The 53,317-nt window shown below is 33.6% G+C and carries 41 protein-coding genes; 6 read left to right on the plus strand and 35 right to left on the minus strand.

The window, feature by feature from the left end; translation table 11 throughout:
* Positions 1–69: 69 nt before the first annotated feature.
* The 13 genes from N4A40_13915 to N4A40_13975 all read right to left on the minus strand — a co-directional run bounded on the left by N4A40_13915 (position 70) and on the right by N4A40_13975 (position 16,214).
* Positions 70–273 carry a hypothetical protein gene (locus tag N4A40_13915; protein MCT4662948.1) on the minus strand — a complete coding sequence of 68 codons (204 nt, stop codon included), beginning with the start codon at positions 271–273 and terminating at the stop codon, positions 70–72.
* 275 nt (positions 274–548) lie between these two features.
* Complete coding sequence (locus N4A40_13920; GenBank protein MCT4662949.1) at positions 549–2,681, minus strand: SNF2-related protein; 2,133 nt, start codon at positions 2,679–2,681, stop codon at positions 549–551.
* A 132-nt stretch (positions 2,682–2,813) separates the two neighbouring features.
* Complete coding sequence (locus N4A40_13925) at positions 2,814–3,395, minus strand: hypothetical protein (GenBank protein ID MCT4662950.1); 582 nt, start codon at positions 3,393–3,395, stop codon at positions 2,814–2,816.
* 39 nt (positions 3,396–3,434) lie between these two features.
* On the minus strand, positions 3,435–3,986 hold the full coding sequence (locus N4A40_13930; GenBank protein ID MCT4662951.1) for a hypothetical protein: 552 nt from the start codon (positions 3,984–3,986) through the stop codon (positions 3,435–3,437).
* 247 nt (positions 3,987–4,233) lie between these two features.
* Complete coding sequence (locus tag N4A40_13935) at positions 4,234–4,965, minus strand: hypothetical protein (GenBank protein ID MCT4662952.1); 732 nt, start codon at positions 4,963–4,965, stop codon at positions 4,234–4,236.
* Entirely contained in the window at positions 4,955–5,806 is an 852-nt protein-coding gene (locus N4A40_13940) for a hypothetical protein (protein ID MCT4662953.1), read from the minus strand. The genes N4A40_13935 and N4A40_13940 overlap by 11 nt, the downstream gene beginning before the upstream one ends.
* Before the next feature lies 1 nt (position 5,807).
* Complete coding sequence (locus tag N4A40_13945) at positions 5,808–7,706, minus strand: hypothetical protein (GenBank protein MCT4662954.1); 1,899 nt, start codon at positions 7,704–7,706, stop codon at positions 5,808–5,810.
* 262 nt (positions 7,707–7,968) lie between these two features.
* Positions 7,969–11,223 (minus strand): type I restriction endonuclease subunit R, encoded by a 3,255-nt coding sequence (locus tag N4A40_13950; protein MCT4662955.1) that lies wholly within the window; start codon positions 11,221–11,223, stop codon positions 7,969–7,971.
* An 18-nt stretch (positions 11,224–11,241) separates the two neighbouring features.
* Complete coding sequence (locus tag N4A40_13955) at positions 11,242–12,492, minus strand: restriction endonuclease subunit S (GenBank protein MCT4662956.1); 1,251 nt, start codon at positions 12,490–12,492, stop codon at positions 11,242–11,244.
* Positions 12,482–13,999, minus strand: a complete 1,518-nt coding sequence (locus N4A40_13960; protein MCT4662957.1) for a type I restriction-modification system subunit M — start codon at positions 13,997–13,999, stop codon at positions 12,482–12,484. The genes N4A40_13955 and N4A40_13960 overlap by 11 nt, the downstream gene beginning before the upstream one ends.
* A 19-nt stretch (positions 14,000–14,018) precedes the next feature.
* Positions 14,019–14,612: a helix-turn-helix domain-containing protein gene (locus N4A40_13965; GenBank protein MCT4662958.1), complete on the minus strand. Its 594-nt coding sequence runs from the start codon at positions 14,610–14,612 to the stop codon at positions 14,019–14,021.
* A 364-nt stretch (positions 14,613–14,976) separates the two neighbouring features.
* Entirely contained in the window at positions 14,977–15,951 is a 975-nt protein-coding gene (locus N4A40_13970) for a hypothetical protein (protein MCT4662959.1), read from the minus strand.
* Positions 15,939–16,214, minus strand: coding sequence for a hypothetical protein (locus N4A40_13975; protein MCT4662960.1), 276 nt, complete (start codon positions 16,212–16,214; stop codon positions 15,939–15,941). Before N4A40_13975 ends, N4A40_13970 begins: the two co-directional genes overlap by 13 nt.
* A 337-nt stretch (positions 16,215–16,551) precedes the next feature.
* Here N4A40_13975 and N4A40_13980 point away from each other — a divergent pair, with 337 nt between their 5' ends.
* Positions 16,552–16,803, plus strand: coding sequence for a hypothetical protein (locus tag N4A40_13980; protein MCT4662961.1), 252 nt, complete (start codon positions 16,552–16,554; stop codon positions 16,801–16,803).
* Positions 16,804–17,034: 231 nt separating this feature from the next.
* Here the strand turns inward: N4A40_13980 and N4A40_13985 are convergent, their stop codons facing one another.
* Genes N4A40_13985 through N4A40_13995 form a run of 3 tightly spaced genes read right to left on the minus strand, consistent with a single transcriptional unit; the run spans position 17,035 to position 19,124 of the window.
* Complete coding sequence (locus tag N4A40_13985) at positions 17,035–17,958, minus strand: hypothetical protein (GenBank protein ID MCT4662962.1); 924 nt, start codon at positions 17,956–17,958, stop codon at positions 17,035–17,037.
* Positions 17,951–18,751 (minus strand): ImmA/IrrE family metallo-endopeptidase, encoded by an 801-nt coding sequence (locus N4A40_13990; protein MCT4662963.1) that lies wholly within the window; start codon positions 18,749–18,751, stop codon positions 17,951–17,953. Before N4A40_13990 ends, N4A40_13985 begins: the two co-directional genes overlap by 8 nt.
* Complete coding sequence (locus tag N4A40_13995; GenBank protein ID MCT4662964.1) at positions 18,741–19,124, minus strand: hypothetical protein; 384 nt, start codon at positions 19,122–19,124, stop codon at positions 18,741–18,743. Before N4A40_13995 ends, N4A40_13990 begins: the two co-directional genes overlap by 11 nt.
* Positions 19,125–19,844: 720 nt before the next feature.
* Between N4A40_13995 and N4A40_14000 the strand changes: the two genes are divergently transcribed.
* Positions 19,845–20,705 (plus strand): DMT family transporter, encoded by an 861-nt coding sequence (locus N4A40_14000; GenBank protein ID MCT4662965.1) that lies wholly within the window; start codon positions 19,845–19,847, stop codon positions 20,703–20,705.
* A gap of 52 nt (positions 20,706–20,757) precedes the next feature.
* Positions 20,758–21,780, plus strand: a complete 1,023-nt coding sequence (locus N4A40_14005; GenBank protein ID MCT4662966.1) for an NADH:flavin oxidoreductase/NADH oxidase — start codon at positions 20,758–20,760, stop codon at positions 21,778–21,780.
* Between the two features lie 7 nt (positions 21,781–21,787).
* Here the strand turns inward: N4A40_14005 and N4A40_14010 are convergent, their stop codons facing one another.
* Both N4A40_14010 and rlmD read right to left on the minus strand, forming a co-directional pair.
* The gene (locus N4A40_14010) at positions 21,788–22,660 is read right to left on the minus strand and encodes a LysR family transcriptional regulator (GenBank protein ID MCT4662967.1); all 873 of its coding nucleotides are present in this window, start codon (positions 22,658–22,660) and stop codon (positions 21,788–21,790) included.
* A 322-nt stretch (positions 22,661–22,982) separates the two neighbouring features.
* Positions 22,983–24,350 carry a 23S rRNA (uracil(1939)-C(5))-methyltransferase RlmD gene (rlmD, locus tag N4A40_14015; GenBank protein MCT4662968.1) on the minus strand — a complete coding sequence of 456 codons (1,368 nt, stop codon included), beginning with the start codon at positions 24,348–24,350 and terminating at the stop codon, positions 22,983–22,985.
* A 141-nt stretch (positions 24,351–24,491) separates the two neighbouring features.
* Between rlmD and N4A40_14020 the strand changes: the two genes are divergently transcribed.
* On the plus strand, positions 24,492–25,739 hold the full coding sequence (locus N4A40_14020; protein ID MCT4662969.1) for a hypothetical protein: 1,248 nt from the start codon (positions 24,492–24,494) through the stop codon (positions 25,737–25,739).
* Between the two features lie 42 nt (positions 25,740–25,781).
* Here the strand turns inward: N4A40_14020 and N4A40_14025 are convergent, their stop codons facing one another.
* The 15 genes from N4A40_14025 to uvrC form a co-directional block, all read right to left on the minus strand.
* Positions 25,782–26,381: a hypothetical protein gene (locus tag N4A40_14025; protein MCT4662970.1), complete on the minus strand. Its 600-nt coding sequence runs from the start codon at positions 26,379–26,381 to the stop codon at positions 25,782–25,784.
* A 165-nt stretch (positions 26,382–26,546) separates the two neighbouring features.
* Positions 26,547–26,957, minus strand: coding sequence for an acyl-CoA thioesterase (locus N4A40_14030; protein MCT4662971.1), 411 nt, complete (start codon positions 26,955–26,957; stop codon positions 26,547–26,549).
* Positions 26,958–28,067 carry an HD-GYP domain-containing protein gene (locus N4A40_14035; GenBank protein ID MCT4662972.1) on the minus strand — a complete coding sequence of 370 codons (1,110 nt, stop codon included), beginning with the start codon at positions 28,065–28,067 and terminating at the stop codon, positions 26,958–26,960.
* A 131-nt stretch (positions 28,068–28,198) separates the two neighbouring features.
* Positions 28,199–29,953: a pyruvate kinase gene (gene pyk, locus N4A40_14040; GenBank protein MCT4662973.1), complete on the minus strand. Its 1,755-nt coding sequence runs from the start codon at positions 29,951–29,953 to the stop codon at positions 28,199–28,201.
* Positions 29,954–29,966: 13 nt separating this feature from the next.
* On the minus strand, positions 29,967–30,929 hold the full coding sequence (pfkA, locus tag N4A40_14045; protein ID MCT4662974.1) for a 6-phosphofructokinase: 963 nt from the start codon (positions 30,927–30,929) through the stop codon (positions 29,967–29,969).
* A gap of 227 nt (positions 30,930–31,156) precedes the next feature.
* Positions 31,157–34,594: a DNA polymerase III subunit alpha gene (locus N4A40_14050; GenBank protein ID MCT4662975.1), complete on the minus strand. Its 3,438-nt coding sequence runs from the start codon at positions 34,592–34,594 to the stop codon at positions 31,157–31,159.
* 69 nt (positions 34,595–34,663) lie between these two features.
* Entirely contained in the window at positions 34,664–35,722 is a 1,059-nt protein-coding gene (locus tag N4A40_14055; protein ID MCT4662976.1) for an HD-GYP domain-containing protein, read from the minus strand.
* A gap of 209 nt (positions 35,723–35,931) precedes the next feature.
* Positions 35,932–36,882: a DNA-binding protein WhiA gene (whiA, locus tag N4A40_14060; GenBank protein ID MCT4662977.1), complete on the minus strand. Its 951-nt coding sequence runs from the start codon at positions 36,880–36,882 to the stop codon at positions 35,932–35,934.
* Between the two features lie 3 nt (positions 36,883–36,885).
* Complete coding sequence (locus N4A40_14065) at positions 36,886–37,302, minus strand: NUDIX hydrolase (GenBank protein MCT4662978.1); 417 nt, start codon at positions 37,300–37,302, stop codon at positions 36,886–36,888.
* 75 nt (positions 37,303–37,377) lie between these two features.
* Complete coding sequence (locus tag N4A40_14070) at positions 37,378–38,358, minus strand: YvcK family protein (GenBank protein MCT4662979.1); 981 nt, start codon at positions 38,356–38,358, stop codon at positions 37,378–37,380.
* A gap of 8 nt (positions 38,359–38,366) precedes the next feature.
* Positions 38,367–39,224, minus strand: coding sequence for an RNase adapter RapZ (gene rapZ, locus N4A40_14075; protein MCT4662980.1), 858 nt, complete (start codon positions 39,222–39,224; stop codon positions 38,367–38,369).
* Positions 39,225–39,239: 15 nt separating this feature from the next.
* Positions 39,240–40,154, minus strand: coding sequence for a UDP-N-acetylmuramate dehydrogenase (gene murB / locus N4A40_14080; protein ID MCT4662981.1), 915 nt, complete (start codon positions 40,152–40,154; stop codon positions 39,240–39,242).
* 179 nt (positions 40,155–40,333) lie between these two features.
* Complete coding sequence (gene nifJ, locus N4A40_14085) at positions 40,334–43,852, minus strand: pyruvate:ferredoxin (flavodoxin) oxidoreductase (protein MCT4662982.1); 3,519 nt, start codon at positions 43,850–43,852, stop codon at positions 40,334–40,336.
* Positions 43,853–44,070: 218 nt separating this feature from the next.
* Complete coding sequence (gene hprK, locus N4A40_14090) at positions 44,071–45,000, minus strand: HPr(Ser) kinase/phosphatase (protein ID MCT4662983.1); 930 nt, start codon at positions 44,998–45,000, stop codon at positions 44,071–44,073.
* Between the two features lie 7 nt (positions 45,001–45,007).
* Positions 45,008–46,846 (minus strand): excinuclease ABC subunit UvrC, encoded by a 1,839-nt coding sequence (gene uvrC / locus N4A40_14095; protein MCT4662984.1) that lies wholly within the window; start codon positions 46,844–46,846, stop codon positions 45,008–45,010.
* A gap of 170 nt (positions 46,847–47,016) precedes the next feature.
* On the opposite strand from uvrC, the gene N4A40_14100 reads away from it, so the two are divergent.
* A complete protein-coding gene (locus N4A40_14100) occupies positions 47,017–47,691 on the plus strand; it encodes a hypothetical protein (GenBank protein MCT4662985.1) in 675 nt (224 codons plus the stop codon).
* 26 nt (positions 47,692–47,717) lie between these two features.
* On the plus strand, positions 47,718–48,458 hold the full coding sequence (locus N4A40_14105; GenBank protein ID MCT4662986.1) for a glycerophosphodiester phosphodiesterase: 741 nt from the start codon (positions 47,718–47,720) through the stop codon (positions 48,456–48,458).
* A gap of 103 nt (positions 48,459–48,561) precedes the next feature.
* Here the strand turns inward: N4A40_14105 and uvrA are convergent, their stop codons facing one another.
* Together uvrA and uvrB are read right to left on the minus strand one after the other, a co-directional pair.
* A complete protein-coding gene (uvrA, locus tag N4A40_14110; protein ID MCT4662987.1) occupies positions 48,562–51,384 on the minus strand; it encodes an excinuclease ABC subunit UvrA in 2,823 nt (940 codons plus the stop codon).
* Position 51,385: 1 nt separating this feature from the next.
* On the minus strand, positions 51,386–53,317 hold a 1,932-nt coding region (gene uvrB, locus N4A40_14115), incomplete at its 5' end, for an excinuclease ABC subunit UvrB (GenBank protein ID MCT4662988.1).

A 53,317-nucleotide genomic window follows, 5' to 3' on the forward strand; every position in this document is an offset into this window, starting at 1 on the left:
CATAGATTCTTACCTTCTCTCACATAATATATTCGATTACATTCTATCACCATCAATATTTGCAGTCAATTATTTACTATTCCCTTGATTCCTAAATGCTATATTCCCCTCAAGGTTTGCAAGTAATAGCTTTCTTGCTACCCTATATTCATCGCCTATCATTCCAAGCCTTAGAAGCCAAGTCCTAAAAGTATATCTAAAATTGTCACTGATGGTTATTTTTCTACTTGCTCTTTTAACTTCTTCCACCTTTTCATTTACTATACCGATCAATTAATTGACCGATAATGACTTCTTATAGTTTTCATTCATATAAAATCGATTTATGTTGATAATAACTTTTATGATATATGGTCTGTATGTATAATCAGAAGTTAAAGAATAAAAAATAATATTGGATTTTAGTATTACATCACATGCACTTATAATAAAACTTTGAATGTACAATATACTATTTGATTCATATTACTTTGAGACAAACTAATAATCCATTGATGATTATTTTAATATGGAAGTACACCAATTTCAAAAATAACCATATTTTTAATCTAAAGACCTAATCTCAATCTTTCTTCTCTAATTAAATTTTGCTCAATATCTTTTGACAAACTTGCTTTCCCTGAATAAGATTTATCCGCAAAACTATCAAATATTTTTTGCTTCCCTTTCAATAAATGCATGATTCTCTCATCAACACTATTTTCCATAAGCAATCTATGAACTGTCACATTTCTAGTTTGCCCCATTCGGTAAACACGCGAAATTGCTTGATTTTCAATGGATGGCTTTATTTGTGGTTCACAAAATACAACAACATTTGCACTTTGGATATTTAAACCGATTCCCCCCGCTGTTACTTGACTTACTAAAACCGTTCCCGAAGGTGCATGAGTAAATTCATCAATTATTTCTTGCCTTCTTTGTGAGGAAACACTACCTGTGATTGGCTCAAGTGTCCTTTCATTTAGTAAATTATTAACCTTTTGAATTACATCTCTAAAATATGAAAATACAATAATCTTCTGATTGCTAATCTTTGCCTCTTCACAAATTTCTATTAATCGTTTTGCTTTGCTTGAATTGCTTATACTACTTGTATTCCATGATACTTGGCGCATAGACATAAAATTTCCCGACATCACGGAGTTTCGATAAGCTTCGATTTCATGTGGTGTAAACACACTCCACTCCTCTTTTTCTTGTAAATCAGGGAGTTCTGTAAGCACATCTTCACGAACTCTTCTTAGATAAACTGGAGCGACTTTTTGTCTAAATTGTGGTGCATTTGAAATATGCCTCATAGACTGAATTTTTTTTGCTACATTAGGTTGTAAACATTTTACTAGATTGCACATTTCATCAATATTATTCTCAATTGGCGTACCTGTCATAAATAATTTCATACTTGATATCTGAGATAACTTCATTACAGCTTTTGAACGGATTGCATTAGGATTTTTTACATAATGTGCTTCATCAACTACTAGCATGTCTATTTTATGGCTAGATGGTATATTAATACGGCTTATAGTTTCATAAGTACTGACTGCTACACCGCCATGTTTTAACCATTCTCTTAACGAATTATCTCTATCTTTCCCATATATACTAATAGCTTTTAATTCGCTATGATTTTCAACTTCACGACTCCAATTGATTAGTACACTTGCAGGGCAAACAACAAAAAAATACTTTTTCCCTTTAAGCTTTAATTCACCCATTGCAGCAATAGATTGAATCGTCTTACCAAGACCCATTTCATCCCCTAAAAGCGAATTTCTCTGATGTAGAATATATTTCGTACCAAACATTTGATAACTTCTCAGCGTAGACTTCATCAAACTTAAGTTTAGTGGGTATCGTTCAATGGAACTTATAAAATCATTGGACAAGCCACCTGTTGTCTTTTCTTTATCTAACTTTGTCCCTACAACTGATTCTAATAAGGCATAATAACGTGGTGCATTTGATTGAAAATCGTTCCAACAATAACGTCCTTTTTCAGAATTGATTTTTTTCATTTCTGCTGAAACTTGTTCAAAATCATCCTTATAGCCTGAATCTAAAATTGATTCAAGTTTTCTTAAACTTTGAAGCGCATTCTCTTTCTTTTGCCTTGATGAGAAAAACCATTTAAACTTGCTAATAGCTCTCTGACTTTCTTTAGCATTTCTAAAAATAGCCTCATGCTCTCGCTGGTAAATCTGCTTGCATAACTCTATTATTTCCTTGCTATTTTCAACCAAATACAGTTCTTCCAATAATTTATTAGTACAATACGATTTATTCTCTGGATCAATCTTTACTTTCACACTTTTCACAATACTATTATAAATTCTACCCACTGCAACATTTATCTTATAAGCTGATTGCTCCCCAATGTTCCTAATATTTATAAGTCGATCCCACGACATAGCATGTAATTGCTCAATATTATAGATCCCTGCATTTTTAAGAGCTGAAACTCTAATACCTAATTTATCCTTATTGATTTGCTCAACGTCAATGCCTCTAAGAATTGAATTAATCATTTCTTTTTTCAAGTTCTCATATGCTTTTCTTATATTGCTACTGAAGTTTTTTTCCACTTCTAAAATGTTTTTTAATCGTTTATCAATAGATTCTATTTCATTTACTATTTTCTTAGCGTGTTCAAAATCATGTTTTTTAGATTTAAACATATGTCCCCCTATCCGCCTTTGTAAAAGATAAATCTTGTATAGTACTTCTTAGAAAAATAGCCGAAGTCGATTGCTCGATGCTTCGGCTTTGGTTTTACAACTTAATTACAGTATATTTCTAGAAAGTTTTCATCATAAACAATTTAATTCATACCCCTTGTTTTCCATATAATGTCCTTTAATAATTGCGACCTTCAAAAGTTCTTCACAAAATTGTTTCGCAGTTGTATCAATAAATTGATTCTTATTTGTATCATATTTTCCAAAATATACTTTATTATTCTCCGAAAATCTAATTCCTTCCCTACTAATATCCATAGCCATCATATCTCGTTTAGATTTTCGTTCTTCCTTATCCATGTGCCTAGATGACAATTTAAGTGAAATTTCAAAATTTATCATACCACTTGAATACCCTTTACTCAAATTAACAGACGTCAACATTCCCTTGTTATTATAAACAAAAATTCTATAATAATTTGAAATATTTTCATAAAGTTGAATGCAAATCGGAATTTTTAAATCATCTCCAATTATTTGCAATTCTAGATCCTTGCCCAAAAAATTTTTTTCAGCTAAATCTCCATTTTGATTATTAATTGTATTCTCTATACCTTTTTTAACCACAAACTCACAGTTATTAACTGTAACCTCTCTCAATTTAGTTTTACGTAAACAATTCGAAAGATTTTCTATAGTTGAAATATTAAACATAATATTATCCTCCTGCAGCTAAGCTATTAACTGTACCCATTAATTTTTAGTTTCTATTTTTTCGTTCTGCTCTATTCCAAAAATCTCATCAATATTTTTAATACGTACTTGAAATGTATTGTCTTTGCCACCTAGCTTATCTGCCCTTGCTGTACCATAAACATCAAAACTCCAATGACCTTTAACTAATCTAATTTTAGCACTTTGGTTCTTATATTTATCTAACCTATTTAAATCAATACATTGGAATATTTTCTCCTTAGGAACAACCGCAACCTTGCTTTTATTTAAAGATAATTTTCCGCATACAAATACGAAGTAAAATTGCTTATCTTCTGAATCTATAGTTTTAATTTCATCAATTTGGCTTTCTGTAAATGGAAAATTCCATATACTACTGCTTTTCGCTTTATTTTCACTTGAAGGTTTTTCAGAATATTTAACATATACTCTAAAGTCACCTTTATTGGTCGTAAAATCATATATTTTTCTATTAACTTCAACTCGTTCTTCAAAAAGAGCAGGAACAATTCCATTATTCAATAAAAATGATAGAAAAGCACCACAATAAAAATCTTCTTTCTTTATCATCACTATCATCCCTTACTTAATCATTATTAAGGCTTGAGTAATCAGCTCTATAATGTATCTAAAATTCACTTATTTTAAAATCATAATTATTCAATAATTTAATAATCAAATTACAAATAGCATTACCACTCCTAAGCAAAATTCGATAACTATTAAAATTTTACTGCCATATATCGTTTTTGTGGTCTTTTTAATATGAAATCAGATTAATACTATAGAGTTCAATTGGAATGCGGCACGAGCTTTTTTAATCCCAATAATAATCTAAGTACTTAAAAAACAATTCCTCCAATTCCATCTTTTCTAGCATAGGAGACATTTCTATCGGATAGTTTTTATTAAACTCAAGGAGTATTCGTCTTCCAACCCTCTCATCTTTTCCTAAATCGTCTCTGCCTTTTACTTTTGACTTCAATATCTTTGTAAGATTAAACTCATCTATTATATCTAGAACATTAATTAAAAATTTATCATTTCTAAAAATTTCATACTTTATAATATAATTATATAAATCAAGATTATCAACAATAAGATCATAATATTTTTCTTTTTCATTTTCTATATTATCATATACATATTGAGCACCTAAAATACATTTATATATATAATTTTCCCAATCAAATTTCTTTGTCACTATATTTTTAAAATATTTTATCCCATCTACTAATTGAGGATACTCTTTAAGCAAATAATCCCTCTTATAAATACAGAGCAATGAGTGCCAAAACAATTCATTAAAGTGAATATCTCTATCTGTATTCAAATAATACTTATCAATTACATTAAAAGCTTGTCGAAAAAGTATTTTCTTTTCACTCGCATCTCCTTTTGCAATGTATACCGGAAAATCTGGTGCTTCATCAATATTTACTACTTCTCCCGAAAAATACTCATCATTATTTTTAATCCTATCATTTAAAAAATCTTCATAAAATTTCTCATTATCCTTATAACCAGCCTTCAATAACTTAATTTCCATTTGTATTCAATCTCCTTACTGCCGCCGTATATTTTTCTAATATTCTATCTGAAATTGAATAAATAACCTCGTCTATATTATCTACATTTAATTTATCAATCATTTTCATCTTCATAAGATTGTATAGCTTGGAATCAATTCCTTCTAACTGATCTCCTACTTCATCAAGAAACACAATTTCGTCTTCCCCCCCATGAAGCACTATAAATCTGTACAGTGCTTTTTGAAGACCCATGTATATATACGGACTATTTAAAATTGAACTCGATGCAAAGTCATTAAATTGTAAATTCTCTTTTTTATAATTAATAATAATTGTTTCATTTCCAAGCTCAATTTTTACATCAGATTTAAGATTCGGATCAATTTTTTTCTCAAACAAATCCAAAGGCTTCTCATTACTTCCATCAAATACTACATTATTTGAGAACCCTAAAATTGAATTTTTAGGTACTATTATATCCCCTTTAAACTCTTCATAAAAAGAACTTAAATCACAATTATTCTCAAATGTTATTTCTCCTTTAGATTGTATCAATAATTGGATTAATGTCTTTTTACTTAAAGACATTCTGCTTTTAGAAATTTTTATACTATTTTTATTTTTTTCTACTTCAAAAAACTTATTATCTTTTGACTGAATTACTAAAATCAATTTAGCTCTTTTTTCTTGTAACAAATTACGGATAAATTCCGACTCAATATCATAGCTTAAATCAAAAATATAATCATTTGTGTTTTCACTTAAATTTATATCTAGTATGAATCCGCAATTCATATAGCTACTCGACGTATTAGTTAACAATGGATATGGAAAATTTGCTTCCTTTTTATAAATCATTTTACACCTCTATGCCGTACACAAATTTTAGAGCCTTATTGAAACTTTTATTCAACTTAAGCTCAATTTGTGCAGTTCCATCTTTTATTTTTACATCTTTTATTAAATTTTTTTGTGTTTCGCAATGTCTTCCAGTTGACTTATCTAGAACCTCTTTATAATTATCATCTATATTAAATTGGTTAGTATACTCCATACCCATACCATCAACAAAAGATAATGAAATATCACATATTTTCAAATTTTTAACTTCTTTACTCTCTGAAAAATTGAACCTTAAAATTTCTTTTTCACCTAAAACTATTCTTTCTACGATATCCGGATGTATATTATACATTATTTTATCTTTTTCGCCCACTTCGCCATTTTGATCTTTTACTTTTTTTACAATTTTTTTCACATTACGCTTTGTTCCTGGTTTATCTTTGGTTGAAATATCAGATCTGGTTTTAGTCAAAATTTTCTTTTTTTTGCCTTTATTTATTTTGACTGTACTAATAGCCTTTGAAAGATCTTTTTTAAATCGGTGTTCCACAGTATATAATAAATCCTTTGTATTTATAAATCCTTCTGTAGGATTCCTTTTCTTTATCTCTTCATCAATAATCTTTGCTATTTCTCTTGAAATATTATTAATAAACCGCTTTGCATTTTTTTGCAACTTCTGATTTTTTATATGCTCATATGAAATTTCCGTATGAGACTCATTTTCGAGCGACTTCAAAAATGCATCTTCCAAACTTGATTGTGGTATCAAAATAGCACTAAATGGTTTAGTTGCATAATTCTGAACTTTTCTATCTTCTATTTTCATACCGATAGTTCGTATAATAGCAACTCGCCCTTTAGAAATTTCCTCATCATATTTAAAATATAGTTGAAACTTATACTCTTCATTAATATCTTTTATACTTATTTCAATGGGCTCTATACTTAAATACGTGTTGAAATATAATGGCGTAAATTCCTGTTTCATTTCCATAATTTTTTGAACATAATATTTTTCATTCAATATATATTCTTTAATCGTATTACTAGTAATAGCATTATTGTTAACAATTACTTCTAATTTTTTTTCAATTATTGCAATAAAAAAGTTATCACAAACACTTTTTATTATTTTGTCTTCACTATTAAACTGTTCCCTCAAAAAAGGAATTATAATTTTCAATCCTCTAGTGTCTTTTGAAAACACTTCATCAAAATTATTTTCAAATGGAAGGAACTTTGTCTCACCTACACCTATGTTTTCTAAATCTGCAAAATACCCAGTCGATCTATAACATTTTTCCTTGTATCTATGTTCTATAAGCTGTACTGTTCCACCAAGATGTTTATTTCCTAGTTCATCACAATTTGCGAAATACATAATATTTAATTCTGATGCTGCATTTGATGCTATTTTTCCTATACCATGTGAACCCCCTCGAATACTCTCTAAATCAACATCCTTATCTTCTGAATGCACTCCCTTATTATATGCATACATCCCCCATGTATCTTCTTTCGAATTACTTTGTCCATTCCTAGCTCCAGCCAACCCTTTTGTATTAGAATCCTCAAAAGAAATATAATTCACTTCGTTTTCTTCCATTTTATCCTTCATATGCTCTATAGTTTCTTTAGTATAAGTAGTTTTACCTTCAAGGCACAAAATTCTTTCTTTTATTTCATCAAATCCTGGTATCCGTTCTTTGCTTATTCGTCCAGTTTCTATTCTAACTACAACTGGCTTATTTTTATCCGCTAGTCTAGCATCTAACGAGTTCTGAATATTTTCTTTAACAAGTCCTAGTATTCCTAGATTATAAAACTGTTCTAGCATTTTATTAAACATTGATTCTTCTATTCCTGGAATACATGAAAATTTCCATAAACTTTTACAGTCTTCGCTATTCATAAATATCCCCTTTCTATTTTAATAATTTAACTCTCCTTTTTAATTATCAAAGCTTTATACATCTCTCTTTTGAAATTTAGTCATTATATTCTTTAGCTACTTTGTATTAAATTAAACACTCTTAATAATTGTACCCTCTCTATTTTCATATGTCAAATTATGTATTCACTATACATGTTAATTATTTTCCCTAATTATTCTATTTATATAAAAAAACCTTGCAAGTATTTTTATCATTCTTGCAAGGTGCTTCTATTAATTATTACTTAGTAACAGAGTATTCCTCTAATTTCTCTGCAACTTTATCAAATTTATTCCTATCTTCATCTACAACATTCCCACACATCTTTTCAGCTTGTCTCATAACCACTTTCAAAGCATCTTTCACTTGATCTGGTGGATAGTCATATTTTTTTAAAAGTCTCTTAACGATTTTTCTCATACCCGCTTGAGCACTTTTTCTTATACTCCAATCAATGGTTATATTATTTCTAATCGATAATGTAAGTTCTTGGGCAATTTTTTTAAGAACTTCATCTTCCATGAATTCTTTAACAGCATCATCAGCAGTCAAAGCGTCATAAAATGCAACTTCATCTTCCGTTAAACCAAGATCAGCTTCTTCTGCTTTAGCTTGTTTCATTTCATTCGCCATTTTAATAAGTTCTTCAATAACCTCAGCGTTTGTAATAGCCTGATTTCTATATTTGTTTAATGCTTTCTTTAATTTTTCAGAGAACCTTTCTGACTTAACAAGATTTCTCTTTTCCATCGACTTAATATTGCCTTCTAGAAGTTTTCTAAGCATTTCAACAGCTAAATTCTTATGCTTCATTTCTCTAACTTCTTCTAAAAATTCCTCAGATAATATAGATACCTCTGGTCGTTTAATACCCATTGCATCAAATACATCGATGACCTCTTCAGAAATAATCGAACGCTCTAACATCTGGTTGACCCTAGCCTCAATTTCTTGCTTGGATTTACTTGATCCACTCCTTGCTTTTAGCTTTGACAAACTTGCTTTCACAGCCTTGAAGTAACTTACTTCTAATGCTTTCGATTTACCTTCAGCTGTCGCTGCACATAAAGAATGAGCTTTGGCTAGTTCAATAGCTATCTGTTTAAACTCTTTTTGCTCTTTTTCTTCCTTGCCAAGAATGAAGTCCATACCACCTGTAATAGCCCTGATACGTTCTACTTGCGAGCTACCCATATATTTTGAATAATCGTAGCCATACATCATGTCTTGAAGTATCTCTAGTTTTTCATACATAATAGCAATAGCAACAGATGTATCAATACCTGTATTCTTTCTATCACCATCAGTATATTGTTTCAAGGCACGTTTTAAGCTCTCTAAAATACCGATGTAATCTACAACAACGCCACCTGCTTTTTCTTTAAAAACTCGATTTACTCTGGCAATGGCTTGCATTAAATTGTGACCCTTCATCGGCTTATCAATATACATCGTGTGCATTGATGGCACATCAAATCCTGTTAACCACATGTCACGTACTAATACGATTTTGAGTTCGTCATCGTTATCTTTCATTCTCTTTGACAGGGTATCTCTTCGCTGTTTACCACCGATATGTTTTTGAAGCTTCTCTTTATCGCCTGCGCTTCCAGTCATTACAACCTTTATTTTACCCTTATTCACATCATCGTCATGCCAATCAGGTCTAAGCTTCACAATCTCATCATAAAGGTCAACGCAAATACGTCTACTCATACATACAATCATGGCTTTACCGTCAACTGTTTTGGACTTTTCTTCATAGTGATTCACAATATCTTCTGCAAGTTTTTTGACTCTATTAGGTGATCCTACGATAGCCTCAATACGTGACCATTTCGCTTTATTCTTCTCTCGCTCATTGTCTTCTTGGGCTTCTGTAAGATCTTCAAATTCATCATCAACTTTGTTAAGTTCCTCTTCATCTGTTTCCAGTTTAATGATTCTGTTCTCATAGTAAATCTTTACCGTTGCTTTATCTTCAACCGCCCTTGTCATATCGTATGTATCAATGCAATGACCAAATACAGATGTTGTTGAACGGTCTTCTAAATCAATAGGTGTTCCTGTAAAACCAATGAACGAAGCATTTGGTAAGGCATCACGCAAATACTTGGCATAACCGTATTTTACTGCACCTGTTTTTGAATCCGCTTTCGCTTCCAATCCATATTGTGATCTATGAGCTTCATCGGCAATGATTATGACATTCTTACGATCTGTTAGTACAGGCATTTCACCTTCTTCAGGCTTAAACTTCTGAATCGTTGTAAAAATAATACCGCCTGATTCTCTATCGTTTAAAAGGTCGTATAGCCCATTGATTTCAACAGAATTGTCTTTCACTTTAACTGTGCTATTTGGTTTCAGTTTTCTAACGTGAGCTTGTTTTGGTGTCTGTCTCAAAATATCTTTTGACTTAGCAAATGTAGTGAACAACTGATCATCCAAATCATTTCTATCAGTAATCACAACAATCGTTGGATTATTAAGTTCTCTTACTAAGCCAGCAGTATAGAATACCATTGAAAAACTTTTTCCTGACCCTTGAGTATGCCAAATAACACCTACTTTGCGATCACCATTTTCATCAGTCGCTTCTTGGGTTTTAACAATGGCTTTTTTTACTGCAAAATACTGATGGTAAGCAGACAGTATTTTAATAATAGATTTTTTGTCACCTAGCTTTTCACCATTTTCATCTTTATCCTCTTCGCTCGATTCTTGAAAAAGAATAAAATTACGGATGATATCAAGTAGCCTTGATTTTTCTAACATACCATTTAATAAAACTTCATACTGAGGTACTGATAAAGGCTCAATGTTTTCACCATCAACAGTACGCCAGTTCATAAAACGTTCTTCATTTGAAGTGATTGTACCTGCTTTGGCATTAATGCCATCTGATAGTATGCAAAAGACATTGTAGTTGAACAATGAAGATATATCTTGCTTATATGTTTGAATTTGATTATAAGCTTGTTCAATACCTACATTCTCATCACTTGCTGATTTAAGCTCAATGACCACAAGTGGCAAGCCATTAATAAAGATAATAAGATCTGGTCTTCTTTCTTCATTCTCGATAATAGTAAATTGATTGACTACTAAGAACTCATTATTCTCTGGATTTTCAAAATCTACAATAAAAGCTCTCTTTGTTCTAATATTGCCATTTTCTTTAAAGGAAACTTCTATACCTTCAGTCAACAACTTATGAAAACTGCGGTTGTTCTCTTCCATCATTGGACTGTTAAAAGTAATCAATTGTCTATACGCTTCATCTATGGCTTCACTTGGTAAATCTCTGTTGGTTTTAAACAATCCATCCTTAATCCGTTGCTCTAAAATTACTTCTTTATAATCTTTTCTCTCAGGGTACTGTCCATCAAATGAGATATCAGGTGCAAAGACATATTCATACCCTAAACCTTTTAATATCTCAATGGCAGCTTCTTCTAATAAATCTTCTGTAAAATTCTCTAATAAGCTCAATATCACTTCCCCCTCTCTTTAATTATCCTCTAGTGGTACTCTTATTTCACCTGACATTAGTTTTGGTAATAAAGTGTCACGCATATTTATTAAACTTATATTCATCTTCATATTTAGAAGAATCGACTCAAACATCTCATTTACTGCATAATAGAATTTATTTACTAATGCCTTTTCAGGTACAATGATTTTTATTTTACTGAACTCGCCTTTGTTCAGATTTAATGTTGCACTTCCAGTTGACCCTAAAGTTCTTATATAATCAGCTAAATCATTTAACTTAAAGTATGTGTAATAAAGCATATATTCATCTTCAAGTATCATCGAATTGATTTGTTGGTTTGTTTGGCAATTTTCTGAAGCAATAGATACCAACCCTGGGGTTGCTATACAACTTATCATAAGACCATTTTTCGGTATAACCTTCTTATTATTAGCTCCTGATTCACTTAAATACTCTGATGTTTCAACTATAAATGGATTCCCATGCATATCTGGAATTTTCACGAAAGGTACTTCTTCTCCAAAATTATCAGGATTTTTCTTGCTAGGTGTTTTACCTGTAATGATTTCCTTTGATATATCATTTAATGTTTTTATCTCCCAGCCTACAGGAATCATCCCAAGTTCATTTTCAACCATTTGACCACCACTTGATTTATATGTCACTCCATCTTCATTTGGAAATTCAAAATCTACAAACCATTGTTTGAATATTGCTTGTGCCATGTTTTCAAGAGTTTTGTTGATTTGATTGTTAGTTTCAATTTTCTTGTCTAACGTCAAAAGTATATGAGCTATAGCTTTCTGCTCTTCAATAGGTGGGATGAGCATTTTTATTTTCTCTAAAACGTCCTTTTGGGCCCTTTGTCTTCCAGAAGTCCCTGTCATAGACTTAATTGCAATGTTTCTAAACTCATCCGATATTGATAAATAATAAATATAATCATTTAAAGTTTCACCCATTTTTTCGCGCATCACTATAAACTCTGTAGATCCAAAAGCAACTTCATCATCATTTAGAATTGAAACCTGAGCAGTCTTTCCATTTTCCAGACAAGGCGTAATTCTAGCCAAAAGAGTATCACCATTTCTAAACTTTGTTCCACTCTTAAACTCAACAATCTCATATCCACTTATTTTCCGTCTAAATGGAGTAAGCTTATCCATACCTATTTTTTTGGCAACTGTCCCTTTTTTTATTGATTCTCTTGGATTAAATTGAATCACATCCTCGAGAACCATTTCATTCCAATCACTAAAACTCATATCCTATCCCCCCAAGATTCTTCCTAATCTCATCTTCAAGGTGTCGTGACTTCGCAAATAACTCCGCTAACTCTGCTGTCATAGTATCCATTTTTTCTTCAAAAGGAATACCATCATCTTCAACATCTTCTATACCTACATATCTACCTGGGGTAAGTACGTATTCATGTTCTATGATTTCTTCTATTTTTGCTGATTTACAGAAACCTTTTATATCTTCATATTGTCCATCTAAATTTCTCCAATTATGATATGTTTCTGCAATCTTCGATACATCATCATTTCCTAGTTCTCTATGACGACGATCCACCATTTCACCTAAATTTCTTGCATCAATAAATAATACTTCATGTTTTCTATTTCTATATTTAGAATTGTTTTCTTTATTTCTATTTAGAATCCAAAGCGACACTGGAATTCCTGTTGAATAAAATAGTTTATCTGGCATTGCAACAATGGAATCTACTAAATCTGCCTCAAGTAAATTCTTTCTTATTTCACCTTCGTTCGATGTATTCGAACTCAAAGAACCATTGGCAAGTACAATACCCGCACATCCATTTTGATTTAGATGATATACCATATGTTGTAACCATGCATAGTTGGCATTACCTGCTGGCGGAGTACCATATTTCCATCTCACATCGTCTGTTAATTGGTTGCCACCCCAATCACTAATATTGAAAGGTGGATTAGCTAGTATATAATCCGCTTTTAAAGTCTTATGCAAATCATTATGGAAAGTATCATCATGATGTGATCCTAAGTTTGAATCAAGTCCTCTTATGGCAAGGTTCATTTTACAAAGTTTCCAAGTTGTTGAATTCATTTCTTGACCATATATTGAAAGGTTCTCTACTTTTCCTTGATGGTCTTCAACGAATTTTTCACTTTGAACAAACATACCTCCTGAACCACAACAAGGATCATATACTCTACCCGAATACGGCTCAATCATTTCAACTAATGTTTTTACAACGCTTGTAGGCGTATAGAACTCTCCACCACCTTTGCCTTCTGCACTAGCAAACTGACCTAAAAAATACTCATATACTCTACCCAATAAGTCTTTTTCATCATTGTTATGAAGTTTAATAGTTGAAATTAAATCAATTAATTCCCCTAATCTTCTCTTATCAATTTCTGGTCTTGCATATCTCTTATCTAATACGCCTTTTAGTGTTGGGTTCTCTTTTTCAATTAATATCATCGCATCATCAATATATTGACCTATTTTTGTATCTTTCGCATTATTTCTGATAAAGCTCCAGCGTGAATTTTTAGGAACCCAAAAGATATTCTCTGATTCATACTCATCAATGTCTTCTTCAAAACCTTCACCCTCTTCAATCAGTTCATTGTACTTTGTTTCAAATTTATCAGAAATGTACTTTAAGAAAATTAAACCTAGTACAACATGTTTATATTCTCCTGAATCCATACTTCCTCTAAGTTTATCTGCCGCTTTCCAAAGCGTTTCTTCAAATCCAATATTCGCTGTTGCCATTTTACTTCCTCCCTATTATTTAAAAATTGTTATCATCAAAAACTTCAAATATTTCACCTTCAAATTCTTCCTGCTCATTATCACTAACTACATGAGCAGGCAGTACTTCATAATAGTGTGCTAATGCTTCTATGGTTTTATGAAGTACTGATTCGTGTTGAACCTTCTCCATCAATTCAACTATTAATTTGTATGTATCCATATATGGATTATTGTCTACAACGTCTATAGCCTCTTTGAAACGAGACACAAGTTTTGCCTTTTCAATATCACGCTCTATAGTATTGATTTCTTCCTTATCATATACTGGCACATCAACAATAGCATTGATATCTCCTATATTGAATTGTTGCTCATACTCTTTTATTACTGGTTTTAAATCTAGTTTTAATTTTTCTTTCTGAACTTGAAGTTTATCAATGTCAGATAATTTTTTTGAAAAATACTCTTGATCAATACCAAATAATCCTTCAAGTACAGGGAGATATTTTTTAGGAATGTTTTGTTTTTGCTTTATCCACATATTGATATTTTGTTTTTTTATTCCTAGTTTCTCTGCTAATTCAACATGCTGAATATTATAGATTCCTAAAATGTATTCTAAACCAATCAATACTCTCCCTCCCAAGCTTTCATCTTTATCATTTAATACTATTACAGTTTACTCCTTTTTATTGTCTTGGTCAATAATTAAATTGAATTAATTGGTAATTAATTCTACGTAATAAAAAAGCAACCAACGCTTCCAGTCAGATGCCTTTTATCATACCTAAATATCCTCTTATATTTCAGCCTTCATTTCAGCTTTAATATTCTTCTTTCCAATCTTATAATCTTCTAAAAAAACATACAGATAAACACTCCAAATTTAGTGAACTTCTTTCTAACATCCTTGCCTTGATTTTACTATTCGAAACTCAATATATCAATTTGAATTTTCAAGGTTCATATAGCTTATTTTAGGTAGAATGTTTGTACTATTTATCTCTAACTTTCATTATATTATTTTCATCCACAAATCCATCAAAGCTAATCGGCAATAACAAGTTATTATAATCAGTTATACCTTCTTTCAAATATATGTCCGTACATAAATATGCTACCGACGAGTTCAAAGTATAATTGTAAATTATTAATCCTTCAGTGTGCTTAAATGGTTTTACTTCATAATTTTCACCATTAGTATATTGTGTTATTGTAATCGGTGTGTCTTGTCCATTTGACGGAACTTGACCATGTACTTCATAAATTTTATCATAGTAGTATTCAAATTGTTTCCTTTGCGTATTGTAGTACACTCCGATTACTGGAGAGTCAACATCATTATAGAAACCACTATCAACAATACTTTTAAGCTCTTGCATTTTTGATTTTAATAAATCAGTATCTTGTTCTATATCACCTACTGGTGTAAATTTTATATTTGTGATAACCTCTACAATCATTGCATCATTTCCAATATAGACAGGCTTTGAAATGTTTCTATCAACATCTAAATCATGGAATCCTTTATAAACATCACAATTTCCTATATAACATTTGTTAACCCTACTTCCAATGGCAACATCTTTAAAAACATTTAAAACTACCTTATCATTAATTAAAAATGCCAAAATATAATCACAGATGTGTTCTCCTTCATCATTAATGTTTTCACTGCTGTTATAAAAGTTTAAAACTTCATCATAAATATCTTCATATGTGTTTCCACTTACGTAATAAAGTTCTCTAATCCTTTCAGCCACTTTGTCTGCATTATTTATATTGTTACCTGCAAAACAAAAAACAATTTTCCCTCCTATAATAATAGATTTTACCATTCCATATGTTTCAATATTTTTCTTCAATTCTATTGGGACTTGACTTGGAAACCTATTTCCACCAAGTATAATTCTTGTATCTGAAATAATATAGAAACCATCTTCATCATTATTTGCTATCACGATAGACATACTTTTTTCTCCTCCAATATTACTTTATAGAAAATATATTCGTTGTATATTAAAATTTCATAATAATTTCGCCATCCCTCCCCAATAATCCTAATAGCTTCCTCAATATAGGGCTTTGCAGTATGAATGTCATCAATACTCCTAATACGAATCTCTAAATCGCCAGTTCCAAAATGCCCTATATTTTTAACATTTCTGAAATTCTTTGGCATATTACTGATTTGTTCTGGATTGTATTTAAGAAACAAATGGCATTTATTCATCCTCCAACTTCTTATTTTTCAGTACTCCTTCAGTGAAATATCGTATACTTCACGGAATATTCTAGCATTTTTTAATAAAAAATATTTCTTCCATTCCACCATTAAGTTACCATACCTTCACATTATACCATATTTTCCAGTTCCAATAACCGCGTTTTTAATTTTTTCAGTAGTTATTGGCATGGCGTTTCCCAATAAATTGATTTTTCCCAGATTATAGTGTATCATCTTTTTGTACAGTCAATAAAATATATTGTTATTTTTAAATTGAGTCGCAGATTCAGAATTTCAAATCAAACTATTAATTTAATCAGATATAATTTCGAGGAGGATTATTATGGAAAGAATAAGTAAGTATCATGATCTTTATGTTTTTCTAGAATCAATGTCAAACGAAAAGGTAACGCTGACTTTTAGCAAAATAGAATCTTTAATTTCAAAAACTCTTCCAAAATCAGCTTATCAGTATCCAGCATGGTGGGCTAATGGAGAGAAAAGTCACTCACATGCAAATGCATGGCAAGATGCGGGCTATAAAGTAGATGAAATCAAATTTGGAGAATATGTCGTTTTTAAACGAATCAAATAAATATTTCTATTTTCTAATATCCTGTAAGAAATTTCTCACAGGATATTAGAAGTGTATTTTTTAACAAAATCAATAAGCTAACAATTTTAGCAAATACAAAAAATGACAAACCATTGACAAAATAGTTTGTCATTTTTGATTTCCTCCTTGAATTTTTTGTATTAAAAAAAAGCCTTCTCAAAATAAAAACTTACTTTGAGAAAGCTCAATAATTACTAAATTTTTTTATAATTAATGTGCAACACTGAAATTAGATTCTGTAATAATTCTATTCAATAATTCTTCTTTTGTATATAATTTCCTAACAAGCTGAATATCCTCTTCACCCATACAATATACCTTTATATTGCCATGAGATGATGCATCTAAAATTTCCATCATCTCATTTGTACTTGTTAAAATTTGTTTTCTATGCATCTCATAAACTAATCTTGATGTAGTAAGTTGCATCGGTGCTCTTACACTATGCTGCTTTTCAATATATTGCCTAATTGAGATTACATGGTTCCTTATTTTCAAGTCATCACTTAAAATAATGTATTTTCCAATTGGTATTTTTGTTAATATCACAATTAATATGAGTATTAATTCTTCAGCTAAGCTATCACCTTCACATTTTTGTTCCCTCGAAAACTTAAAGAATCTCTCATAATTATCCTCACTTCCAGGTGAAGAACTCAATATCTTCGATTTCAAAATTTCAGGCAATTCTTTTATCACATTATTTATAGCAGTTTTAGATTTACTAACTTCCTTAATAGCATATCCTAATAACTTGTTTGCATCCTCTGAATTAATATTCAGTGCCTCTTTTATTATTCCAAGAGAATTTTCCTCGTCTAACAACAGTATTGAAATACCATTCTCGTTGATTTTTCTAAAGTAATCCACTTGAACCTGATCAATGTCACCATTATTTGAAGACAGTTCCATCAAAACAGTTCTCGTAATAATTATATTCGCCCCATGAAGTTTAATAAACTCAATTATTGAGGAATTTGATTTAGCATTAGAATGATGTATGAATGAACACGTATCATAAAAGTAGTGTTTTTCTGATGTATAAAATTGATCTCTAATCTGACTTGCCTCGATGATTAAGAATTGTTCTATCTCACTAAAGTTATTGGGAACTTTCTTATATACTTTACTCATCTTTAGATACCCTTATAGATGCGTATAATGTTTCTATACTTTGTAAAATATTGTTCAAATTTACTTCAGACAATAAATCTTCATTAACTAGTCTTTGACCTTCTTTTTTTAATACTTCTACAAGATATCCCATTTCATCTTTAAGCGAAGGTTCTAATATTTCTTTATCCAACCAAAGTTCATCAAATAAAGCTTCAACTTTTTCTAAATCATAATCTAACAATTCCTTGACTATACTAGAATCTTTTAAAATTTGAAGTTCAAATAACCTAATCAAAACAGCCATAAAGGGTGAATTAAAATAGTTCATTAATTTTACAATAACATATTCAATTTTTTCAAAATCTTCAATAAACAAATTAAACATTTTTTCAAATTCTACTTCAGGCATTAATAAATTAGCTGCAAATAGATTGGCTTTACTTTCATTTTCATTAGCGAAATATTCTTGATTAAAGTGAACCTCACGCTTCTCATTAATATAGTCTGGCGTTCCATTCAGTATATGATATACATCATGACAGAATGAAAAGTACATTTTGCTTCTTGGTTGATTTGAATTCAGAAGCAAATATTTACTATAGCTAGTAGCTAGATAACAAGCCCCAAAATCGCTGTCTTTCATCGGAATTTCTACAATAAGAGTATCTAACCTTTTACCAATTTCTCTCATAACCTTTGGAATATCTCCATCTAGAAAAACTTTGGTATTAAAGTTTTGAATTGTTTTTTTAACACCTAATTCATATTCTCGGTTTTTTATTATTATTTCCTTAAATCTACTAAAATTCATAATCAAAAACCTCTAATGAATCTCGATCAATTTTCTTTTGAATGCCTAAGATTGCATCAATATGCTCTAAAAAATCAAATATTTGATTAGCTAATTCTTGTTTTGATTCATCAACTGCTCCCATATAAAACGCTATTGAAGTAGATTCTTTATACTGAGATTGTGTCAACTCAAGATTGTCTTTCATAAAAAAACTCGCTTCTTTTCCTAAGCATTTTGAAATTTTTTCCATATCTTCATACTGAATATCCTGTTTTCCATTAAGAAGTCGTGAAAATTTATTCTTTTCAATTCCTGTAAGTTTCACAATGAAACTATTCTTAATACCATAATGCTCAATATACTTAATAAGGTTATGAATAAACTTTGACATAACATCGCCTCCTCTTACTATTATTGTATCATATTTTGATCTTTTTATCTATCTTTCTTATTTGAATTTTATTTTCCAAGAATTAAATCATTTTATTGTTAAAAAGTGTATCATTCATTGATACTCAAACCAACGCACCCTTGTCCTGTCCAAGTGTTCATTATATATTGCTATAAATAGCTCAATCTTTGTACCAAAAATAACCACTTGAAAAGCCCTTGAATTCAAAAATGAATTTCAAGGGCTTTTGCTATCTATTATATTCAATTTTCACTAAAACTATAGAAATCGCAAAAGTGATTGAACCCAAGTAATATCAACGGTTGTTGCGGTTCAGCCTCACCACACTCTCCACATGTGTGGGTTCTATCATAGGAATACACAAAATCGCCACTTTTATGTATTCCCAAGGACTTTTTTGCTGTGCAATCTTCCTCAACTTTCAAACCTGTCTTGAAAACAAAAGTTAATGAATAAGGATTCTTTATACCAGATTCATCAACCTTGCCTTCCGAAGACTGCGGTTTGATTTGGGGTATTTGAAATTAATTGTTTTTTCTTTCAATCAATGAAAAATCAAATATCAATTGATAATCTCTTAGGACTAAGTATCAAGATATTCGATTGGTACAAACAGGATCTTCCGTTTGTATCCAACTAGTAGCACCTGTTATATTTTAATTAGGCAATACCAAAATAAAAAAAATACGGAGGTTAACAATGAAATCATTTATCAATATAGTGATTGCGATGACATTATGGGGAAGTTTAGGTATTTTTATTAAAAATATAAATCTTCCATCAATAGAAATTGCATTCTTTAGAGCATTTATAGCAGTAATATTACTATTGCTTTCTCGTCCTATATACAAATCAAATGCTCAAACAGTTTCTACAAAATCAAGATGGTTATTAGTCTTGTCAGGTATAGCACTTGGACTAAACTGGGTTTTCCTTTTCAACGCTTATAAATACACAACAATTACAAATGCAACTATAAGTTATTATTCTGCCCCGATATTGGTTATAGTATTTTCAGTAATTTTAGGAAAAGAAACAATGACGATTCAAAAGATATTCTCACTTGTTATGGCATCAATTGGACTAGTTGTAATTGTTAGTCAAACATCATCAACTCAATTAGGTATTTATAATCATGCACAAGGCATATTATCCGCATTAGCCGCTGCAATTCTCTATGCAAGTGTTATCTTAATTAATAATGACATAAAGTCTATTCCTGGATTTGAACGGACGTTGATTCAACTGATGGTGTCTACTATTACCTTACTTCCATTTGTAATATATAGGAGTAACATAATGTCAATTTCTTTAAAAAGTATTTCTTTATTAGTTGTAGTGGCTTTTTTTCACACCTACATTCCCTATTTACTCTATTTTTCAAATATAAAGAAAGTAAAATTACATCAGGCTGCGCTTTTAAGTTACATTGATCCAGTATCTGCAATTATTTTCGGTTTGCTTATATTCTCAGAACCACTTACTTTAGGACACGCTATTGGTGGATTATTTATACTCGGCCCAGTTTTCATTAATTCTAGAGCAATAGAAGTTAACTAGAAATTTCGCTATTGCTCAGAACTTATTAAATATATAATATTAGGAGGTTAAAATGAAGTTATTAGAAAGTTTTAAAATTGGAAATGTTGTCATGAGAAATAGGTTGGTTATGCCACCTATGTGTATGTTTTGTGCGACTGATGGTTTTCCAGATGAGTTACATTTATCTCACTACACAACTAGAGCACTAGGTGGTGTAGGTATGATTATTGTTGAAGCAACTGGTATTGAACCTAATGGTAGAATAACAGAACAAGATCTTGGTATTTGGGATGCTGAACATATGGAAGCATTTAAGCCCATCACAAAAAATATAAAAAAGTATGGCGCAGTTCCAGCGATTCAACTATTCCATACTGGTAGAAAATGTGAAATTGAAGGCGCAACACCAATTGCACCAAGTGTAATTGAAGATTCAACTTTTGCTAAACCAATTGAAATGGATATTGATCAAATAAAAAAAGCACAGAGTATGTTCATAGATGCATCATTAAGGGCTGTCGAGGCAGGATTTGAAGCTATTGAAATTCATGGTGCACATGGATATCTAATCCATCAATTTTTATCCCCTTATACAAATCGTCGCACAGATTCTTATGGTGGTTCTATAGAAAATCGCACTCGATTCTTGAGTGAATTGCTTATGTCACTTAAAGATAAATTGCCAGAAGACTACCCTATTTTACTGCGTCTTTCTGCAATTGATTACGTTGAAGATGGTCTAAAAATTGAAGATACAATAAAAATTATAAAACTGATAGAAAATTATATAGATGCTATCCACGTTACAACAGGTGGTATATCTCCTAGTTCAGGTCCTACTAAAACATATCCTGGCTATCAATTATCTTATGCTAATGAGATTAAGAAACACTCTACTTTACCTGTTATAGCAGTCGGCTTGATAAGAAATGAAGATTTTGCTGAATCAATTGTAAATCTTAACCAGGCTGATTTAGTTGCAATAGGAAGAGAAATAGTAAAAAATCCATTTTTACCATATCAGATTGCTTCTAAACACGGCATTGAATATCCTCTTCCAAAAGGATATGAATATGTTTATCATAGAAAGTAATCTAAATTTAAAACAATGATGTAAGAATCATATCAATGAATCTATTTATTGCACTTGGCATCTCTTTTACTTTTTTATATCCAATCATATATTCAATATCATATTTTGAAGAATTTAGGCTAATTGCATTAATCTGACCCAGTTTTATATCATTTTCAATACACATCTTAGGCAATATTGAATAGCCTATACCACTTGATATGAGTTTCTTTATTACTTCAATTGACCACGTTTCCATAGAAGATTCTATGGAAACGTGGTTATCATTATGAAATTCTCTCATAACAGTTTGATAAATACATCCGTTTTCAGTTATGCAAGCTGTTAAGTCATTAGATAGCTTCTCTAGTGATACAAACTCATAATTAGGTGGATATATTAAATACATTGGGCTACACCCTAATGATTGGCATTCTATATTAGGATTTGATTCGATTTTTTTTGTAAAAACTGCTAAATCTATTTCATTCTCTATCAGTAATTTTTCATATTCTGATTCAGATTTATTGGATATTTGAAGACTAATGTTAGGGTGTATCGCTCCATATTTCTTTATAACATCACTTAATTTATACAATAAAAATGATTCCGATGTTCCAATTTTTATAGGTCCAGTGTAGCATTTTTCTTTACCTGCTATATCAAGTAATTCATAGTAATAATCCTTTATACCAGAAAAAGTACTGATCATGCTCATTCCTTTATCTGTAAGAGTCAGACCAGATGGCTTTCTATGAAAAAGTTTGACGCCTAATTCATCCTCTAAACTTTTTATATGAAAAGAAATCGTTGATTGAGCATAGTTTAACTTCTCAGCAGCTTTAGTAAAATTACAATATTCTGCTACTGTTATAAATGTGAGAACATGTTTTATATTCATTTTAATCACCACCTATATTCTCATTATAACATAACCCATCTCAAAACTTTATGCTGCTTACATAGATGATTGCGAACTGTTCATTATTCCCTTAAAAAATTGCCCTTCTCGTTCTTCTAACGAAATAACTAATTCTGCATAATGATGGATTCTTTCTAGCATATTTGCTCTTGTTCAATATTTCATAACTGTGTTTATCCATCATCTTAATCGCTCCTCGATTTGATGTTTTTTTGCAAAAACAAAAGAGATATGCATCTGATTTTATTATCAAATCCTATCTCTTTCACTCTCTCATAAAGTTCTCTGAAATATAGCTATTCTAGTGATTTTTTCTTTGCAACTTTACCACCGTCTCGACATGAAGCGAATGCGGAAACATATCCACCGGCTGAATCTCCTCAGCCACATAACCCTTCTCCATCAAATACGCTATATCTCTAGCGAGTGAAGCTGGGTTACAAGAGACGTAAACCACTTTTTCTGGGTTCATTTCTACTATGGTGTCTAGTACTGCTTCGTCACAGCCTTTTCTAGGTGGGTCTACTACTACTACGTCTGCTTTTTTGCCTTCTTTGTAGAGTTTAGGGAATACCTCTTCCGCTGTCCCTAGATAGAATTCTGCGTTTTCTATGCCGTTTCGTCTAGCGTTTTCTCTAGCGTTTTCTATGGCTTGTTTTACTACTTCTATGCCGTATACTTTTTTGGCTTTTTGTGCGAGAAATAGTGATATACTTCCTATACCGCAGTAGAGGTCGTATACTGTTTCTTCTCCAGTTAGCCCTGCTTTTTCTAGTGCTTTTTGGTATAGCACTTCTGTCTGTAGTGGGTTTACTTGGAAGAATGATTCTGGCGATATGACAAATGATAGATCTCCGATGTAGTCTATTAGTTGGTCTTCGCCGTATATCTTGACTGTTTTGTTTCCCAATATGACGTTGGTGTTTTTCTCGTTTATATTTATCTGTATGCTTTTTATCTGCTCTACTCTCTGAGTTAGTAGATCTATCAGTTCTTCGCTATGTGGTAGTTCACTACCATTTATTACTAGTATCAGCATCACATCTCTTGTTTTAAAAGATGTCTTGGTGATTATATGTCTCACTAGACCTCTTTGATGTACTTCGTCGTATGCTGGTATTTGATACATTTCCATGAAGAATCTGATGATATCTATTATCTTGTCGTTTATTTCATGCTGTATATAGCAGTGTTTTGTATCTACTATGTCATGGCTCTGTGGTTTGTAGAATCCTATCTCTAGTTTTCCTTTTCTCTCTCCGACTGGGAACTGTGCTTTGTTTCTATAGTAGTATGGTTCTGCCATTCCTAGAGTGTCTAATACTTCGATATGCTCTAGGTTGTTTCTTCTGAGCTCTTGTTTTACTCTCTCTTTTTTGAGTCTTAGCTGCTCTGCATAGTCTATGTTCATTATCTGACATCCACCGCATATGTTTGCTATAGGACAGATAGGCTCTCTTCTATGCTTAGATGGCTCTACGATTTTCATGCATCTAGCCACAGCATAGTTTTTCTTTGCCTTTATGATTTTGGCCTCTACTCTATCTCCAGGTATAGCTCCTTCTACGAATATGGTATAATTATCCTTTTTTGCTACCCCTGTAGCTTGGTGACTTAAATCAACTATGTCCAATGTATATATTTCTTGTTTATTTACCGGTCGTTTCATATAATTCTCCTCTCATTACCTCATCTTATTATACACATTTATTGCGCTCTTGAAAACTCCTGTATTTTCGCACTAAAATTGTTTAAATCTTCTCAATTTTGGGTTACAATAATAATAGGAATAATTTAAGGAGGCTACTCTATGCGTACACTTACAAATTTATTACTTATTTTCGTATTATGCTTTGCTGCATTTGGAATCAATGTTACATATGCACCACTAGCTCTGACATCAGAAAATTTCGAGACAACGGATGATATCAGTGCTGTTAGGATTTCTACTGATTCAGACACTGAGAATTTTTCAGGTAGTTTGTCAGTGTTCTTTGAAAATCCACCATCTATTACTTATTTCGTATCTAGCGTCGACAATTTGTTTACACTAGAGTTATTAGATGGAGAGACTTCTATATTTACAGAAGAAGTTGTCCCAGTAGAAGATGAATCTCGTCCTTATGAATATACTTTCGACAAGGAAAAGCGCTATGAGATTCCAGTCAATTATGATTTTTCTAGTTCTACTGTTTCTAATTACAAGTTAAGACTTTCTAGCAATTTTGATGAAAGTATACAGCCACTAAAGTTTGAGTTTTCTCATGATTCTCCGTATACGTATATACCATCTAAGACTGCTGAGTCTATAGAGAAGTACATGACTGTATATGTACCAGATGCTTCATATAGCTATAGCGTTCCTATTTCTCTTCAATCTACTGAACTTTTAGATAGCTTGACTGATAGGATGAAGTTCCTTCAAAAGCCTATAAATGGTTTCAAAGGTCTTGCTCCTATTCAAGTATTAGGTGAGTTCAATTATGGAGTAGTAAAAAAGGATACTTTATATCTAGATTTGAAGAGTAGCGATCCATTGTATAATGCATCTTCTGCACCATCTATGATGAGATCTATACTAAATACTTTTGCTCTTTATTACGATGAACCTATACAGTTCTTGGTTGATTTCAACAAGAAGGGTACTTTCTTCTCTGGTCAATCTATAAGAGAACCTTTTGTTAGACAAAAGCGAAATGTGTCATATCATTTGTTGAAGGGCTCTGGCAGAGATTATCTAGTAGATGTACCTGTTTCTATAGCTCCTAATGCTATTTTAGAAGAGAAGGTAAAGGCTCTTGTCGATAATCTAAAGCAACCTATTGACAATAGGCTCATGAATGTATTGGAAACTGATTTCACTTACAATGGTGTCGTGTTGTTAGATGGTACGCTATCATTTAATATTAGCGAACAGTCTAGTTTGTCTCCTTGGCAAGTGGATGCTATAGGTTTTACCCTACTAAGTATGCCAGAGGTCAATACAGTTGATCTTCGAAAGGGTTCTCAAACTATAAAGATATTCAATAGAAATGAAATGATAAATACAGCCGAATAGACGTTTTAAAGCCACTGCCTAAAAGCAGTGGCTTTTTTTATTCTAAAGTATCAGTACTCTTTGAATAGCTCTAAGTATTATTTTAGCTGTTTCGTATTCGAGTATTACAGGACTTTTTTCATATTCACCTTTTGATTCGTTCAGTTCGTATAGCTTCACTCTCCATATGTCGTCTTGTTCGTCACTATCTATGCTAGCCCATGATATAGAGATTGTTTTCTCATCATTTAGATTGTAAATAGCCCATATATTTGATATATGATTTGATTCTATATCTCGTATGACCATGTAGCTATCTTGACAATCGACTCTTTTTTCTTGTTTTTCCAAGCCGTATTTTTGGGCTATATCAGCAAGTTTTTCATCCTGCTTAGAATCATTTTTGCTAGAATTGCTTGTGTTAGAATTAAATTTTAGATATTCTGATTTAGCTTTTGATTTCATGTCATCGATTTTATCTATTCCACCACATTTTTCTATGTACTTCGAAATGTCTTCACCTTCTAAAAGCTGTTCATATCCCATCTGCTGGGTGATGTTATTGTTGATGCTATGACCAATATCACCATTAGCTAGAGCACCTCTTCCAGCAATAATCGCTACTCCAGCTGCACAGACCATAGCCAAAGCCTTAAATTTCATGCAAATCACCACTCTCTCCAATATTAAAAAATTCACTGTCATTATACCATCAACAAAACTTAACAACAATACGAATTCCACAAACAGCATGAATATTGGAATAAAAAGCATTATTGGACACAAAAAAATCAGATTTTGGATTTCTAAGTACATCAATTCATAATTTTAATTTTCGCTTGCCGCTCTAAGTTTTTCATCCCACTCTCTATGTGTCCTTCTAAGCTTCACTGGTTTCATGTCTCTGTCTACAAATCCATGCACGGTGTATCCTTTTGCTATGCATTCATCGTCTCTGAGTATCTCATAATCTAGTATGAGTTTTACTCCTTTGAAGCTGCGCACGCTCGTTCTTATTGTCAATTCATCGTTGTAATACGCGCTTTTGATGTATTTGCAGTTTACTTCTGCTACTGGGAGGTATATACCGTCTTTTTCAAGTGATCTATAGTCTACTTCTATGTGGTCAAATATCGCATCTCTACCTAGTGTGAACCAGTTGAAGTAGTTTGCATGATATATGACTCCCATCTGATCTGTCTCGTTGTATCTTGTTTTTATTTTTATGTCTACTGTCATTTAATTTACCTCGTATAGTATTTTTTCTATGGTCAAATCGTGTACTTTCAATAAATCTATTTCTCTCTCTGTCTGACCTTCTATGTTGAGTGTTTTCACTATTGGTCTGAGAGGATAGTTTAGGTGAGAAGCTCTTACAACTGCACTCGCTCCATTCGAAAGTTTGACTAGTGTGCCCTCAGGATATGGGTTTATGTTTCTCACAAAATAGTTTGCATACTCAAAATCAAATAGCTGTCCGCCACATGCCATGATGTATTCTATGGCTTCATTTGGAGGAACTAAATCTTCCTGATATGGGTTTGATGTCAGTCTATCGTATGTGTTCGTTATGGCTACTATCCTTGCAAATTTGTGTATATTTTCTTCTTTTGTGTGTCTAGGATAACCAAGTCCATCCCATCTTTCATGGTGCTGAAGTGCTATGATTCTAGCTCTACCGCTTAAGTTATAGTATTCTTTTAGGTAGTTATATCCAACCTCTGCATGAGTCTCATACAGTTTTTCTTCTTCTTCTGAAAGGTTCATTTTTGTAAATACTTCTGGATCTATTATTACTTTTCCAATGTCGTGAAGTATAGCTCCTACACATAGGTCTTCTAGGTCTTTTTTGTTTAATTTTAGCTGAACCCCTAGTACTAGAGACAATACTGCTACATTTAGGCTGTGCTCGTAGGTATAGCTATCCATAGTTTTTATGTCTACTAGGTTTATGAGTGTCGATGTCTTAGATAGTATCTCTTCTACTAATTGCGAAGCTAGTTTGTTCATATCCTGTATATAGTTTTCATTTCTTTTAGCTACGTTTTTTTGTTTTATGCCTTTTGCACTTTGCAGTTCTGATTGTATGGCTACTATGGATTTTTCGTATGTCTCTCTGATAGCGCTTATGGCTTTTTGTCTGAGTTCTGGTTTTATGATGTCTTCTATTTCTCCTTGGCTGTACTCATCATTTATATAAATCATATGTATGCCGTTTTCATATATTTTCTTTAGTATACTCTCTGTCAATTTGACACCTTTTTTCAAAAGTACACTTCCTCGGGCATTGTATATGGTTTTGGCTAATTCACTCTCTGGCTTGATACTATTTATCGGTACTAATCTCATAATCTCTCTCCCTTGCCCTGCTTTAAGTCTTTATTTTATTATATTATATCAAAAAAACGAATTTTTTATAGTGTTAATACAAAAAGAAGGTAGAACCATTCAGTATGATTCTACCCTCTTTTGTATATATTCTATAAAATATTTGCTTTTCCTTTGAATATGAGACCTCTTTCAGTATCTACTGTTATGATATCTCCATCAGATAGTTCTTTGGTCACGTCTTTGACTCCAACTATAACTGGTATACCTATCGTGATACCGACTACTGCTGCATGTGATGTAAGTCCACCACGTTCTGTAAGTATAGCAGCTGCTTTTTGCATATATGGTACTAGTTCTTTGTCTGTATCTCTAGCTACTAGTATGTCTCCATCTTCAAACTTAGCTTTTGCTTCTTCTGCTGTAGTCGCTATACATACTTTTCCAACGGCTGGCTTTCGTCCAAGTCCAGTACCTTTTAGTATGATATCTCCAACTACGTGTACTTTTATCATGTTTGTTCCACCAACTACCCCTACTGGAATACCAGCTGTGATTACTATTATCTCACCTTGGTGGATATATCCCGCTCTAACTGCACTTTGCACTGAACCTTCTATGGCATCATCTGTAGATGTCATTTTTTCAGTCTCTACACTGTATACTCCCCATACAAGCGCTAATTTTCTCATTACTTCTTTAGATGGTGTTGCTGCTATGATCCAAGCATCTGGTCTATACTTTGATACCGATCTCGCTGTATAACCCGATGATGTTGCTGTAAGAATAGCATTTACGCCCAAATCTTTTGCTATAGTTCCTGTTGCATGACTTATAGCATTTGTTATCGCTACATTGCTAGATCGAACGTTTCTCAGCATGTTTTTATATGACTCAGAACCTTCAATTTTCAGTGCTATTCTTGCCATAGTTTCAACTGCGCCTTTTGGATATTTACCAATTGCAGTTTCTCCTGATAGCATGATAGCATCTGTTCCATCTAGTATGGCATTGGCTACGTCTGTAACTTCCGCTCTAGTTGGTCTTGGATTCTTTATCATAGAATCTAGCATTTGAGTAGCTGTTATAACAGGTTTTCCTGCTTTGTTACATTTTTGGATAATCATTTTCTGTACCAATGGTACATCTTCTGCTGGAATCTCAACTCCTAAATCTCCACGAGCTACCATGATTCCATCAGATAATTCTATGATATCGTCTATGTTTTCCACGCCTTCGTGGTTTTCTATTTTCGATATGATGTGAATGTCGCTTGCATCGTTTTCTTCTAATACTCGACGAATTTCAATCACATCTGTTGGTTTTCTGATAAATGATGCCGCTATGAAATCTATGCCGTTTTCTATACCAAATTTGATATCCCCTATATCTTTTGATGTAAGTGCTGGCAAGTTAATCTGTACGCTAGGTACGTTAACTCCTTTTTTGTCTTTTACTACACCTGGATTTTCTACTATACATAGTATATCCGTTTCATTGAGTATTTCTTCAACCTTTAAACCTATTAGCCCGTCGTCTATTAATATTCTATCCCCGATTTGAACATCTTGTGGCAAGTTTTTGTATGTTATACCGCAGATTTCTTTGTTTCCAAGTATATCTCTAGTAGTGATAGTATACTTCTGCCCTGCTTCAAGTGTTACTTGACCTTCTTCAAAGTTTAACGTTCGAATTTCCGGTCCCTTTGTATCTAACATGATTGCTACCGGTTCGTTCAAATCGTCACGTACTGCTTTTATCAAATCAATTTTCTGCTTATGCTCTTCATGTGTTCCATGCGAAAAGTTGATTCTCGCTACATTCATCCCCTCTTGAATTAACGATTTAAGAATATCTTCTTGTTCCGTTGCCGGTCCAATCGTACAAACTATTTTGGTTTTTTTCATGAATTATTCACTCCTATATAGACAATATTTTAGCAAGCTCATAAATATCTGCTCTAGGTCTTCTCTCTACTGCTAATGCTTCGTGGATTTCCATATCTGTGATTTCAATCCCTTGAACGCCGATAGCACGTGCTGACTCGCCTTCTAATAGGAGTTTTACTGCTTTTTCTCCCATTCTACTAGCCAAAATTCTATCGTAAGCTGTAGGTGCTCCACCTCTTTGGACGTGGCCTAAAACTGTTACTCTAGTCTCTAATCCTGTCTTTTCTTCTAGTTCTTTTCCTAAGTCTAAGGCATTTTGACTAACGCCTTCAGCTAGCATAATGATATTATGCAATTTCCCACTATTTCTACCTTTTATCAAGCCCTGACATAGTGTATCTACATCAAAACCATGTTCTGGAATAAGTACGCTCTCTGCTCCACCTGCCAAGCCCGAAAATAAAGCAAGGTCTCCACAGTGACGTCCCATAACCTCTATGATATTTGTACGTCCATGTGAACTAGACGTATCTCTAAGTTTTGTTATCAAATCCAATACAGTGTTAAGCGCTGTATCAAATCCTATAGTTTTTTCAGTGTATGCAAGGTCGTTGTCTATAGTTCCTGGTATACCAACTGTTTTGATTCCAAGATCACTTAATACTCTAGCTCCATTGAATGATCCATCTCCACCGATGACAACCAATCCTTCTATCCCAAATATATTGAGCATGTTTACAGCTTTTTTCTGACCATCTTCAGTCTTCATCTCTAAACATCTCGCTGTTTTAAGTACTGTACCACCTTTTTGAATTATATCTGATACAGATCTTGAATCCATTTCTCTTATATTTCCATTAATCAGGCCGTTGTAACCATTTTCGATTCCCATTACGCGAACTCCGTTGTATAGGGCCGTTCTTACTACGGCTCTTATGGCTGCATTCATGCCTGGAGCATCTCCTCCACTCGTTAATACTCCTATTGTTTTCATTTGTACTTCCTCCTTTTAACTCGAGATTGTTAATTTTTAGCCAAGCGCATAACACTTTTCCACTATGGATGTACACATGATTTTTCCCTTATCATTGAACAATCAAGTCTAATTATATCAAAAGAAAGGCTCTTAATAAAGCAGTATTTATCAATTAATTTGTATACATAAAGCTCTATTTTATAAGGAAACCGATACCTTCCTCTTGTTTTGACAGATTACTCCAATTAGCTAAATTTTACATTTTCTGTTCCCAATAAATTTTTTAGTTCTATAATCAAGTTTTCGTCTTCTAAATCAACAAAAAACTCGCTATCAGTTTTCACCACACGCTTTAGTTTTTCGAAATAAATGTATACAGGTGAATTTCCTCTATGCCTTTTAAGAGTCTCTTTTAGTAGCATGACTCTCTTGTCTTGTTCTATAGGTGATATTTTTACATAGAGTTTTTGCTCTGTATCGTTAACTGATTCAAGTGGCGCTATCTTGTCACAAATGAGTTTTGCCTCATCTTCTTCGTGTATATTTAGCCTACCTGATACTATCACCAATTGATCCTCTTCTGTGTATTGTTGGTATTTGCTGTATATTTTAGGAAATACAATGCACTCTATATATCCGGTCAAATCTTCGAGGCTTACAAATGCCATCATGTTGTTGTTTTTGGTGATTTTTTGTTTTTTAGAAGTCACTATACCTGCTAATACTACTTTTCTACCATCCCATGCGCTAGACTGTTCTTCTTCTAATGCTTCTGCTATCTCTGCTATCTGTATGCTCGCTACTTTTTCCATAGTAGCTTCGTATCTGCTAAGCGGATGACCACTTATAAATATACCGAGAACCTCCTTTTCCATATTTAATAAGCTTTGTTCGTCGAATTCTACCAAGCGAGGAATCTGGAATGTATCTACTTCTGTGGTTTCAAACATAGAAAATTGCCCTGCCACATTTCGCTTTTTAGTATTCGATAGACTATTCATAATTTTTTCATAGGCAGACATCATCTGAGCTCTGTTGTACTTAAGTCCATCTAAAGCTCCACATCTTATAAGACTCTCTACAGCTCTTTTGTTGACTGCTGTAGTATCTACCTTTTCTATGAAATCCACTATGTCTACGAATTGTCCTTTTGTTTCTCTAGCTTTCACTATATCGGCTATAGCATTCTTGCCAACATTTTTGATTGCAGAGAGCCCAAATCTTATCCTGCCTTCATCTACAGTAAATCCGTCAAAACTCGTATTTACATTTGGAGGTAATACCTCTATGTCCATTTTCTTACACTCTTGAATGTAGAGTGAAACGGAGCTAGTATTGCCCATAACAGAACTTAGAAGTGATGCCATGAATTCCACTGGATAATAGCATTTAAGCCACGCTGTCTGATATGCTACCATAGCATATGCCGCCGAGTGTGATTTGTTAAATGCGTATTTGGCAAAGTCTATCATCTGATCGTAAATTTTGTTTGCAGCATTTTCGGGTATGCCATTTTCTATAGCTCCTCTGATAGGTGGCGTTTCATCTGGCTTTCCGTGTATGAAGTACTTTCGCTCTTCTTCCATGACCTTCATTTTTTTCTTTCCCATAGCTCTTCGAACTAAGTCTGATCGGGCCATTGAAAACCCGCCAATATCTCGAACTACTTGCATAACCTGCTCTTGATATATCATACATCCATATGTTACTCCTAGTATAGGTTTGAGCTTGGGATGTAGATATTCTATCTGCTCTGGGTCCATTTTGTTTTGGATGAAATTTGGTATTTGATTCATAGGTCCTGGTCTATAAAGTGCATTAGCGGCTATGATATCTTCAAAACCTTTAGGCTCTAACTCCTTTATAAATACCCTCATGCCCGCGCTTTCAAACTGGAAAACTCCTAGTGTTTTTCCCTGCGCAAATAGCTTGTATACTTCTGGGTCATCGTATTTACAGTCATCAAAACTTACTTTCTTATTCTGCTGTTTTTCAACCATTTTCGCTGCATTTTGTATGACAGTTAGATTTCGAAGTCCCAAAAAGTCCATTTTCAAAAGACCGAGTTCTTCTATCTCTGTCATATTGTATTGAGTGGTTATTACGTCTCCATTTCTAGATAATGGTACGTATTTGTCTATTGCTTCTTGAGATATAACTACACCAGCAGCATGTGTTGATGTATGACGTGGAAGGCCTTCCACAGCTTTAGCTAAATCTATGAGTTCTCTTATTCTCTCGTCGTTTTCATAAGAAGCTGCTAGTTCTTTGCTCACATCTAGTGCTTTTGATATGGTCATTCCGAGCTCCATAGGTATCTGCTTTGCAACGAAGTCTACTTCTCCATATGACAAGTCAAGAACTCGCCCAACGTCTCTTATCGCTCCTCTTGCGGCCATCGTTCCAAATGTTACTATCTGTACTACCTTATCTGTTCCGTATTTTTCTGTTACATAGTCTATTACATTTTGTCTACCACTATCTTGTATGTCTATATCGATATCTGGCATTGACACTCTCTCTGGATTTAGAAATCTTTCAAACAGAAGGTTGTATTCGAGTGGGTCTATTTCTGTTATGTCTAGTGCATATGATACTATGCTTCCCGCAGCACTTCCCCTACCAGGACCTACTATTATGTCTCTGTCTTTTGCGTATTTTATGAAATCCCACACTATGAGAAAATAATCTACATAGCCCATTTTTTCTATGGTAGTCAATTCAAATTCTAGTCGTTCTTTTATTTCGTCTGTTATATTCTCATATCGCTCTTCTAAACCTCTTCTACAAAGTTCTCTTAGGTATTCCTGGTTTGTATATCCTTCTGGTACTTCGAAGTGAGGTAAGTGAAGAGTATCAAAGTCTAGCTCTACTTCACATCTATCAGCTATATCTACTGTGTTTTGCAGTGCTTTTAGCTGATGTGGAAATAGAGATTTCATTTCATTTGGTGATTTGAGGTAGAATTCATCACTTGGAAATTTCATTCTCTCTTCGTCTTTTATTATTTTTCCAGTTTGAATGCAAAGTAGTGCATCGTGAACTTTTGCATCTGTCTTTTCTATGTAATGCACATCGTTAGTAGCTACAAGTTCTATATCTACTTCTTCACTTAGTTCAATGAGTTTGTTGTTTACTTCTTTTTGCTCTAGCATTCCGTGGTCTTGAAGTTCTAGATAAAAATTGTCTTGTCCAAATATTTCCTTGTATCTAAGCGCTGATTTTTTTGCTTTTTCGTATTGTCCTTGATTAAGGTATGTCTGTACTTCTCCACCGAGACATGCGCTAAGTGCTATTATTCCTTCACTGTACTTTGCTATATATTCATGATTGACTCTAGGTTTGTAATAAAATCCATTTACATGACTCTCAGATACTATTTTCATTAGGTTTTGATAGCCAATTTCATTTTCTGCAAGTAGTACTAGATGGTATAGTGGTTTTCTAACTTTTGATGTGTTATCACCATCTACTACGTATATTTCACAACCTAGTATTGGTTTTATACCTTGTTTCTTTGCTTCTTTATAGAAATTAACTATTCCATACATTACTCCGTGGTCTGTTATAGCTAGTGCTTTCATTCCCAGTTCTTTTGTTTTTTCTATGATTTTAGAAACTTTAGCTGAGCCGTCTAGCAAACTATATTCCGTATGTACATGCAAGTGTACAAAATCACTCATTGTTTTTCCTCCATTTCAATTTGAAACAATTCTATTAATTCTAAAAAAAGATGCTCAAACAGGCATCTTTTAGTATACATCTTCAATATAAAGATCTTCATAATCTATTAGTCTTAGTAAATATGGGCTGACTTCTCTTCGTAAGCTTTTGCCATGTGTTACTAAAACCATAGGTTTTGCCAGATCTCTTCTATCACTTATGATTACATATCCTCTTCTCCCATCGGTTAATTTGATGCGTTTACCAGATGGATAGAGTGCTAAATTCGAACAAAATGCATTTACTATGCGCTCTTCGAATTGTATGCCCTTCATTGAGTGTAAATAGTCTGCAACCATATATGTTTCCATTTTTTTTCGGTATACTCGATCAGATGTAAGTGCGTCAAATACATCTGCAACCGAAACTATTTTCGCGAGCTCCGGGATAGCATCTCCCCTTGTTTCGTAAGGATAGCCAGTTCCATCTACTCTTTCATGGTGAAAAAGCGCTATATTTGCTATCTCAGGTTCTAAACCAGGTATTCTCTTGAGTACTTCGTAACCTTTTATAGTGTGATTTTTCATTGCTTCAAATTCTTCTTTTGTGAGCTTAGTAGGTTTGTTTAGTATGTTTTCATCTACTCTAGCTTTTCCTACATCGTGCAAAAGCGCACCCATTCCTAGTATTTTGAGTTGTTCTGCTCCATACCCGAGACTCATACCTATCACTATAGACCAGATAGAAACATTTATGCAATGCGCTGTTGTGTAGTCATCGGCAGCTTTCACATCTATAAATCGCTCTAATAGTTTATCTTGATCTACTAGGTCTTCTATTATATCATCCATCAATGCTCTCAGCAAAACTAAGTCCATTTCGTCAGATAACGCTAAATTGGACATGGCATCGTGCATTGCCTTATTCACTTGATTTCTGGTTTCTTCCAAAATCATTTCTTTAGGTTCTATAGATTCCGTTAATTGTGATTCTATATATATTTCATCAATACCTAATTTTTCGAGTTTATGAATAAATGTCTTTTTAAGCTCTGTTCCCTTGCCCAAGACAACTGATCCATCTACTCTAAATATGGTTTTGGAAACAACCATCCCCTCTTTTAGGCTTGCTACCTTGATCAGTTCCATACGATTCCACCTTTTTTAAATATCCCCAATTTCAGTATAATACATATTTGACAAAATTTTAAGACATATTTTACATACCGAAACCATTAGCTGGCATTTCATTTGATTATCCAAACATTATATCGTATGTTCAATCATTTTTTTTCTACATCTCGTTGTTTGACTTATGTTCACTTTACTTAGTTTCCTCTATAATCTCTAATTTTTAATCACGATTTACCTCTCAGTTCATCAGCAATTTTGTCAATTTTTCTAAGTCTGTGATTTACGCCAGATTTACCAAGTGGTATAGTCAGCATTTCTCCAAGTTCTTTGAGCGATGCTTCTTGGTTTTCTATTCTAAGCCTCGCCACTTCTCTAAGGTTTGGCGGTAATTTCTCTATACCTATCATGCTCTCTATTATTTGTATATTTTCACATTGTCTGATAGCTGCATCTATCGTTTTGGATAGATTTGCTGTCTCACAATTTACTATTCTATTTATGTTGTTTCTCATGCCTTTCATAACTCTTATGTTTTCTACTTCTAATAGTGCGTTGTGTGCACCCATTATATTCAATAGATCAACAATTTGCTCTGACTCTTTGAGATATACGATATAGTTTTCCTTTCGCTTTACTATCTTAGAGTTTAGATCAAATGAGTTTATGATTTCAGATAAATCTCTAGCGTGAATGTGGTTGTGAGATACGAATTCTAAGTGGTAGTTTTTTTCTGGATCATTTATAGATCCTCCACCCAAAAATGAACCTCGAATATAGGCACGCATAAGTTCTGTATTATCTATAAGTTCTTCTGGAACTACATAGTCCATGTTAAATACATCCGCTAATTCAAATATCATACCCGAGTCTTTCAATATCTGAATCGCAACGTCAGAATCCTCTACTCTAACTACGTATAAATTCTTTTTCTTCAGTTGCCTATTTTTGCGCACAACAACCTCGGTATGTATTCTGTATAGATTTTTCAATATTGAAAATATTCTTCTAGCTATAGCTGCATTTTCTGTAGCAAATTTTAGTTTTAGTTTATTTAATCCAACAAGTTTTACTGTAGCGTTCATTCTAACAAATGCTGCTAATTCAGTTCTTCTAGTTATTTCGTCTTCGAATTCTAATCTCGCCAAACTATTTTTTGTTTTAAATGAAAATGACATAGTCTACTCCTCTTTTATCTTTTTCAATGCTCGTTTTATAATTTTTCTTTCATCCGTATATTTCATTTTTCTGAGAACTTTGTCCATATGAATGAATTTTGCCTCTACGAATCCCTCTTTGTTCAAAGGTGCACATTGCATGTTTTTAGCATGCATCAAATACCAATGCACCGTTTTATATATTATCTCACTATCTATATCTCGTCCATTTTTGAATTGATAGTGAACTTTACCTAGGTATTCAACTAGTTCTGCTTTCACTTTGGTTTCTTCGTAAACCTCTCTGAGTGCAGTCTCAAAAAGTTCTTCACCAATCTCTACTCTGCCTTTAGGGAGAACCCAATCTCCATTGTATTTTTTCAAAAGTAATATTGTATTTCCAAAAACTACAACGCCTCCCGCGCTCACTTCTGTCTTCATATAATCACTCCAAGAAACCTTTTTAATCCCTATTTAATATTATAATCTAATAGGGGCTTATTGGCTATTGCCAATTTATATTCTTTTCTTTATAATCTCGCTAAGTTTAAGTGCATCGTGTCGAATGTATCCTTTGTTTACTTCTATGAATTCCGCTTCGATTATCTCTATATTGCATTGCTTCAATGATTGTTTTTGTTTTTCATCTAGTAATACCTGATTTGCTCCTTCTAATATATATTGTTCCAATACATCGTCTGGTATCAATTCACTATTTACTATGATTTCATCAATTAATTCTAATCCAGTATGTCTCTCTATAGCCTTGATATGGTCTACTACATCATAACCCGTAGTTTCTCCAGGCTGAGTCATGACATTTGGAAGATATATACATTTCGCTTTAGAATCTATTATGGCTTCTTTTATGCCTTCTACCAGTAAATTAGGTATCACACTCGTGTACAAACTACCTGGACCTAATATTACTATGTCTGCATTTTTTATAGCATCTAATGATTCGCTTAATGGTTTTACCTGTGTGGGTTGCAAAAATATTTCTTCTATCTCGCTATCAAAAACCATAGCTCCATGTGGTATCTTAGATTCTCCATTGACTATCATACCATTTTTCAGCTTTGCGCTCAAATCGACAGTTTCAATGGTCATAGGCAATACTTGTCCTGTGACTGCTAGTACATTGGCCATTTCTTTTACTGCATTTTCGAAGTTGCCACATATTCCATTCATTGCTGCTAAAAATAAGTTTCCAAAACTCTGCCCCTTAAGTTCTCCTTCTCCAAATCTATACTGTAATAGTTTTTCCATAATCGGTTCGGTGTTAGCAAGTGATAGTATACAGCTTCTAATATCCCCTGGTGGTAGCATGCCAAGGTCTTCTCTTAATTTGCCTGACCCACCGCCATCATCAGCCATAGTCACTATAGCTGTTATATTCGGTGTAATGTTCTTTAGTCCTCTAAGAACTACTGAAAGTCCTGTTCCACCACCGATTATGACTATATTCTGCTCTACATCTACGGTCTTTTTAGCCATATCTTCTCCTATTTTCTATAACAATCTCTATGGTTTATAACTACTCTGTATTGTTCTGATTTTAGTGTATCGTACAATTCATTTGCAATTGTAACTGATCTATGTCTTCCGCCAGTACATCCTATAGCTACTATAAGTTGTACCTTTCCCTCTTTTTCGTATTGAGGTATCAAGAAGCTTATCATTTCTGATAACATTTTTTTTAATACTTTTGCTTCTTCCCACTGCATGACATAGTCTCTTATTTCTTGATCGTTTCCACTAAGTGGCTTGAGTTCTTCTATATAGTATGGATTTGGTAAAAATCTGACATCAAAAACCAAGTCAGCATCTAATGGTATCCCGTGCTTGAATCCAAATGAAAGCACTGATATGTTTATTCTCTGCTTTTCACCTTCTCCTGTAACTATATCCCTTATAGTTTCTTTTAGCATGCTTAGTGTATAATTGCTCGTATCTATTATATGATCAGCTCTGGTTTTGATATAGCTTAGTTTTACTCTCTCCATCTCTATACCGTTTATAACTCTACCGCCTTCACATAGAGGATGAGGACGTCTCTGCTCTTTGTATCTTTTGACTATGACTTGATCCGATGCGTCTAGAAATAGTATTTTGTAACTATGTCCTTTTCTCTTTATCTCGTCTAAGTTGTCAAATAAGTCATCAAAGAATTCTCCACCTCTTATGTCTATCGCAAAAGCAACTTTATCAATATCTCCTTTTGACTGTATTATTAAATCAGCAAATTGAGGCAATAATGACGGTGGTAAATTGTCTATACTATAATATCCACTATCTTCTAATACCTTTACAGTTTGACTTCTTCCTGCTCCTGATAGTCCTGTTACTATGACAAATTCCATTTTGCTCCACCTTTCTTATTTTTCTCCTATGACTTTAACTTCTGGTTCTAAGTCATATCCTGTCTGGTCTTTGACTACTTTTTGAATAAATTCTATAAGTTGTACTACTTCTGAACAAGTAGCGTTGTTTTTATTCACTACAAATCCACTGTGTTTAGCTGATACCTGTGCTCCTCTAAAACTAACACCTTTCAGTCCGCTTACTTCTATAAGTCTAGATGCATAATCTCCATCTGGTCTTTTGAATGTACTTCCAGCACTAGGCATGTCTAGTGGTTGTTTTTGTCTCCTCTTTTCATTCAATTCTTGCATTCTAGATGCTATGATGTCTCTATCGCCTTTTTCAAGTTTAAATATAGCTCCTAGCGCTATGAGGTGCTGTTTTTGTATCCGACTATTTCTATAAGCAAATAGCATTTCTTCATTATCATATACCCTAATTTCACCTTCTGAATTAATGCATCTAACGCTCTTAACTATGTCTTTCATTTCCCCGCCATAAGCTCCCGCGTTCATTGTAAGTGCTCCACCGACTGCACCTGGTATCCCACTTGCAAATTCAAATCCTGTAAGTTCATTTGCAAGTGCACTTTGAGCTACTTCGCTTAGTGAGCATCCTGCACCAGCTATTATATTTTCTCCGTCAATATCTATGTGTTCAAATGCATCTCCAATTTTTATGACTACGTCTCTTATACCCTTGTCTGATACTAAAAGGTTTGTCCCATTTCCGAGTACAAAGTAATCTTTATTAAATTCATTTAGTAATTTTATGAGTTTACTGAGTTCTTCTTCTGTTCTAGGTTCTATCATAAAATCAGCTGCTCCACCTATTTTAAAATATGTGTGTTTTGACATTTTTTCATTTATATAAATATAATTTCCATCTATTATATCGTATAGTCTATCTTCAAAACATTCATGTGACATATACCTCACTCCTAGCTATTTTATCTCTATATTAAATTATAACACAACGAAGGAATGCTATAAATATCTTTTACACTATACGCTACTAAGGTTATTGACTTTAGCCGTCAGAATGGCATTAATTTAATACAATAAAAAAAGACCACTCACTAGGTGAGTGGTCTTGAGATTTCAGTATATTAGTACTGCATCTCTGCCATACGCTTGTAAGACTCATAACGATCTTTAGCGTCTTCTTCTGCTTTTTCAAACAATTGCTCTGCAATCTCTGGGAATGTCTTAGCAAGTGAAGTGTAACGAACTTCTCCTTGTAAGAATTCTTGGAAGCTTGCGCTTGGCTCTTTAGAATCCATAACAAATGGGTTCTTGCCTTCTGCTTTAAGCAATGGATTGTATCTGTATAAATGCCAGTATCCAGCATCTACAGCTTGTTTTTCTCTATGTTGAGTTTTACCCATACCATCTTTAAGTCCGTGGTTGATACATGGAGCGTAAGCGATGATTAGTGATGGTCCTTGGTAGCTTTCTGCTTCAATCAATGCTTTCATGAATTGATTTTTGTTAGCTCCCATAGCAACCTGTGCTACATATACGTATCCGTAGTTTGTAGCCATTAAGCCAAGATCTTTCTTCTTAACTTTCTTACCTGATGCAGCAAATTTAGCTACAGCAGCTGTTGGAGTAGCTTTAGAAGATTGTCCACCAGTATTTGAGTAAACTTCTGTATCAAATACCATTACGTTAACGTCTTCATTTGAAGCCAATACGTGATCCAATCCACCGTAACCGATGTCATATGACCAACCGTCTCCACCGAAGATCCAAACTGATTTCTTAACTAAGAATTGCTCTTTTTCTTTAAGTTCAGCTAAGATTTCTTTTGCTTTGCCATCAACAGCAGTTGCTAATAAGCCTCTTACTGTCTCTGCAACAACTTTATTTTTCGCACCATTGTCTTTAGTGTCTAACCACTCTTGAGCAGCTGCTTTAAGCTCTGCTGGTACGTCTAATCCTACTAATTCTGTTAATAGATCTGCGATTCTAGCTCTCATTTGTTTGATAGCTAAGAACATTCCGTAACCATACTCTGCGTTATCTTCGAACAATGAGTTAGCCCAAGCTGGACCTCTACCATCTTTGTTCTTGCAGTATGGTGTTGCAGGAGCTGATCCACCCCAGATTGAAGAACAACCTGTAGCATTAGCGATCATCATTCTGTCACCATATAATTGAGTGATAACTTTAGCGTATGGAGTCTCTCCACAACCAGCACAAGCTCCAGAGAACTCGAATAATGGTTGAGCAAATTGAGATCCTTTAACGTTTTCTAATGTCATCTTGTCGTCTTTTACACTTACTTCTTCAGTCATGTAAGTCCAACGATCGATTTCTTCTGTTTGTGTTTCAAGAGGCTTCATTTCTAAAGCTTTTACTGGACAGATGTCAGCACAGTTACCACAACCAGTACAGTCAAGTGTAGAAACTTGGATTTTGTATTTCAATCCTTCTAAGCCTTTGCCTTTAGCGTCCAATAATGGAGCGTCGCCAGCTTTAGCTGCTTCTTCGTCATCTAATAAGAATGGTCTGATAGCAGCGTGTGGACAAACGAATGAACATTGGTTACATTGGATACATTTGTCTGTTTGCCACTCTGGTACATTAACAGCGATACCACGTTTTTCGTAAGCAGCTGTTCCTTGTGGGAATGTACCATCTTCGATACCTTTGAATGTAGATACTGGTAATTTGTCTCCAGCTTGTCCATTCATTGGCATTACAACGTTTTTGATGAAGTCAGGAGCATCAACAGAAGCTACTGCTTCGTCAGTAAGGTTAGCCCACTCAGCAGGGATGTCAATCTTAACCAAAGCGTCGATTCCTTTATCAACTGCTTCGTTGTTCATGTTAACGATCTTGTCACCTTTTTTACCGTAAGCTTTTTTGATTGAATCTTTTAAGTAGCCTACAGCTTCTTCCATAGGAATAACTTCAGCTAATTTAAAGAATGCTGATTGCATGATCATGTTAGTTCTATGACCTAAACCAATTTCTGCAGCAATCTTTGTAGCGTTGATTGTGTAGAATTGGATGTCGTTTTCAGCCATGTAACGCTTCATGCTAGCTGGTAACTTCTCTGCAACTTCTTCTGGAGTCCAGATAGTGTTTAACAAGAATGCTCCACCTTTTTTCAAGCCTTCTAGTAAATTGTATTGATTTACGTAAGCTTGCTTAGAACATGAAATGAAGTCTGCATTAGAAATCAAGTATGTTGAAGTAATTCTGTTTTTACCAAATCTTAAGTGAGAGATAGTTACTCCACCAGATTTTTTACTATCATATGAGAAATATCCTTGAGCATACATATCTGTATGGTCACCGATGATTTTGATAGCTTGTTTGTTAGCTCCAACTGTACCGTCTGATCCAAGACCCCAGAATTTACATCTGATTGTTCCTTCAGGAGCAGTAACGATTTCTTCTTTAACTTCTAGTGAAGTATTTGTTACATCATCATTGATACCTACTGTGAAACGATCTTTTGGCTCTGCAGCGTTTAAGTTGTCGTATACAGCTTTGATTTGTGATGGTGTAGTGTCTTTTGAACCAAGACCATAACGTCCGCCTACGATAAGAGGTCTAACGTCTTCGTTGTAGTACATAGTTTTGATGTCTTGGAATAATGGTTCACCGATTGAACCTGGTTCTTTTGTTCTATCTAAAACAGCGATTCTTTTCACTGTGCTTGGTAATACATCAAAGTAGAATTTAGGCTCGAATGGTCTGTATAAGTGAACTTTAACTAAACCAACTTTTTCACCTTTTTTCATCAAGTAATCAACAGTTTCTTCAATAGCTTCTGTAACAGAACCCATAGCGATGATTACATTTTCTGCATCTTCTGCACCATAGTAGTTAAATGGCTTGTATTCTCTACCACATACTTTAGAGATTTTCTCTAAGTAGTCAGCAACGATATCGCCTAATCCATCATAGAATGGGTTAGAAGCTTCTTTTGCTTGGAAGAAAATATCTGGGTTTTGTGCTGTACCTCTAGTTACAGGTGATTCTGGGTTTAATGCATTCTTTCTGAAAGCAGTAACCGCTTCGAAGTCTGTTAATTTTGCATACTCTTCGTAATCGATTAATTCGATTTTTTGGATTTCGTGTGATGTTCTAAATCCATCAAAGAAGTGTACAAATGGTACTCTAGATTTAATTGATGCCAAGTGAGCAACTGCTCCGATATCCGCTACTTCCTGAACTGAACCAGAAGCTAATAATGCGAAACCAGTTTGTCTAGTTGCCATAACATCTGAATGATCTCCAAATATTGATAATGCATGACCAGCAATAGCACGTGCACTTACGTGGAATACTCCTGGTAACAATTCACCTGCAATTTTATACATGTTTGGAACCATTAATAAAAGTCCCTGTGAAGCTGTAAAAGTTGTTGTTAACGCCCCTGCTGCTAATGATCCGTGAACGGCACCTGCTGCTCCCGCCTCAGATTGCATTTCAGTTACTTGAACAGTTTGTCCAAAAACATTTTTTTGTCCATTTGCAGCCCATACATCTACATATTCAGCCATTGGTGATGATGGTGTGATAGGGAATATTGCTGCTACATCAGTAAACGCATATGCTACGTAAGCCGCTGCAGTATTACCATCCATCGTCTTCATAATCTTAGCCATATGTATTACCTCCATTTCATATATTTAATTTTACCCAATTAGCACTCCTTAGAGTGTAACCTACAGTATCAAGTATATTCAACTTTGTATACAAAGTCAACTCTTTGCTACTTTTTTAGATGACTTAAAATTTTAGTTGAAATTGTCAATAATTCTACAATCAAATTTAGAAACAAAACACGAACATTTACGAGTTTTATTCCCCTTTTTAGTATTTGTTAATCGTCACTTTTTTGCATGGTTTTCATCATCAATTTTTCGTTTAAAACCTTAGCTGCATTGTATCCCATTCTCTTCTGTCTGTAGTTTTTAGCTGCAACTTCAATGATCATAGCTAAATCTCTACCCGGTCTAACAGGAATAGTGAGCCTAGTTACTTTTACTCCCAGCACTTCCATATATTCCTCATCTAATCCCAATCGATCATACGCCTTTCTAGAATCCCACTCTTCGAGTTCTACTATGAGTTCTATTTCTTTTGTATTGCTTATAGCACCCATACCATATAATCTTTTGATATCTATTATTCCAATTCCTCTAAGTTCCATATAGTGCCTGATAATTTCTGGAGCAGTTCCGCGGAGCACATTGTTGTCAACTCTTCTAATTTCTACTGCATCATCAGCAACTAATCTATGCCCCCTTTCTATCAAATCTAATGCAGTCTCACTTTTTCCCACACCACTTTTACCCATTATTAGAGTTCCTATACCAAAAATATCTACAAGTACACCATGTAATGTAGTACTTGGCGCTAGGCATTCATTTAGATAATCCGATAATTTACTCAAAAACTTCGTAGTTGCCCTACTAGTTCTAAGTATTGTTCTTCCATTTTCTCTCGCATGTTTTATAGCTATATCCGAGACTTCCAAATCTCTAGTTACTATCAAAACAGGAATAGGGTATTTAAAAAACTTTGCAAGTCTTCGTTCTTTTTCTTCATTTGGTAGAGTTCTCAAATAGTGCCACTCCGCGTTTCCTATAATCTGTATTCTAGCTGGCACGAAAAAATCGTAATATCCTCCTAGTTGTAACCCTGGTCTATTTATGTCTGTCAATGTTATCTTTGATGTCTGATTCTCTGGTTGGTATACTACCTCTAATTTAAGATCTTTTACCAATTGCTTAATCGTCAATGATTTCATAATGCACCTACTTTCTAAAATATCTATAAACAGCTTCTGCTGATTTTTTGTTCATTCCATCCACTTCACTAAGTGATTCTATTGATTGTTTTTTCATGTTGCTAAGTGTCTTAAACTCTTTAAATAGAGCTTTCTTTCTCTTTGGTCCTATTCCTTCTATATTATCAAGCTCAGATTTGACCATATTTTTATCTCTCAAACTCCTGTGGTAGCTTATTGCAAATCTATGCACTTCATCTTGTATTCTAGTTATGAGTTTGAATGCCTCACTGTGCTTATCTATCGTTATTTCTTCATTTTTGTAGATGATTCCTCTAGTTCTATGTTTATTATCCTTTACAAGCCCACAGATTTTTATATCGAGACCAAGCTGTGATATGATTCCTTCTGCAATATTAATCTGCCCTTTACCACCATCCATCATTATCAAATCTGGTAGTGCTGAGAATTTATCGTTTTTTTCTATATAGTTTCTAAATCTTCTGTACAATACCTCTTGCATACTCCCATAATCATCAGAGCCTTCTACTGTTCGAATCTTAAATCTTCTATAATCACTTTGCTTTTTCGTGCCATTTTCAAATACCACTAGCGCTCCTACTGAATTTGTGCCTTGTGTATTTGATATATCATAGGCTTCTATCCTTTTTAGATCTACTTCATCAATTTTTAAAATATCAGCTAAGGATTTTATTCCATTTTTAGCTAATGCAGCTTGTTTTTTATGTCTATCTAAATGTTTATTTAGAGTTTCAAGTGCATTTAAGTGCACTAGTTTTATCAGATTATTTTTTATACCCTTTTGAGGCACTTTCAATTTTACTTTTCTTTCTTTTTTCGTTCTAAGCCACTCTTCTATTGTGTCTTGATCGTCCATAGGCTCTTCTGAATAAATCTCCAATGGAATGTAAGCTTCTCCTGCATAAAATTGTTTTATAAATGCAGACATTATAGAACTTCTATCCTCACTTTCTACCTCAGTGAACATAAAGTGTTCTCTCCCTACTATCTTTCCTTGTCTCACAAAAAATATCTGAACACATGCATCAGTTTGACCCTTTGCTAGACCTATGACATCTTGGTCTTTCCCTGCAAGCTGAGTTGCTTTCTGTTCTTCTTTTAGTGTTTCTATCGCCTTTATCTGATCTCTATATTCGGCAGCTTTTTCAAAATCTAATTTCATTGATGCTTCTTTCATGGACTGCATAAGCTTTTTGATGATTCCATCTTCTTTCCCTTCCAAGAACATTCTGATATCGTCAACTATTTTTCTGTAATCTTCGACATCTATATTCCCCTGACAAGGGCCTAGGCATCTTCCGATATGGTAGTTTAGACACGGTCTCTCCAAAACTTTTTCTCCATTTAATCTAAGTTTACAAGTTCTTAGAGGATATGTCTTTCTAATCATTTCCAAAATATCGTTTACTGCCTTACCACTAGGATATGGTCCATAGTACTTTGCACCATCTTTTTTTATCTCTCGAGTTTTAAACACCCTCGGATATTTTTCTTTTACAGATATCTTTATATAGGGGTATTGCTTATCGTCTTTTAGCAATATATTATAAGTCGGTTGATGCTTTTTTATTAGATTTGCTTCTAATATCAAGGCTTCTACTTCATTGTCTGTTATAATATATTCGAATTCATCTATTCGTTCAGCCAGTGCTTTTACTTTTGAATTGCTTTTTTGATTAGATGCTTGAAAATATTGCCTAACTCTATTTTTTAATGAAATGGCTTTCCCAACATAAATAACCTGCCCATGATTATCTTTCATGATATACACGCCAGGTTTTTGAGGAAGTTTCTTCAATTCTTCACTTATATCAAATTGTCCCATCTAACTCACTCCAATTTCAAAGATTTCCGTCCTGATAAACTGGATAATCTACTAAATTTCGACTATAATTAATAAAGGAGTGCTCAATATGGCTAAAACTCCAACACTTTTTATTATATATTACTCATAGTACTATGTCGAATAGTATGTATTAATTTCAGGAGGTTTTTATGAAAAGTTCTAAAAAAATTATTTTATTTTCATCTGCTTTTTTTATAAGTTTAACGTTTTTGATGCTTATATCAAATATTTTTAGGTTTATAAATCCAGTACTAAATCCAATAACTGTTTGGGCTATATATAGTTTTACTTTCTTTTTCTTTATATGGTGCTACTCATTTTTGAGACACAACACTTTAAAAAGGTCATTAGCTGGTAAAACGGTCTACGCAACTGCTAATCTAAGTACTTTTACATTTCGAGAAAAATCTTGGCTATATTTATTTCCGATTTTGATATATTTTTTGCCATCAATGATGAACCGCTCTATCAAATACATTAGTCTTTCTATGATTGTTATGTTTGTTTTCACTATGGTGATTTTAGAGCTTTTTATTCGTCTTTCTCAAAATTCAATGAAAATTTATTTCACAAACGAGGGTATATTGATAAATGGCATAGATTTGAGATTGCCAGTCCCTAGAATATACGGCTCTGTTTTTCACAATGATTCAGGATTCCATGAGTATAGTGAATTTAAGGAATATTTTCCGCTTCCAAACCAAGTGGATATATACAGACCTTATGATTTAGGTGCTATCCATGTGTTAACTAGTGGTGACAGCGCAAAACAAATACAAGGTATTTTGTCAAAAAATAAATTAAAGATAAAAAAATTTAAGTAAATTTATATTTTAAGGAGATGTTTAGCATGTGTCCAACAAAGATAATGGCTCATAGAGGAGCTTCAGGCTATGCACCTGAAAATACATTAGAGGCTTTCAAACTAGCATATGAGCAGCAAGCTGACTGTATCGAATTAGATGTTCATGTTTGTAAATCAGGAGAATTAGTAGTCTGCCACGATGATACTGTAGATAGAACTACTGATGGTTCTGGTTTCATAAAAGATCTTACTCTAGACGAATTAAAGTCTCTAGACGCTAGTGCTAAATTTAATTCTGGATACAAAAATTGTAAAATTCCGACATTAGAAGAAGTGTTTGAGTGGATATCTCCTCTCAATCTCGAATTAAATATTGAACTTAAAAATGCTCCCATATTGTATGAAAATCTAGAGGAAAAATTAGTATCTATGATTCATAATTACAATTTGGAACAAAGGGTCATTCTTTCTTCATTCAATCACTATGGTTTAGCTAAGTGTAAATCATTAGATCCAAATATAAAAACTGGGCTTTTGTACATGGCTGGTCTATACGAGCCTTGGAACTATTGTACAGCTGCACATGCAAATGCAATTCACCCTATGTTTTTAGGAGTATTGCCTGAAATGATTACTGAATGCAAATCAAAAGGCATAGCAATAAATGCGTGGACTGTAAACGACGAACCTTCAATGCAAAAATTGATTTCACTAAATGTAGATGGTTTGATAACAAATTACCCTGACAAAGCTCGTAAGATACTCACGGAAATATCAGGCAATTAAAGTTTATTCTGTTTTTCTAGGTTGTTAATCTAAAAGCAATGCCTTAGTCCAATACTTCATTGTGAATGAAATGTTGAACTAAGGCATATTTTTATATTTAAATCTATACTCCCATTTTTTTCAGGTACTGCCCTGTATATGATTTTTTGTTCTTTGCTATCTCTTCTGGAGTTCCCTCGGCGATTATCATTCCGCCGCCACTTCCGCCTTCTGGTCCTAAATCTATTATGTGATCAGCTCTTTTTATTACATCTAAGTTGTGTTCTATAACTATTACTGTGTTTCCACCTTCAACCAATCGCTCTAATATTTTTATGAGTTTTGACACATCTTCCATATGAAGACCTGTAGTTGGTTCATCTAGTATATATACAGTCTTTCCTGTACTTCTCTTGCTAAGTTCCGTAGCGAGTTTTATTCTCTGAGCTTCTCCACCAGATAATTGAGTAGATGGCTGTCCTAATTTGATATATCCAAGTCCTACATCAAACAATGTCTGTAGTTTTCTTTTGATTTTCGGTATCTTATCAAAAAATTCTAATGCTTCTTCTACATTCATCTCCAATACATCCGCTATGCTCTTACCTTTGTATTTTACTTGAAGCGTTTCTCTATTGTATCTATGACCTTTACATACTTCGCAAGGAACATATACATCTGGCAAAAAGTGCATCTCTATCTTGATGATTCCATCGCCTCTACACGATTCGCATCTACCACCCTTTACATTAAAACTAAATCTACCTTTTTTGTAACCTCTAGCCTTGGCTTCTGGTGTCATGGCGAACAAATCTCTTATGTGATCAAATACGCCTGTATACGTGGCTGGATTGGATCGAGGAGTTCTTCCAATCGGAGACTGGTCTATATCTATTACTTTATCTATATGTTCTATGCCTATTATCTCTTCGTGCTTTCCAGGTTTAACCTTAGTAGCTCTCATCTTTTTTATCATGCCCTTGTAAAGAACTTCATTCACCAAACTGCTCTTTCCAGAACCTGATACACCAGTAACACATGTCCAAAGTCCAAGTGGAAATTTGACATTTATGTTCTGTAAATTATTTTCACTTGCTTTTTTTATCTCTATATTTTTTTCGCCAAAAGCTTTTCTCTCTTTTGGTATTTCTATATATTTTTCTCCAGATAAATATTTTCCTGTTATAGACGCTTTGTTTTGTTTTATTTCATCAAGTGTCCCCTGTGCGACTACTTCTCCGCCGTGAATTCCAGCTCCTGGTCCAATATCTACGATATGATCCGCCTGTCTTATAGTATCTTCATCGTGTTCTACAACGATTAATGTATTACCTAGATCCGTCAAATGTCTAAGGGTTTTTAGCAATCTGTCATTATCTCTTTGATGAAGTCCTATACTCGGCTCATCAAGTACATACAATACCCCAACTAATGCTGAACCTATTTGTGTTGCTAGTCTGATTCTCTGTGATTCTCCACCTGAAAGTGTTCCAGATGCTCTATCTAGAGTGAGGTATGTAAGTCCTACATCTCTCAAAAATCCCAATCTTGAATAAATTTCTTTTAATATTTGCTCTGCTATAAAACTTTCGCGCTCTGTCAAATTCAAGTTGTCAAAGAAGTTAAGACTCTCAGATATGGATTTTTCAGTGAGCTCGATTATATTTATATCATCTATAAACACACTTAGACTCTCTTTTCTAAGTCTCTTGCCCTTACAAGATTCGCAAGGTATATCGCTCATGTATTCTTCTATTTTACCTCTCATATAATCTGAATTCGTCTCTGAGTATCTTCTCTCTAAATTTTTTATAACACCTTCAAACGGTTCGTTGAATGTTCTAGTTCCGCTATAGTGGCTTTCGAATACGAATTCAAGTTCTCGATCTCCTGTCCCATACAATAATTCTTCTATAAATTTCTCTGGAGCTTCACTAAGTGGCTGATCTACTGCTACACCATGATCAGCCGCCAATGTTTTAAACATTCTATAATAGTAAGTTTCTTTATTAGCTGTGCTAAATGGATCTACGGCACCTTCTTGCAATGACAAGTTCATATTAGGCAGTACTAGCTGAGGATCGATTCTCTTGTGAACTCCCAATCCATTACACACAGGGCACATTCCAAAAGGGCTATTAAATGAAAACATACGTGTAGAAATTTCATCTATCGCTATTCCACAATCTATGCAGGCAAATTTTTGGCTCATAAGTAGCTCGCCTTTGCCTATTTCATCTATTATTACAAGTCCTTCACCTAGTTTCAATGCTGTCTCTAGTGAGTCGGTAAGTCTACCTTCTATATCTGGTTTTACTATGATTCTATCTATTACTACCTCTATATTATGTTTTTTGTTTTTCTCAAGTTCCGGAGCTTCTGCTAAATCATAAACTTCACCGTCTATTCTAACTCTCACATAACCTTCTTTTTTTATCTCTTCTAATAATTTTTTATGCTGCCCCTTTTTCCCTCGAACCACAGGAGATAGTATTTGTATTTTCGCCCTCTCCTCATAGCTCATAACTTGATCTACCATTTGATCTATTGATTGCGATTCTATTGGTTTTCCACATTTTGGGCAATGAGGCTTTCCAATTCTTGCAAACAATAGTCTATAATAATCATATATTTCAGTAACTGTACCAACTGTAGATCTAGGATTCTTGCTAGTAGTTTTTTGATCTATTGATATAGCAGGTGAAAGACCTTCTATATACTCGACATTTGGTTTCTCCATCTGTCCCAAGAATTGTCTAGCATATGATGATAAACTCTCTACATATCTTCTCTGTCCCTCTGCATATATTGTGTCAAATGCAAGTGAAGATTTACCTGAACCACTAAGACCTGTGAATACTATCAATTCATTTCTCGGCAGTGTTATGTCTACATTTTTCAAATTGTGCTCCCTAGCACCTTTAACTATGATCTGATTTTTTTCCATACTACACTTCACCTTTCAGTTCTTTTATTCTATCTCTAAGTTCTGCCGCTCTTTCAAATTGCAATGATTCCGCAGCTAAGAACATTTCGCCCTCTAATTTCTTTATTAAATGTTTCTTTTCATCTTCTGTATATTTTTGAATCTTGTCGCTACCATATTTTTCTCCATCTTCAGCTATCTTAGATGCTTCTATCACATCTCTAACGGATTTCTTTATAGTAGTAGGCGTTATTCCATGTAACTCGTTGAACTCTTCTTGTAATTTTCTACGTCTCATCGTCTCCATTATTGCTTTTTCCATGGATTTCGTTATTCTATCTGCATACATTATTACTTTACCCTCTGAGTTTCTAGCTGCTCTACCTATTGTCTGAATCATCGACGTCTCCGATCGCAAGAAACCTTCTTTGTCTGCATCGAGTATCGTTACCAATGAAACTTCTGGCAAGTCTAGTCCCTCTCTCAATAGGTTTATTCCTATAAGTACATCAAATTTACCAAGTCGCAAATCTCTTATTATTTCCATTCTCTCAATAGTAGCTATATCCGAATGCATGTATCTTACTTTGATACCCATATCTTCAAGATATTGAGTCAAATCCTCTGACATCTTTTTCGTAAGTGTTGTCACCAATACTCTTTCGTTTTTGGCCGTTCGCTTATTGATTTCTTTTATCAAATCATCAATTTGCCCTTCTGTTTCTCTTACTTCTATTATCGGATCTAGAAGTCCCGTTGGTCTGATAATTTGTTCTACAGTGTTTTCTGTAAGTCCTAGTTCATACGGTCCTGGAGTTGCACTTACATATACTATTTGATTTATAAGTTTTTCAAATTCTTGAAATTGTAGAGGTCTGTTGTCCATAGCCGATGGTAATCTAAATCCATAGTCTACTAATGTCTGCTTTCTAGATCTATCGCCTGCATACATAGCTCTTATCTGTGGAATAGTAACGTGCGCTTCATCTATAATCATAAGATAATCATCTGGAAAGTAGTCCAGCAATGTATATGGTCTACTGCCTTCTGCTCTACCACTTATATGCCTTGAATAGTTCTCTATCCCACTGCAAAAACCCATCTCGCTTAACATCTCTATGTCATATCTCGTTCTCTGCTCTAACCTTTGTGCTTCTACTAATTTCTCTTCATCACGCAATTCTTTAAGTCTCTCGTCTAGTTCTTGTTCTATATTTTGTATAGCTCTCTTTATTTTGTCATCTGAAGTAGCAAAGTGAGATGCTGGATAAATAGAGATATGATTTCTTTCACTCAAAATCTCTCCTGTAATCGTATTAATTTCGGTTATTCTATCTATTTCATCTCCAAAAAACTCTACTCTCACAGCATATTCTGATGAAGATGACGGGAATACCTCTAGAACATCCCCTCTGACTCTAAATGTTCCTCGAATGAAATTTATATCATTTCTAACGTACTGGATATCTATCAGTTTTCTAATTATATCATCTCTATCCTTTATCATGCCCGGTCTGAGTGATACTACCAAGTCTTCATAATCTGAAGGATCTCCAAGTCCATATATGCAAGATACACTAGCTACTATTATTACATCTTTTCTCTCAAAAAGAGACATAGTCGCCGAGTGCCTTAATTTATCTATCTCGTCATTTATAGATGCATCTTTTTCTATAAATGTATCTGAAGAAGGTACATATGCTTCTGGTTGATAGTAATCATAATAACTTACAAAATACTCAACTGAACTATCTGGAAAAAATTCTTTAAATTCCGATGTCAATTGGGCTGCCAATGTCTTATTGTGAGCTATTACTATGGTTGGTTTTTGAACTCTCTCTATTACATTTGCCATGGTAAATGTTTTACCTGATCCCGTTACGCCTAGTAATATCTGATGCTTTTTATCATCGTTTAAGCCATCAACTAGACTGTCTATGGCTTGAGGCTGATC

It is taken from the genome of Tissierellales bacterium (genome assembly GCA_025210965.1).
Classification (GTDB): Bacteria; Bacillota; Clostridia; order Tissierellales; family JAOAQY01; genus JAOAQY01.

Excerpts from the sequence above, each read along its gene's own strand:
- N4A40_13970 (MCT4662959.1), bottom strand. The coding sequence starts at position 15,951 with ATGTCTATCGTGATAGCAAATAATGATGAAGATGGTTTCTATATTATT.
- N4A40_14105 (MCT4662986.1), top strand. The coding sequence starts at position 47,718 with ATGTGTCCAACAAAGATAATGGCTCATAGAGGAGCTTCAGGCTATGCA.
- hprK (MCT4662983.1), bottom strand. The coding sequence starts at position 45,000 with ATGAAATCATTGACGATTAAGCAATTGGTAAAAGATCTTAAATTAGAG.
- uvrC (MCT4662984.1), bottom strand. The coding sequence starts at position 46,846 with ATGGGACAATTTGATATAAGTGAAGAATTGAAGAAACTTCCTCAAAAA.
- N4A40_14065 (MCT4662978.1), bottom strand. The coding sequence starts at position 37,302 with ATGAAGACAGAAGTGAGCGCGGGAGGCGTTGTAGTTTTTGGAAATACA.
- pfkA (MCT4662974.1), bottom strand. The coding sequence starts at position 30,929 with ATGAAAACAATAGGAGTATTAACGAGTGGAGGAGATGCTCCAGGCATG.
- N4A40_14030 (MCT4662971.1), bottom strand. The coding sequence starts at position 26,957 with ATGACAGTAGACATAAAAATAAAAACAAGATACAACGAGACAGATCAG.
- rlmD (MCT4662968.1), bottom strand. The coding sequence starts at position 24,350 with ATGAAACGACCGGTAAATAAACAAGAAATATATACATTGGACATAGTT.
- N4A40_13920 (MCT4662949.1), bottom strand. The coding sequence starts at position 2,681 with ATGTTTAAATCTAAAAAACATGATTTTGAACACGCTAAGAAAATAGTA.
- N4A40_13980 (MCT4662961.1), top strand. The coding sequence starts at position 16,552 with ATGGAAAGAATAAGTAAGTATCATGATCTTTATGTTTTTCTAGAATCA.
- N4A40_13935 (MCT4662952.1), bottom strand. The coding sequence starts at position 4,965 with ATGGAAATTAAGTTATTGAAGGCTGGTTATAAGGATAATGAGAAATTT.
- pyk (MCT4662973.1), bottom strand. The coding sequence starts at position 29,953 with ATGAAAAAAACCAAAATAGTTTGTACGATTGGACCGGCAACGGAACAA.
- N4A40_14050 (MCT4662975.1), bottom strand. The coding sequence starts at position 34,594 with ATGAGTGATTTTGTACACTTGCATGTACATACGGAATATAGTTTGCTA.
- N4A40_14000 (MCT4662965.1), top strand. The coding sequence starts at position 19,845 with ATGAAATCATTTATCAATATAGTGATTGCGATGACATTATGGGGAAGT.
- uvrA (MCT4662987.1), bottom strand. The coding sequence starts at position 51,384 with ATGGAAAAAAATCAGATCATAGTTAAAGGTGCTAGGGAGCACAATTTG.
- N4A40_14020 (MCT4662969.1), top strand. The coding sequence starts at position 24,492 with ATGCGTACACTTACAAATTTATTACTTATTTTCGTATTATGCTTTGCT.
- whiA (MCT4662977.1), bottom strand. The coding sequence starts at position 36,882 with ATGTCATTTTCATTTAAAACAAAAAATAGTTTGGCGAGATTAGAATTC.
- N4A40_14035 (MCT4662972.1), bottom strand. The coding sequence starts at position 28,067 with ATGAGATTAGTACCGATAAATAGTATCAAGCCAGAGAGTGAATTAGCC.
- N4A40_13975 (MCT4662960.1), bottom strand. The coding sequence starts at position 16,214 with ATGAATAAATGCCATTTGTTTCTTAAATACAATCCAGAACAAATCAGT.
- nifJ (MCT4662982.1), bottom strand. The coding sequence starts at position 43,852 with ATGGCTAAGATTATGAAGACGATGGATGGTAATACTGCAGCGGCTTAC.
- N4A40_13945 (MCT4662954.1), bottom strand. The coding sequence starts at position 7,706 with ATGAATAGCGAAGACTGTAAAAGTTTATGGAAATTTTCATGTATTCCA.
- murB (MCT4662981.1), bottom strand. The coding sequence starts at position 40,154 with ATGTCACATGAATGTTTTGAAGATAGACTATACGATATAATAGATGGA.
- rapZ (MCT4662980.1), bottom strand. The coding sequence starts at position 39,224 with ATGGAATTTGTCATAGTAACAGGACTATCAGGAGCAGGAAGAAGTCAA.
- N4A40_13955 (MCT4662956.1), bottom strand. The coding sequence starts at position 12,492 with ATGAGTTTTAGTGATTGGAATGAAATGGTTCTCGAGGATGTGATTCAA.
- N4A40_13960 (MCT4662957.1), bottom strand. The coding sequence starts at position 13,999 with ATGGCAACAGCGAATATTGGATTTGAAGAAACGCTTTGGAAAGCGGCA.
- N4A40_14100 (MCT4662985.1), top strand. The coding sequence starts at position 47,017 with ATGAAAAGTTCTAAAAAAATTATTTTATTTTCATCTGCTTTTTTTATA.
- N4A40_13930 (MCT4662951.1), bottom strand. The coding sequence starts at position 3,986 with ATGATAAAGAAAGAAGATTTTTATTGTGGTGCTTTTCTATCATTTTTA.
- N4A40_13940 (MCT4662953.1), bottom strand. The coding sequence starts at position 5,806 with ATGATTTATAAAAAGGAAGCAAATTTTCCATATCCATTGTTAACTAAT.
- N4A40_14025 (MCT4662970.1), bottom strand. The coding sequence starts at position 26,381 with ATGAAATTTAAGGCTTTGGCTATGGTCTGTGCAGCTGGAGTAGCGATT.
- N4A40_14010 (MCT4662967.1), bottom strand. The coding sequence starts at position 22,660 with ATGAATATAAAACATGTTCTCACATTTATAACAGTAGCAGAATATTGT.
- N4A40_13985 (MCT4662962.1), bottom strand. The coding sequence starts at position 17,958 with ATGAGTAAAGTATATAAGAAAGTTCCCAATAACTTTAGTGAGATAGAA.
- N4A40_13990 (MCT4662963.1), bottom strand. The coding sequence starts at position 18,751 with ATGAATTTTAGTAGATTTAAGGAAATAATAATAAAAAACCGAGAATAT.
- N4A40_14005 (MCT4662966.1), top strand. The coding sequence starts at position 20,758 with ATGAAGTTATTAGAAAGTTTTAAAATTGGAAATGTTGTCATGAGAAAT.
- N4A40_13925 (MCT4662950.1), bottom strand. The coding sequence starts at position 3,395 with ATGTTTAATATTTCAACTATAGAAAATCTTTCGAATTGTTTACGTAAA.
- N4A40_14070 (MCT4662979.1), bottom strand. The coding sequence starts at position 38,358 with ATGGCTAAAAAGACCGTAGATGTAGAGCAGAATATAGTCATAATCGGT.
- N4A40_13995 (MCT4662964.1), bottom strand. The coding sequence starts at position 19,124 with ATGTCAAAGTTTATTCATAACCTTATTAAGTATATTGAGCATTATGGT.
- N4A40_14055 (MCT4662976.1), bottom strand. The coding sequence starts at position 35,722 with ATGGAACTGATCAAGGTAGCAAGCCTAAAAGAGGGGATGGTTGTTTCC.